General features: G+C 65.8%; 55 protein-coding genes (1 of these 55 only partly in view). 24 read left to right on the top strand and 31 right to left on the bottom strand.

Features of this window, described 5'->3' with window-relative positions; genetic code table 11:
- Window positions 1-253: the 3' portion of a Na+/H+ antiporter subunit G gene (locus MAA8898_RS00750; protein WP_094019055.1), read on the top strand. It extends 131 nt beyond the left edge of the window; only the last 253 of its 384 coding nucleotides appear in the window; its start codon lies off the left edge, out of view; it ends in the stop codon at window positions 251-253.
- Between the two features lie 72 nt (window positions 254-325).
- On the opposite strand, the gene MAA8898_RS00755 is transcribed toward MAA8898_RS00750, so the two are convergent.
- Complete coding sequence (locus MAA8898_RS00755; RefSeq protein ID WP_094019056.1) at window positions 326-2,527, bottom strand: NADP-dependent isocitrate dehydrogenase; 2,202 nt, start codon at window positions 2,525-2,527, stop codon at window positions 326-328.
- A gap of 243 nt (window positions 2,528-2,770) precedes the next feature.
- Between MAA8898_RS00755 and MAA8898_RS00760 the strand changes: the two genes are divergently transcribed.
- On the top strand, window positions 2,771-3,229 hold the full coding sequence (locus MAA8898_RS00760; protein WP_176445029.1) for a rhodanese-like domain-containing protein: 459 nt from the start codon (window positions 2,771-2,773) through the stop codon (window positions 3,227-3,229).
- Window positions 3,230-3,243: 14 nt separating this feature from the next.
- Here MAA8898_RS00760 and MAA8898_RS00765 read toward each other — a convergent pair whose 3' ends face one another.
- From MAA8898_RS00765 to MAA8898_RS00785, 5 genes are all read right to left on the bottom strand, one after another.
- Window positions 3,244-4,359, bottom strand: coding sequence for an alpha/beta hydrolase (locus tag MAA8898_RS00765; RefSeq protein WP_176445030.1), 1,116 nt, complete (start codon window positions 4,357-4,359; stop codon window positions 3,244-3,246).
- Between the two features lie 79 nt (window positions 4,360-4,438).
- Window positions 4,439-5,863, bottom strand: a complete 1,425-nt coding sequence (locus MAA8898_RS00770) for an amidohydrolase family protein (RefSeq protein WP_094019059.1) — start codon at window positions 5,861-5,863, stop codon at window positions 4,439-4,441.
- Window positions 5,860-6,870: a medium chain dehydrogenase/reductase family protein gene (locus MAA8898_RS00775; RefSeq protein WP_094019060.1), complete on the bottom strand. Its 1,011-nt coding sequence runs from the start codon at window positions 6,868-6,870 to the stop codon at window positions 5,860-5,862. The genes MAA8898_RS00770 and MAA8898_RS00775 overlap by 4 nt, the downstream gene beginning before the upstream one ends.
- A gap of 20 nt (window positions 6,871-6,890) precedes the next feature.
- The gene (locus MAA8898_RS00780) at window positions 6,891-7,844 is read right to left on the bottom strand and encodes an alpha/beta fold hydrolase (RefSeq protein WP_094019061.1); all 954 of its coding nucleotides are present in this window, start codon (window positions 7,842-7,844) and stop codon (window positions 6,891-6,893) included.
- The gene (locus MAA8898_RS00785) at window positions 7,841-8,638 is read right to left on the bottom strand and encodes a CPBP family intramembrane glutamic endopeptidase (protein WP_245853203.1); all 798 of its coding nucleotides are present in this window, start codon (window positions 8,636-8,638) and stop codon (window positions 7,841-7,843) included. Before MAA8898_RS00785 ends, MAA8898_RS00780 begins: the two co-directional genes overlap by 4 nt.
- Window positions 8,639-8,862: 224 nt before the next feature.
- Between MAA8898_RS00785 and MAA8898_RS00790 the strand changes: the two genes are divergently transcribed.
- From MAA8898_RS00790 to MAA8898_RS00800, 3 genes are read left to right on the top strand one after another with little or no spacing between them, the layout of a single operon-like run.
- A complete protein-coding gene (locus MAA8898_RS00790; RefSeq protein WP_094019063.1) occupies window positions 8,863-9,573 on the top strand; it encodes an NUDIX hydrolase in 711 nt (236 codons plus the stop codon).
- A gap of 2 nt (window positions 9,574-9,575) precedes the next feature.
- Window positions 9,576-10,598: an SPFH domain-containing protein gene (locus MAA8898_RS00795; protein WP_094019064.1), complete on the top strand. Its 1,023-nt coding sequence runs from the start codon at window positions 9,576-9,578 to the stop codon at window positions 10,596-10,598.
- Window positions 10,599-10,603: 5 nt separating this feature from the next.
- Entirely contained in the window at window positions 10,604-11,497 is an 894-nt protein-coding gene (locus MAA8898_RS00800) for a diacylglycerol kinase catalytic domain-containing protein (RefSeq protein WP_094019065.1), read from the top strand.
- A 59-nt stretch (window positions 11,498-11,556) separates the two neighbouring features.
- On the opposite strand, the gene gyrB is transcribed toward MAA8898_RS00800, so the two are convergent.
- From gyrB to mutM, 8 genes are all read right to left on the bottom strand, one after another.
- Window positions 11,557-13,974 carry a DNA topoisomerase (ATP-hydrolyzing) subunit B gene (gene gyrB / locus MAA8898_RS00805; protein ID WP_094019066.1) on the bottom strand — a complete coding sequence of 806 codons (2,418 nt, stop codon included), beginning with the start codon at window positions 13,972-13,974 and terminating at the stop codon, window positions 11,557-11,559.
- A 112-nt stretch (window positions 13,975-14,086) separates the two neighbouring features.
- On the bottom strand, window positions 14,087-14,599 hold the full coding sequence (locus tag MAA8898_RS00810; protein WP_094019067.1) for a GNAT family N-acetyltransferase: 513 nt from the start codon (window positions 14,597-14,599) through the stop codon (window positions 14,087-14,089).
- Window positions 14,592-15,689: a DNA replication/repair protein RecF gene (gene recF, locus MAA8898_RS00815; RefSeq protein ID WP_094019068.1), complete on the bottom strand. Its 1,098-nt coding sequence runs from the start codon at window positions 15,687-15,689 to the stop codon at window positions 14,592-14,594. Before recF ends, MAA8898_RS00810 begins: the two co-directional genes overlap by 8 nt.
- A 65-nt stretch (window positions 15,690-15,754) precedes the next feature.
- Window positions 15,755-16,873: a DNA polymerase III subunit beta gene (gene dnaN / locus MAA8898_RS00820; RefSeq protein WP_094019069.1), complete on the bottom strand. Its 1,119-nt coding sequence runs from the start codon at window positions 16,871-16,873 to the stop codon at window positions 15,755-15,757.
- Between the two features lie 154 nt (window positions 16,874-17,027).
- A complete protein-coding gene (gene dnaA / locus MAA8898_RS00825) occupies window positions 17,028-18,419 on the bottom strand; it encodes a chromosomal replication initiator protein DnaA (protein WP_217900472.1) in 1,392 nt (463 codons plus the stop codon).
- 484 nt (window positions 18,420-18,903) lie between these two features.
- On the bottom strand, window positions 18,904-19,167 hold the full coding sequence (gene rpsT, locus MAA8898_RS00830; protein WP_094019071.1) for a 30S ribosomal protein S20: 264 nt from the start codon (window positions 19,165-19,167) through the stop codon (window positions 18,904-18,906).
- A gap of 192 nt (window positions 19,168-19,359) precedes the next feature.
- Window positions 19,360-20,136 (bottom strand): enoyl-CoA hydratase, encoded by a 777-nt coding sequence (locus MAA8898_RS00835; RefSeq protein ID WP_094019072.1) that lies wholly within the window; start codon window positions 20,134-20,136, stop codon window positions 19,360-19,362.
- Between the two features lie 65 nt (window positions 20,137-20,201).
- Entirely contained in the window at window positions 20,202-21,053 is an 852-nt protein-coding gene (gene mutM / locus MAA8898_RS00840) for a bifunctional DNA-formamidopyrimidine glycosylase/DNA-(apurinic or apyrimidinic site) lyase (protein WP_094019073.1), read from the bottom strand.
- Between the two features lie 76 nt (window positions 21,054-21,129).
- Here mutM and ubiE point away from each other — a divergent pair, with 76 nt between their 5' ends.
- Window positions 21,130-21,882, top strand: coding sequence for a bifunctional demethylmenaquinone methyltransferase/2-methoxy-6-polyprenyl-1,4-benzoquinol methylase UbiE (gene ubiE, locus MAA8898_RS00845; protein WP_094019074.1), 753 nt, complete (start codon window positions 21,130-21,132; stop codon window positions 21,880-21,882).
- A 1-nt stretch (window position 21,883) separates the two neighbouring features.
- Complete coding sequence (gene ubiB / locus MAA8898_RS00850) at window positions 21,884-23,422, top strand: 2-polyprenylphenol 6-hydroxylase (RefSeq protein WP_094019075.1); 1,539 nt, start codon at window positions 21,884-21,886, stop codon at window positions 23,420-23,422.
- 58 nt (window positions 23,423-23,480) lie between these two features.
- On the opposite strand, the gene MAA8898_RS25640 is transcribed toward ubiB, so the two are convergent.
- The 5 genes from MAA8898_RS25640 to MAA8898_RS00860 form a co-directional block, all read right to left on the bottom strand.
- Entirely contained in the window at window positions 23,481-23,669 is a 189-nt protein-coding gene (locus MAA8898_RS25640; RefSeq protein ID WP_141194757.1) for a hypothetical protein, read from the bottom strand.
- Window positions 23,666-23,836, bottom strand: a complete 171-nt coding sequence (locus MAA8898_RS26090; RefSeq protein ID WP_176445031.1) for a hypothetical protein — start codon at window positions 23,834-23,836, stop codon at window positions 23,666-23,668. The genes MAA8898_RS25640 and MAA8898_RS26090 overlap by 4 nt, the downstream gene beginning before the upstream one ends.
- 288 nt (window positions 23,837-24,124) lie before the next feature.
- Window positions 24,125-24,265 (bottom strand): hypothetical protein, encoded by a 141-nt coding sequence (locus MAA8898_RS26095; protein ID WP_176445032.1) that lies wholly within the window; start codon window positions 24,263-24,265, stop codon window positions 24,125-24,127.
- A gap of 778 nt (window positions 24,266-25,043) precedes the next feature.
- Window positions 25,044-25,739, bottom strand: a complete 696-nt coding sequence (locus MAA8898_RS00855) for a flagellar hook capping FlgD N-terminal domain-containing protein (RefSeq protein ID WP_094019076.1) — start codon at window positions 25,737-25,739, stop codon at window positions 25,044-25,046.
- An 8-nt stretch (window positions 25,740-25,747) separates the two neighbouring features.
- Window positions 25,748-28,267 carry a flagellar hook-length control protein FliK gene (locus MAA8898_RS00860; protein WP_094019077.1) on the bottom strand — a complete coding sequence of 840 codons (2,520 nt, stop codon included), beginning with the start codon at window positions 28,265-28,267 and terminating at the stop codon, window positions 25,748-25,750.
- A 110-nt stretch (window positions 28,268-28,377) separates the two neighbouring features.
- Between MAA8898_RS00860 and MAA8898_RS00865 the strand changes: the two genes are divergently transcribed.
- The 6 genes from MAA8898_RS00865 (at window position 28,378) to MAA8898_RS00890 (ending at window position 32,180) form a co-directional block, all read left to right on the top strand.
- Window positions 28,378-28,647, top strand: a complete 270-nt coding sequence (locus tag MAA8898_RS00865) for a rod-binding protein (RefSeq protein WP_094019078.1) — start codon at window positions 28,378-28,380, stop codon at window positions 28,645-28,647.
- Window positions 28,640-28,987: a hypothetical protein gene (locus MAA8898_RS00870; protein WP_094019079.1), complete on the top strand. Its 348-nt coding sequence runs from the start codon at window positions 28,640-28,642 to the stop codon at window positions 28,985-28,987. Before MAA8898_RS00865 ends, MAA8898_RS00870 begins: the two co-directional genes overlap by 8 nt.
- A 200-nt stretch (window positions 28,988-29,187) precedes the next feature.
- Complete coding sequence (locus MAA8898_RS00875) at window positions 29,188-30,516, top strand: flagellin N-terminal helical domain-containing protein (RefSeq protein ID WP_094019080.1); 1,329 nt, start codon at window positions 29,188-29,190, stop codon at window positions 30,514-30,516.
- Between the two features lie 76 nt (window positions 30,517-30,592).
- The gene (flaF, locus tag MAA8898_RS00880) at window positions 30,593-30,970 is read left to right on the top strand and encodes a flagellar biosynthesis regulator FlaF (RefSeq protein WP_094019081.1); all 378 of its coding nucleotides are present in this window, start codon (window positions 30,593-30,595) and stop codon (window positions 30,968-30,970) included.
- A complete protein-coding gene (gene flbT / locus MAA8898_RS00885) occupies window positions 30,967-31,371 on the top strand; it encodes a flagellar biosynthesis repressor FlbT (protein WP_094019082.1) in 405 nt (134 codons plus the stop codon). The genes flaF and flbT overlap by 4 nt, the downstream gene beginning before the upstream one ends.
- Window positions 31,368-32,180 (top strand): DUF1217 domain-containing protein, encoded by an 813-nt coding sequence (locus tag MAA8898_RS00890; protein ID WP_094019083.1) that lies wholly within the window; start codon window positions 31,368-31,370, stop codon window positions 32,178-32,180. The genes flbT and MAA8898_RS00890 overlap by 4 nt, the downstream gene beginning before the upstream one ends.
- Window positions 32,181-32,195: 15 nt before the next feature.
- Here MAA8898_RS00890 and MAA8898_RS00895 read toward each other — a convergent pair whose 3' ends face one another.
- The gene (locus MAA8898_RS00895; protein ID WP_094019084.1) at window positions 32,196-33,572 is read right to left on the bottom strand and encodes a FliI/YscN family ATPase; all 1,377 of its coding nucleotides are present in this window, start codon (window positions 33,570-33,572) and stop codon (window positions 32,196-32,198) included.
- 84 nt (window positions 33,573-33,656) lie between these two features.
- Here MAA8898_RS00895 and MAA8898_RS00900 point away from each other — a divergent pair, with 84 nt between their 5' ends.
- Genes MAA8898_RS00900 through MAA8898_RS00940 form a run of 9 tightly spaced genes read left to right on the top strand, consistent with a single transcriptional unit; the run spans window position 33,657 to window position 38,231 of the window.
- A complete protein-coding gene (locus MAA8898_RS00900) occupies window positions 33,657-34,034 on the top strand; it encodes a FlgB family protein (RefSeq protein ID WP_094019085.1) in 378 nt (125 codons plus the stop codon).
- Between the two features lie 12 nt (window positions 34,035-34,046).
- Window positions 34,047-34,436 carry a flagellar basal body rod protein FlgC gene (flgC, locus tag MAA8898_RS00905; RefSeq protein WP_094019086.1) on the top strand — a complete coding sequence of 130 codons (390 nt, stop codon included), beginning with the start codon at window positions 34,047-34,049 and terminating at the stop codon, window positions 34,434-34,436.
- Between the two features lie 33 nt (window positions 34,437-34,469).
- Complete coding sequence (fliE, locus tag MAA8898_RS00910) at window positions 34,470-34,763, top strand: flagellar hook-basal body complex protein FliE (RefSeq protein ID WP_094019087.1); 294 nt, start codon at window positions 34,470-34,472, stop codon at window positions 34,761-34,763.
- A gap of 4 nt (window positions 34,764-34,767) precedes the next feature.
- Entirely contained in the window at window positions 34,768-35,037 is a 270-nt protein-coding gene (locus MAA8898_RS00915) for a flagellar biosynthetic protein FliQ (protein ID WP_094019088.1), read from the top strand.
- Window position 35,038: 1 nt separating this feature from the next.
- Entirely contained in the window at window positions 35,039-35,752 is a 714-nt protein-coding gene (locus tag MAA8898_RS00920; RefSeq protein ID WP_094019089.1) for a flagellar hook-basal body complex protein, read from the top strand.
- A gap of 9 nt (window positions 35,753-35,761) precedes the next feature.
- Complete coding sequence (gene flgG, locus MAA8898_RS00925) at window positions 35,762-36,547, top strand: flagellar basal-body rod protein FlgG (RefSeq protein ID WP_094019090.1); 786 nt, start codon at window positions 35,762-35,764, stop codon at window positions 36,545-36,547.
- Window positions 36,547-36,960 (top strand): flagellar basal body P-ring formation chaperone FlgA, encoded by a 414-nt coding sequence (flgA, locus tag MAA8898_RS00930; protein WP_094019091.1) that lies wholly within the window; start codon window positions 36,547-36,549, stop codon window positions 36,958-36,960. The genes flgG and flgA overlap by 1 nt, the downstream gene beginning before the upstream one ends.
- Window positions 36,957-37,697, top strand: coding sequence for a flagellar basal body L-ring protein FlgH (flgH, locus tag MAA8898_RS00935; RefSeq protein ID WP_094019092.1), 741 nt, complete (start codon window positions 36,957-36,959; stop codon window positions 37,695-37,697). The genes flgA and flgH overlap by 4 nt, the downstream gene beginning before the upstream one ends.
- Before the next feature lie 9 nt (window positions 37,698-37,706).
- Window positions 37,707-38,231 (top strand): flagellar basal body-associated FliL family protein, encoded by a 525-nt coding sequence (locus MAA8898_RS00940; protein WP_094019093.1) that lies wholly within the window; start codon window positions 37,707-37,709, stop codon window positions 38,229-38,231.
- A 105-nt stretch (window positions 38,232-38,336) separates the two neighbouring features.
- On the opposite strand, the gene MAA8898_RS00945 is transcribed toward MAA8898_RS00940, so the two are convergent.
- From MAA8898_RS00945 to MAA8898_RS00995, 11 genes are all read right to left on the bottom strand, one after another.
- A complete protein-coding gene (locus MAA8898_RS00945) occupies window positions 38,337-38,771 on the bottom strand; it encodes a hypothetical protein (RefSeq protein ID WP_094019094.1) in 435 nt (144 codons plus the stop codon).
- Window positions 38,765-39,853 carry an EscU/YscU/HrcU family type III secretion system export apparatus switch protein gene (locus tag MAA8898_RS00950; protein ID WP_094019095.1) on the bottom strand — a complete coding sequence of 363 codons (1,089 nt, stop codon included), beginning with the start codon at window positions 39,851-39,853 and terminating at the stop codon, window positions 38,765-38,767. Before MAA8898_RS00950 ends, MAA8898_RS00945 begins: the two co-directional genes overlap by 7 nt.
- Before the next feature lie 6 nt (window positions 39,854-39,859).
- Window positions 39,860-40,627: a flagellar biosynthetic protein FliR gene (locus MAA8898_RS00955; protein WP_094019096.1), complete on the bottom strand. Its 768-nt coding sequence runs from the start codon at window positions 40,625-40,627 to the stop codon at window positions 39,860-39,862.
- Entirely contained in the window at window positions 40,624-42,699 is a 2,076-nt protein-coding gene (gene flhA / locus MAA8898_RS00960) for a flagellar biosynthesis protein FlhA (RefSeq protein WP_094019097.1), read from the bottom strand. Before flhA ends, MAA8898_RS00955 begins: the two co-directional genes overlap by 4 nt.
- A 224-nt stretch (window positions 42,700-42,923) precedes the next feature.
- Window positions 42,924-45,200, bottom strand: coding sequence for a hypothetical protein (locus MAA8898_RS00965; RefSeq protein ID WP_141194758.1), 2,277 nt, complete (start codon window positions 45,198-45,200; stop codon window positions 42,924-42,926).
- On the bottom strand, window positions 45,200-46,069 hold the full coding sequence (gene motA / locus MAA8898_RS00970) for a flagellar motor stator protein MotA (protein WP_094019099.1): 870 nt from the start codon (window positions 46,067-46,069) through the stop codon (window positions 45,200-45,202). The genes MAA8898_RS00965 and motA overlap by 1 nt, the downstream gene beginning before the upstream one ends.
- A 66-nt stretch (window positions 46,070-46,135) precedes the next feature.
- Entirely contained in the window at window positions 46,136-47,242 is a 1,107-nt protein-coding gene (locus tag MAA8898_RS00975) for a flagellar basal body P-ring protein FlgI (RefSeq protein WP_094019100.1), read from the bottom strand.
- Window positions 47,242-48,240, bottom strand: a complete 999-nt coding sequence (locus MAA8898_RS00980; RefSeq protein WP_094019101.1) for a flagellin — start codon at window positions 48,238-48,240, stop codon at window positions 47,242-47,244. Before MAA8898_RS00980 ends, MAA8898_RS00975 begins: the two co-directional genes overlap by 1 nt.
- A 12-nt stretch (window positions 48,241-48,252) precedes the next feature.
- Window positions 48,253-49,692, bottom strand: a complete 1,440-nt coding sequence (gene flgK / locus MAA8898_RS00985; protein WP_094019102.1) for a flagellar hook-associated protein FlgK — start codon at window positions 49,690-49,692, stop codon at window positions 48,253-48,255.
- A 35-nt stretch (window positions 49,693-49,727) separates the two neighbouring features.
- On the bottom strand, window positions 49,728-51,041 hold the full coding sequence (locus MAA8898_RS00990) for a flagellar hook protein FlgE (protein ID WP_094019103.1): 1,314 nt from the start codon (window positions 51,039-51,041) through the stop codon (window positions 49,728-49,730).
- A 96-nt stretch (window positions 51,042-51,137) separates the two neighbouring features.
- Window positions 51,138-51,974, bottom strand: a complete 837-nt coding sequence (locus MAA8898_RS00995) for a flagellar motor protein MotB (protein ID WP_094019104.1) — start codon at window positions 51,972-51,974, stop codon at window positions 51,138-51,140.
- 228 nt (window positions 51,975-52,202) lie between these two features.
- Between MAA8898_RS00995 and MAA8898_RS01000 the strand changes: the two genes are divergently transcribed.
- Together MAA8898_RS01000 and MAA8898_RS01005 are read left to right on the top strand one after the other, a co-directional pair.
- Complete coding sequence (locus MAA8898_RS01000; protein WP_094019105.1) at window positions 52,203-54,353, top strand: YjbH domain-containing protein; 2,151 nt, start codon at window positions 52,203-52,205, stop codon at window positions 54,351-54,353.
- Window positions 54,350-55,030: a YjbF family lipoprotein gene (locus MAA8898_RS01005; protein WP_094019106.1), complete on the top strand. Its 681-nt coding sequence runs from the start codon at window positions 54,350-54,352 to the stop codon at window positions 55,028-55,030. The genes MAA8898_RS01000 and MAA8898_RS01005 overlap by 4 nt, the downstream gene beginning before the upstream one ends.
- Window positions 55,031-55,033: the final 3 nt, after the last annotated feature.

Below are 55,033 nucleotides of genomic sequence, written 5' to 3' on the forward strand. Positions count from 1 at the left end.
TGGGGTCGGCGGCGTATTGATCGCCTCGATGCTCTACTTCTACCTGGTGAAGGAAAGCTTTTCCTTCCATGAGCTGATGATCACGCTGTTCCTGTTCCTGACGGCGCCGATCACGGCCCTTTTCATAGCGCAGACGCATATCCTGATGAACCTGCGTCGCAAGGACCTGCCGGAACCGGCGGGCGAACACGGCTGGTCGATCTACGACAAGCCGCCGGTACAGGAACCGTCCGAGGCGGCCGAAAAGGCCTGACGCCCCGCAGCGCACAACAAAAAACGCCCGCCAGGTTTCCCCGGCGGGCGTTTCCTTTTGCAGTCCGCCAGATCAGCCGATGATCGCGTTCAGCGTGGCCGAGGGGCGCATCACCGCAGCGGTCTTGGCCGTGTCGGTGTGGTAGTAGCCGCCCAGGTCGGCGGGCTTGCCCTGTGCTGCGGCCAGTTCACCGACAATCGCCGCCTCGCCATCGGCCAGCGCCTTGGCGATGGGGGCAAAATGCGCGGCCATCTCCGCGTCGTCGGTCTGCGTGGCCAGTGCCTCGGCCCAGTAGCGGGCGAACCAGTAGTGGCTGTCGCGGTTGTCCGGCTCACCCACCTTGCGGCTCGGGCTGCGGTCATTGTCCAGGATGCCCTGCGTCGCCGCGTCCACCGCGTCACCCAGCACGCGCGCCTTGGCATTGCCCTTGGCGTCCGCGAGGAAACGAAAGCTTTCGCCCAGCGCGCAGAATTCGCCCAGGCTGTCCCAGCGCAGGTGGTTTTCCGCCTGCAACTGCTGGACGTGCTTGGGGGCCGAACCGCCGGCGCCGGTCTCGAACAGCCCGCCGCCCTGCATCAGCTTGACGATGGACAGCATCTTGGCCGAGGTGGCCAGTTCGAGGATCGGGAACAGGTCGGTCAGGTAGTCGCGCAGCACGTTGCCGGTGATGGCAATCGTGTTCTCGCCCTTGGTGATGGTTTCCAGCGACGCGCGGGTCGCTTCGCGCGGCGCCATGATCTCGAACTTGTCGGCCACGCCCTTGGCTTCGAGGATCGGCTTGACGTAGTTGATCAGCTGCGCGTCGTGCGCCCGCGTCTCGTCCAGCCAGAAGATCGAGCGGTAGCCGGTTGCCTTCTGCCGTTCGATGGCCAGGTTCACCCAGTCCTCGATCGGCGCCTTGCGGGTGCTGGCCGACCGCCAGATGTCCCCGGCCTGCACCTTCTGCGCGTGCAGGACAGTGCCGTCCTCCAGCACCATCTTGACCTTGCCGTCGGCGGGGATCTCGAAGGTGGTGGGGTGGCTGCCGTATTCCTCCGCCTTCTGCGCCATCAGGCCCAGGTTCTGCACCGTGCCGGCGGTGGCCGGGTTCAGCTTGCCGTTGGTCTTGAAGAAGTTGATCGCCTCGTCATAGACCGAGGCATAGCAGTTGTCGGGGATCACGCAGGTGGTGTCGTGCTCCTTGCCGTCCGGGCCCCAGCCCTTGCCGCCCGCGCGGATCAGCGCCGGCATCGAGGCGTCGACGATCACGTCCGACGGCACATGCAGGTTGGTGATGCCGCGGTCCGAATCGACCATGTAGAGCGGCGGGCGCTCGGCCATGACCTTTTCGATGGCGGCCATGATGGCGGCGTCGTCCTTCACCCGGTCCAGCAGGTCGCCCAGGCCCGAGTTCGGGTTCACGCCCAGCGCGGCCATCTGTTCGCCGTACTGGTCGAACACCGGCGCCAGCCACGCCTTGACCGCGTGGCCAAAGATGATCGGGTCCGAGACCTTCATCATCGTCGCCTTCAGGTGCAGTGAGAACAGCGTGCCGTCGGCCTTCACCCGGTCGATTTCCCTGGCCAGGAAGTCGCCCAGAACCTTTGCCGACATGAAGGCCGCGTCGACGACGGTGCCGGCGGGATAGGACACGCCGTCCTTCAGCACGGTTTCACCGCCGGCGGTTTCCAGCACGATCCTGGCCTTGGCGGCGGCGGGCAGGGTGGCCGAGATTTCGGTCGCGCGGAAATCGTTGCCGGGCATCGAGGCGACGCGCGTCTTGCTGTCGGCGCTCCAGTCGCCCATGCGGTGCGGGTTCTTCTGGGCGTAGGACTTCACCGCCTTGGCGGCACGGCGGTCCGAGTTGCCTTCGCGCAGCACCGGGTTCACGGCCGACCCCTTGATGGTATCGTACTTGGCGCGGACGGCCTTTTCCTCGTCGGTGGCGGGCGCTTCGGGGTAGTCGGGCAGCGCGTAACCCTGCGACTGAAGCTCCTTGATCGCCGCCACCAGCTGCGGCACCGAGGCCGAGATGTTCGGCAGCTTGACGACGTTGGCGTCGGGCTGCTTGACCAGTTCGCCCAGCACGGCAAGGTCGTCGGTCTGGCGCTGCGCGTCGATCAGGTACTCGGGGAAGGTCGCGATGATGCGGCCGGCAAGGCTGATGTCGCGCGTGCCGATGGTCACGTTGGCGGCTGCGGCGAACTTGCGGAGGATCGGCAGCAGCGAGGCCGAGGCCAGCTCAGGTGCTTCGTCAACCTTTGTGTAGATGATGTCGGGGGTCTTGTCGGACATGGATCCAGCCTTTCTGAAATCGGGTCGCTGTTTGGCCCCTCCATAGGCCAAGCGCGCGGCCGCGTCTACAGTATGCAGCAGTATACAGTGTCGCATCCGGTCTTTCCGCCGTGCACCGCCGGTCGGCCCGGTTCCGTTGCGTGTCCCATGGCCTCCACGGGTGACACGCGGAAAAAATCCAGCCGGGGGTTGGCTTGGTTTCAATTATATTCCATATGCAGAATATCTATAGACCCCGATTCCATGACCGAGGACCCGATGATGAGCCGACGCATGCTGCTTGGCGGGCTGGCCGCCGCAACCGCCACCTCTGCCTTTGCCTACATGACCGGCGGCGCGCGGACCAAGGCCGTGTCAGAGGCGCGCGCCTCTGCCGACCTTGCCCCGCGCGACGGGCGGCTGCTGGTGGATATCCGCGAACCGATGGAGTGGCAGCAGACCGGCGTCCTGCCCGGTGCGCGGCTGCATCCGTGGCGCTCGGCCGAAGGCTTTGCCGAGGCGTTCCGGGACGAGATCGCCAAGGCGGACGAGATCCTGATTCTCTGCCGCTCGGGCAACCGCTCCAGCAGCGCGGCGCGGGCGCTGGCCGCCCTGCTTGACCGCGAGGTGGTGGACGTGGCCGGCGGCATGATCCGGCTGGCGCGCGAAGCCGAGGCGCAGGTCGTCGCGCCCACGCGCAGGATGGGCTGCACCGTCTGCTGAAGACTTGACCCGGCCTACTGTCCTTCGGCAGGCGCGTTGACGCTCGCAGCGTCCGCCAGCGCGGTTTCACCCTGCAACACGTCCTGCAACAGGATGTCCACCGCACGGTCCGGTTCCTCGAAAAGCGGGCTGTGGGCCGAGTCGCGGAACAGGTAGAAGCCTTTCACCGGGGCCTTGATCGCGTCGAAATAGACGCGGGAGAGGTCCGCGTTGGCAGTGTAGTCGTGCGCGCCGCTGAAGAAATAGACCGGGAGCGCGAAATCGGTCAGCCGCGCGGACAGGTCGTCGCGCAGCAACTGCTCCCAAAAGAACGGCCGCGACCAGAGCTTGCCACGCCAGATATTGACCTTTTCGGCCAGGGTATAGGCGCGCACGCGCCACATCGGCAAGAAGACGCCCGTGATGACGGAGTCCATGTCGTGCATGTGGCCCACGCCGACGCCGTGCATCGCCCGGTCGCGCAGCCGCATCCAGGCCGGTGATGTGCCCTGCTCCAGACTGACCGGCGCGGCCTCCAGCCGCCGGACCATTGCCGCGTCGCCGCGCCGCCGGTATTCGGCCAGCAGGTAATCGCGCGCCATGACCTCGGAGCGCAGCTGGTGCGCGATCTGCGCCATGCCGACATAGGCGGTGTAGCGCCCGGGCGCCTGCGCCGCGACCTGGATGCCCAGGTAGGCACCCCAGGAATGGCCCAGCAGGACGATCCTGTCCTGGCCAAAGCGCCTGCGCAGGTAGTCGGTGACCTCGATGGTGTCGGCGATCATCTGCGCCATGGTCATCGTCTCGGGCGGAATGTCGGTGGAAAAGGACATGCCCGCGCCGCGCTGTTCCCACCAGACCACGGTGAAATGACGCGCGAGGCCAGTGGGATAGTCCTGTTCCATGAAGAATTCGACCATGCCGGGGCCGCCGTGCAGGAACAGCAGCACCGGGTTTGTCGGGTCGGCGCTCTGGATGAACATGCCCTGGGGGATGCCGCCGATCCGGAGGGTCACACGCTTGGACAGGCTGCCGGGGATCACCTTGCCCGCACCATCGCGCAGCGGTGACAGCCGGCCCGGGCTGACCAGCCAGAGCGCGCCCAGGCTCAGCATCAGAACCGCCGCGAGCAGGATAAGCGCGACCGTCATGGTGCGCCTGACCCGCCTGAGAGCGCGGGGTGTCCGGGTGCCGCCCATTCTGCCGCTCCTTTCTGTTTGCCAGGCATGACTACCGGCCAGCCTCCAGCAGCTGCGCCTCGATCGCGTTCAGCGCGGCGCGGTCCAGCACACGCCCCCGGATGATGACGGCCGCCGGGCGGCGCAGCGGTGCCAGCCCGTCCAGCGGGTTGGCGTCCAGCAGCACCACGTCGGCGCGGCGGCCCGGCGCGATGGTGCCGTCCTGATCCGCCAGCCCGAAGAAGCGCGGCGGCGCCACCGTCGCGGTATACAGCGCCTCACGCGGGGACAGGCCGATCTCGACATAAAGGTCGAGTTCATCCAGCAACGAAAAGCCGTGAAACAGGTAAGGGTTTGCAAAGGACGCGTCACTGGAAGCCAGGATCGGAATGCCCGCCCTGTGCGCCATCAGAAAGGTGCGCCGGTCCAGCGCGATGGTCTGCGCCGCCAGGGCGCGGACCTCGTCCGTCATGGCGTCCAGCCGGAAATCCGGCCGCCCCCAGGCCTCGCGCAGCTGCGCCGGGATCATGCGCATCCGCGGCGCATCGGGCGCGGGCCAGTTGCCGATGTAGAAATCCGCAACGACAAGGGTCGGGCTGACGTGCATCCCCGCCTGCGCCATTCGGGCCAGCACCCGGTCGCACAGCCCCGCGTCCCAGGTTTCAAGGATGATGCGGTTGCGCCCGGCCATGATCTGGAACAGGCGCGCCGTTTCGGCAGCCTCGGCCACGGCGGCGCGCAGATCCACGATCATCTGCGCCTCGGCGGTTGAACAGGCCATGGCGACGCGGCCGAAATGCTCCATCCCGGATTGCCCGGCCGCGATGGCCGTGCCCAGCGCCACCTGTTCCGGGATGTGGCCGACCAGCGGCAGGCCCTGCGCTGTCGCGGCTTCGGCCAGGCCCAAGTAAGTCGCCTCGTCCAGCATCGAGTAGGATTTGACCGTGGCCCAGCCTTCGGCGGCCACCTGCGCCACGATGGCGCGCGCCTCCTCCGGGGTATCGGCCAGGAACATGCCGGGCCAGGACCCCGGCCGCGCGTCGACCCAGGCGCCGGACAGCACCAGGCGCGGGCCCGTGACCTCGCCGGTTTCGATCTGCGCCTGTAGCGCCTGCTGCACCGCGATGGGCCAGAGCGCGCCCATGTCGCGGATGCCGGTGATCCCGTTGATCAGGTAGAGCAGCAGCGCGGTGTCGGGTTCCTCCTGCGAGGAAAATATGTCGACATGGCTGTCCCACAGGCCCGGGATCAGGAACCGCCCCCCGGCATCAAGGACCACGGCATCGGCTGCCGCAACGTCTGTGCCAATCTCGGCGATCACGCCGTCCCGGATCAGAAGCGATTGGCCGGGCCGCAGCGATCCGGCCTCGACATCGACAATCGTCACGTCGGTCAGCAGCGTTGTCTCGGCCCGCGCCTCCACCCCGGCGAGAAGGGTCAGCGCAAGGGCGATCATCCTCAAGACAGGCGGTTTCATGGTGCCGTTACCCTCAGGACAAGCTTGCCGGCGGCTTCCCCGGCCTCGAGCCGCATATGGGCGCGGCGCACGTCGTCCAGCGGCATCACCTCGGCGATCACCGGCGTGATCTGCTGTTCCGCCAGCAGCGTGAAGAGATGCGCCAGGTCCTCACGGAACCATTCGGGGTGCTTTCGCCGCATCGCGCCGATGGAGTAGAAGGCGGTGGCATGGCCATTGGGCAGCCAGTCCCACAGCTTGAGCTTGACGAAATCCAGCGGGATCGACCCGCCGCGCCCCAGCACCTCGTTCTGGAAACCGAAGGCGACAAGCATCCCGCCCGGTTTCAGCGCGTGGAGCGAGCGGGACAGGCTGTCACCGCCCAGCGGGTCAAAGACGAAATCGACACCACCGCCGGTGGCCTCTTGCAGCACCTCCTCCGGTGCGTCGGCCGCAAGCGGCGTGGCGCCCAGGCTGCGGATCAGATCGTGCTTGGCCGCGACATCGGTGCCATAGGCGACGATCCCGGCGATCCGCGCCAGTTGCAGCAACGCCGTGCCGACCGCGCCGCCCGCGCCGTGGATCAGAAGCGACTGCCCTGCCCGCGCCTTGGCCACGCGGTGCAGCATCTGCCAGGGCGTCACCGCCGACAGGATCATGCCCAGCGCGTCGACCTCGGACAGGCCGTTCGGCACCGGGGTCAGGCGGTCCTCGGGCAGGCAGAGATACTCGGCATAGGCGCCGATGGTGGTCAGGTCCGCCACCCGGTCCCCGAGGCGAAAGCGGGACGCTTCGGGGCCGATGGCGTCCACCACGCCGACCATGTCGTAACCGGGGGTAAAGGGCGGTTTTTCCGTCACATCGGGATACAGCCCCTTGCGGATCATCACGTCGGTGAAGGCGGCGCTGGTCACCAGCACGCGGATGCGCACCTGGGTCCCCTGCGGCTGGGGCAGGGTCTGAAGCTTGGTCATCTCCAAGTTTTCCGCGCCGCCAAAGCCGGTCAGAACGATCTTTTTCCACGTCATGTCAGTGTTTTCCCTATCCATCAGGTGCGCGCCACGAACATCCGGAACTCCCGGGCGACATCTGCGTCGTGACCCAGCCAGATGTGCCCGCCCTCGGGCCAAGTCTTGAGCACCGCACCCGGGATCCTGTCGGCCAGGCGCCGCGCGGTGTCGGCGGTGCCGAACAGATCGTCCTCGCAGGACAGGATCAGCGTCGGCACCGTGATGTCCTGGTAGGCGGTGGGGAACGGCGTGCCGGCCCAGAAACCATCGGTCCGCAGGCCGTTCGCCTTGCGGCTGATCGGCAGGAGCCCGTCCAGGATCAACTGTGCGCGCCTCTGTTCGTCCTTTGACACCTGTGCCAACAGGGCCGGATCGGTGGCCAGCAGGGTGCGCAGCATCTGCCCCGGCGCCATCCGCGCCAGCGACCAGAAGGCAAGGTCAGACCCCAGCACCAGCCCCACGGCCATGCGCTGAAGCGCGGTGAATTCCACCGGATCCCGGCCGGTCAGGTTGGCGGCCGGCACCAGCAGGACCAGATGCGAGCATCTGTCCGGGTGCCGCAGGGCGAATTCGGCGGCGCTCAGCGCCCCTGCAGATCCGCCCACAACGGGCAGCCGGGCGATCCCCAGCTGATCAAGAAGCGCCACCAGCACGTCGGCCTGGTGCCTGGGCGAGGCATCGTCGGGAAAGGCGCTGCGCAGGTAGCCAAAGCGCGACGGCGCGACGATCCGGAACCCGGTTTCGCGGATCTGGTGGGCGAACAGCAGCCCCTGGTCAAAGCCGCCGCCGGTGCCGTGGATCATCATCAGCGGCGGGCCATCCCCGGCCACGGCGTACTCCAGCGGGCCGAATTCCGTCTCGATCAGGCTGCTGTTGCGGGCGAGGCGCGCATCGGCCGCTGCCATCGTGCTGCGGTAGGCACCCGTCGCATAGGCGCCGCCCAGCAGGGCCAGCCCGCCGAGGCCTTTCAGGACGGTGCGGCGCGCCGTCACCTGGCTTGCCCGTGTCGGAGGGGCGCGGGAATGACCTCGGTCACCGCGCCATCGCGGGTGAACATCGTGTCCCGGTTCCACCAGACGACGACCAGCGCGACCCCGACGAGGATCCAGGTATCCCACGGCTGCGCATCGGGCCAGAACGGGTTGATCAGCTGCCAGTGGAACAGCATCGGCCACAGCAGGCTGCCGCCGGTCCGGTTTAGGATCGGCGTCACCAGCACGGCAAGCACCACGTTGCCCACGAAGAAGGGCAGGAAGTTCCAGCTGGCGAACACCGTCCCAGCAAGGGCAAAGGCAGGCAGGTGCCAGATCCCCCAGACCGCGCCGACCAGCAGCCCGGCCCAGACCGGCGCCACGTGGCGTTGCAGCAGCGGTTGCAGCACGCCGCGCCAGCCAAGCTCTTCCACCGGGCCGAGAAACAGCATCATGAACAGGATGGCGATCATCGGCCCCGCCCCTTCGGGGGGCAGCGGCGCCAGGAGGGGGCCGCCCTTGACCAGCGATCCGGCCATGAAGACCAGCGGCAGGACGACGAGGACAAAGACAACCCAACCCACCGGCGCGCGCCAGATCAGCAGGCGCGTCAGGAAGCGTCTCAGGCCCGCCATGCCGGCATGTGTCAGGACAAGGATCAGCGCCGCGATGGCGGGCGCCCATGTCGCGACAAAGAACAGGGGGTGCGACCCGCTGAGTTCGCCGAACCAGCCCGCCGCAAGACCGGGGGCGAGCACGTAGAGCCCGAGAACCCCCCAGCTGATCAGGAAGGTCATGATGAGAAAGGGGACCATGGCACGTGACGGCATGCGACCTCGCTTCGCTTGAACGGGAGCATGGAGAGACGCGCACCGTGTTCCGTTTCCGATGCGCGTTTCAGCCATACGCGATTCCGCGAGGATCGCCGTGATGTGCATCAAGTGCGACTGCTGCGCGGTGGTGATGTTGCTGCTGGGTGTGGGTGGTCTTGACTAATGCTCACGGCAGTAATAACTGTTTCGATCATAAGGAGACCCCGATGTCGAGATTCGCCGATTTCCCAAACCCGACCCTGGCCGTGGACATCGTGGCGCTGAGCGTCGCGGACACGCGGCTGCACTGCCTGCTGCTGCGGCGCGACGACGCCGCGCTGGTCGGCGGCGACTGGGCCTTTCCGGGCGCGGTGGTTCACCACGGCAAACCGGTCGAAGAGGCCGTCGCCCGCGCCGCGCAGATCAAGGCCGGGCTGGGCGCGCTGCACCTGGAACAGCTGGCCACCTATGGCGATCCCGCGCGCGACCCGCGCGGCCATGTCGTGTCGGTCGCCTGGATGGCCATCGCGCCCCATGCCCTGCTGCTGGACAAGGTCACCGCGAACCCGGACCTCTGCCTGGCCCCCGTCATCGTCGACTGGCCGGGCGAAACCGGCGGACCGGCGCAGGCGCTTGGCGCCGATGGTCAGCCGCTGCGGCTTGCCTTCGATCACGCCGCGATCCTGGGTGACGCGGTCAAGCGCCTGCGCGGCAAGATCGATTACAGCCCGATCGGTTTCGGCTTTGTGCCGCCGCGATTCACCCTGCGCGCGGTGCAGGAGGTCCATGAGGCCATCCTGGGCCGTCCGCTGACCAAGCCCGCCTTCCGGCGCAAGCTGCTGGACCGGCATCCGTTGCACCCGACCGGCACGCTTGAGACGGGCGGCGCCTTTCGTCCCGCCGAACTCTACGAACGCGATCCTGCACAGGAGATGTAACCATGGCCCAGATTTCGCTTTACCCGCTCCGCCGCCACTTTCGGGCCGAGGCATCCAGCGCCGTGCGCCTGTACCGGCGCGGCACCCTGGTGCGCGAGGGGCGCGGCCTGGCCTTCTGGTTCGACCCGAACAGCGTCTCGATTGCCGAGGTGCCGCTGGCCACGCGCGAACTGACCTTCCTCGTCAAATCGCAGACCGCCGACTTTCAGGACCTCGCGGTGCAGGGCACCGTCCTGTGGTCCGTGGCCGACGTGGCCAAGCTGGCGGACCGGGTCGATTTCGCCGTCGATCTCAAGACCGGCCTGCACCTGGGCAAACCCGATGACCGCGTCGCGACCGTGCTGAACGGGCTGGTCCGCGAATTCGCCGACAGCTACGTCAAGCCGCTGGGCGTCCGCGCCGCGCTGGAGGCGGGGCTTGCCCCCTTGCAGGCGCGCATCATGGCCGGGCTGGCGGCCGAGCCGACGCTGGAACAGATGGGTCTTGCGGTCGTGGCGGTCCGGGTCGCAGGTCTCAGCCCCAGTTCCGAACTTGCCCGCGCGCTCCAGGCGCCGACCTTCGAAAGCCTGCAACAAAAGGCGGACGAGGCGACCTTTGCCCGCCGGGCGCTGGCCGTCGACAAGGAACGCGCCATCGCCGAGAACGAGCTGGCCAACCGCATCGAACTGGCCAGCCGCCGCGCCGATCTGATCGCCCGCGATGGCGACAACGCCCGGTCCGAGGCCGAAGCCACCGCCGCCGCCCGGCGCATCGAGGCCGAAGGCGATGCCGCGACCAAGAAGATCGCCGCCGAGGCCGAAGCCGCGCGCATCCGCGCGGTCGAGCAGGCCAGCGCCGACATGGAGGCCGCGCGCATGGCAACCATTGCCCAGCTGGACGCGACGCAGCTGTTTGCCCTGGCCGCCCGCGATTTCGCGTCCAAGCTGGAGCGGATCGACTCGCTGACCGTCACCCCGGACATGGTCAGCGGGCTGATGCGTCAGCTTGGCCTGGCACAGGGCGTCAAACAGCTGCCCAAGGGGTGAACGCCATGAGCAGCCTCAAACCCCGCGTGGTCATCGTCACGCGTGAAACCGAACTCGAAGCCCTGCTCGCGCGTCTTGGCACGCGCGGGCAGGCCGAGTTCTACCTGGCCTCGCGCGGTCAGCAAATCGCGCAGATCGAGAGCCGCGCGCAGGCCCAGCGCCGCGCCGTCGATGCGGTCAAGACCGCGGTTCCCGCCGAATGGTCGCTGGCGCAGGTGGCGCGCGGGGATCTGGACCGCTTCCTGTTCTTTCCCAACGACGTCGTCGTGGCGGTCGGGCAGGACGGGCTGGTGGCGAACCTGGCCAAGTACCTCGACGGCCAGCCGGTGATCGGGGTCACACCCGATCCCGAATCCTCCGAAGGTGTGCTGGTCCGCCATGGCGCGGCGACGCTGCCGGGGCTGTTGCCGCGGGTAGCCGCGCGCGACATGGATGGCGAACGACGCACCATGATCGAGGCGCGGGTCAATGCCGGGGGCGCGCTGCTGGGGCTCAATGACCTGTTCATCGGGCATAGGTCGCACCAGAGCGCGCGCTACGACCTGCGCTATGGTGAGGCCGAGGAGTTCCAGTCCTCCAGCGGCGTCGTGGTGGCCACGGGCACCGGGCTATCGGGTTGGGCGCGGTCGATCATGACGGCGACCGGGGCGGACTACGATTTTTCCGCCGTAGACCCGGCCGCCGCCTTCTTTGCGCGCGAACCCTGGCCCAGCCGGACCTCCGGGGATCGCCTGCGCAGCGGGCAGATCGGCCGGGACAAGACCGTGCAGATCCTGTCCCGCATCAACGAGGGCGGCGTGATCTTTGCCGATGGACTGGAGCAGGATTACCTGCCCTTCGACTGGGGCACGCGGGTCGAGATCGGCATTTCCGCGCGGAGCCTGCTACTGGTGGCCTAGCTGCGGGGATGGATTGGCACCCCCGTTGCTGAACCCGGTCTTGATGTACCGGGAAAACCTCAGAAGTCGAGGTTTTCCACCGTCAGCGCGTTCTGCTGGATGAACTCGCGGCGCGGTTCGACCACGTCGCCCATCAGCTTGGTGAACAGGTCGTCCGCCTCGGCCATGTCGTCGATCGTGACCCGCAACAGGGTGCGCGCGTTCGGGTCCAGCGTGGTTTCCCACAGCTGCCCCGGGTTCATCTCGCCCAACCCCTTGTAGCGTTGCAAGGTCAGGCCCTTTTCGCCCTCGTCCAGGATCGCCTTGAGCAGGTCGAGCGGGCCGTGGATCAGCTGCCGGCGGTCCTTGCGTTCCAGCGTGGCAGCGGTGTCGTAGACGTTTTGCAGGCTCTCGGTAAAGGTGCCAGTCTTGCGCGCCTCGCCCGACCGCAGCATCGGCCCGTCCAGCGTGCGCACCTCCTCGACCCCGCGCAGGATGCGCGCCAGGCGGATGCCCTTGTCCTGGGTGATGCGGCCGGTCCAGCCGCGTTCATACTCCAGCGCGATCAGGTCCAGCCGCGCCGCGACGGTGTCGGCGACGCCTTGCAGGTTGGCCTCCACCGCACCGGGCACAAAAGCCCCGGCGATGGCCGCCTGTTCCAGGATGTGGCGCGGGTAATGCGTCGGGAAGGCGTCCAGCACGCGGCGCAGCGACCGCGCCTCTTCGACCACGCGCACCAGGTCCTGCCCGACGATCACCTCGCCATGGCCCAACCGCAGCTGCGCACCCTCGATGCCCTGCTGGATCAGGTAGTCGTCCAGCGCGGTCTGGTCCTTGAGGTAGACCTCGGACTTGCCGCGCGCGACTTTGTACAGGGGCGGCTGCGCGATGTAGAGATAGCCCTTTTCGATCAGCGCCGGCATCTGCCGATAGAAGAACGTCAGCAAGAGCGTGCGGATGTGCGCGCCGTCCACGTCGGCGTCCGTCATGATGATGATCTTGTGATAGCGGATCTTGGAGACGTCGAATTCGTCCCGCCCGATGCCGGTGCCCAGCGCCATCACCAGGTTGCCGATCTCCTGGCTGCCCAGCATCCGGTCAAAGCGCGCGCGCTCGACGTTCAGGATCTTGCCGCGCAGGGGCAGGATCGCCTGGGTGCGCCGATCACGCCCCGTCTGCGCCGACCCACCGGCCGAATCGCCCTCGACCAGGAACAGCTCGGTCAGGGCGGGATCCTTTTCCGAACAGTCCTTCAGCTTGGCCGCGTTGAAGCTGACGTCCATCGCCGTCTTGCGCCGGGTCAGCTCGCGCGCCTTGCGCGCCGCCTCGCGCGCCAGCGCCGCCTCGATGATCTTGCCGACGATGCTCTTGGCCTGCTGCGGGTTCTCCTCGAACCACTCCCAGAGCTTTTCGTTCATCAGCCCCTCGACCGCCGGGCGCACCTCGGAGGACACCAGCTTGTCCTTGGTCTGCGAGCTGAACTTGGGGTCCGGCACCTTGACCGACAGCACCGCAGTCAGGCCTTCGCGCGCGTCGTCGCCGGTAAAGTTGATCTTCTCGCGCTTGGCGATCCCGGATTCCTGCGCGTACTTCTGAATTGTCCGGGTCAGCGCACCGCGGAAACCGGCCAGGTGCGTGCCGCCGTCGCGCTGCGGGATGTTGTTGGTAAAGGGCAGCACGTTCTCGTGGTAGCTGTCGTTCCACCACATCGCCACTTCGACGCCGATGCCGTCCTTTTCGCCTTCCATGTAGATGGGGTCTGGCATGACGGCCTGCTTGTGCCGGTCGAGGTATTTCACGAACTCGCGCACGCCGCCTTCGAAGAACAGCTCGGAGCGCACCGGCTCGGCCGGGCGTTCGTCCTCGAGGATGATGCGCACGCCGGAGTTCAGGAAGGCCAGTTCGCGCAGGCGCTTTTCCAGCGTTTCAAAGTGGTATTCCAGGTTCGAGAAGGTCTTGGTCGAGGCGAGAAAGCGCACCTCGGTGCCGCGCTCGCCGTTGGCCGGGCCGACTTCGCGCAGGTGTTCGACCGTCTCGCCATGTTCGAAGCGGGCGTAATGCTCCTTGCCGTTGCGCCAGATCCGCAGATCCAGCCAGACCGACAGCGCATTGACGACGGACACGCCGACGCCGTGCAGGCCGCCCGAGACCTTGTAGGAGTTCTGGTCGAACTTCCCGCCCGCGTGCAGCTGGGTCATGATGACCTCGGCCGCCGAGACGCCTTCGCCGGCGTGAATGTCGACCGGGATTCCGCGCCCGTTGTCGCGCACCGACACGCTGCTGTCGGCGTGAATCTTCACGTGCACGTAGTCGGCATGCTTGGCCAAAGCCTCGTCGATGCCGTTGTCGACCACCTCGTAGACCATGTGATGCAGGCCCGAGCCGTCGTCGGTGTCACCGATGTACATGCCGGGGCGCTTGCGCACGGCCTCCAAGCCTTTGAGAACCTTGATGGAATCGGCGCCATACTCTTCGGGCACCGCGGGCTGGTCGGTCATTGACTGATCCTTGGTCGTTTCGGCCCGATTTATAGAGACTCGGGGCGGGAATGTCACGCAAGAGACACAATATTTGGGGGTTTGCGCAGCGGCGCACCGCAAGGCCGCGGGTTCAGAACAGCGAACCCAGGAAATCCACCTCTGCACCCTCGGGCCAGGGCCTGTCCGCGCGCGCGCGGACCTTGAGGAATTGGCTGTTCCTGCGCACGACCGCCTGCGTCCGCGCGCCGGTCATGTCGACGTGCAGGTAGGGATTGGCGACCGGCTTGAACCCCGCCCGATCGTACAGCGTGCGCGCGCCGAACAGCACGGCAAAGGGCGCGCTTCCCGTCTCCAGCGCGCGTTGCACCAGCGCCGTGCCGATGCCCCAGCCCCGCGCCTGCGGATCGGTGGCGATGTCGCCCAGCCCCAGGATGTCCGTTAATTCACCATCCAGGCGCACCGCACGGCAGAACAGCGCCACATGGCCGAGGATGCCGCCCTCACGCCAGACCAGGCGCAGCGTGGGCCGCTGCTGGTAGAAACTGCGCCCGCCAAAGTTGGTGGGAAAACACTGACGCAACAGCGCGGCGATCTGCGTCTCGTCCGCCTCGGTCAGCACATGTTCGGGAATCGCCTCAATCATGCCGCACGACGCGGGAATCCCCGCCCTCCTCGGTGACCTCGAAATGCTGCGCCCGCGCGCCCAGTTCGGCGAACAGCTCCGGTCCGGTGCCGGTCATCCAGGCCTGCGCGCCCAGGATGCAGATCTCGTCATAGAGCGCCGCGCGGCGACCCGCATCCAGGTGTGCCGCCACCTCGTCCAGCAGCAGGATCGGCGCCGCGCCGAAGTCCTGTGCCAGCGCCCGCGCGTTCGACAGGATGAGCGAGATCAGCAGCGCCTTCTGCTCCCCGGTCGAACAGTCCGATGCCGGCACGCCCTTGGCCGCGAAGACGCCGTAAAGGTCGGTCCGGTGTGGCCCCACCAGCGCGCGGCCCGCCGCCATGTCGCGAAACCGGCTTTCGGCCAGCGCCGCGCGCAGGTCGGCCTCGCTCTCCGGCAAGGATCCCTCGGACTGCACGAGATCCAGTTCGGCCACCGGAAAGGCCGTCTCCGCCGCCGCCTGCGCCGCCTGCAAGCGCGCGACCGCCTCCTGCCGGTTCGCCGTCAGCAGGGCGCCGGATTTGGCCATCTGCCCCTCCAGCGCGTGATACCAATGGGCGTCGCGGACACTGTCCTTCAGCAGGCGGTTGCGTTCGCGCATGGCCTTTTCATAGTCCAGCGCCGCCTGCGCATGATCGGGAAAGAACGACAGGGTCATCCGATCGAGAAACCGCCGCCGCCCCTCGGCCCCCTCGATCCACAGCCGGTCCATCGCCGGCACCAGCCAGACGCAGCGGGCAATGCGGCCCAGGGCAATCTGGCTGGCGGGCTTGTCGTCGATGGTGACGCTGCGCGCCGCCCCCTCCTCGGAGGCAAAGGCGATCTCGTGCGCGCCCTCCGGGCCGTCCAGATGGCCGGTAATCTTCCAGCCCAGCGCCTCGCGTCGCCGCGCCATCTCGGCCGCCGAGGCCCGCCGCAGCCCCCGCCCCGGCGAAAACAATGACACCGCCTCGATCAGGTTGGTCTTGCCGGCGCCGTTGGGGCCGAAAATGGCCACCGGGCGCGCATCGACGTCCAGCCGCGCCCGAAGGTGCGACCGGAAATGCGAAAGCGCGAGCTGCGTCAGATGCACGACTCAGGCCTTCTTTTCTGCAAAAATACCCCCCGCCGGAGGCACGATTTTTCCTGGAAAAATCGTCACACCCGCATCGGCATCACGACGTAGACGGCGCTCAGGTCATTGCCCTCGCGCATCAGGGTCGGGTCGCCGGACGAGTTGAACAGGAACACCGCGTTCTCGCGGTCGACCTGGCTGGCGATCTCCAGCAGGTACTTTGCGTTGAAACCGATCTCCAGCCGTTCATCGGCATAGGCCACGGCCAGCTCTTCCTCGGCGGCGCCGCTGTCGGGCGCGTTGACCGACAGGATCAGCCGATCATCGTCCATCTGCAGCTTGACCGCGCGCGAGCGTTCCGAGGACACCGTGGCCACCCGGTCCACGGCCTTGGCAAACTCGGAGGCATCCACCTCCATCTGCCGGGTGTTCCCATGCGGGATCACGCGGGTGTAGTCCGGGAAGGTGCCGTCGATCACCTTGGAGGTCAGCGTGATGTCGGGCGTGGCAAAACGGACCTTGGTCTCGGACACCGACACGGCGATGTCCATGTCGTCCTGGTCCAAGAGCTTGCGCATCTCGCCCACGGTCTTGCGCGGGACGATCACGCCGGGCATTGTCTCGGCCCCGGGCGGCAGTGGCGCGTCGATCCGGGCCAGGCGGTGTCCGTCGGTGGCGACGCAGCGCAGCACCTTGCCGTCCTCGGCATCGGCGGTGTGCATGTAGACGCCGTTCAGGTAATAGCGGGTTTCCTCGGTCGAGATGGCGAACTTCGATTTGTCGAAGAGGCGGCGCAGGACTTCGGCCTTGGCGGTGAAATTGCACTCGTACTCGGACGAGGCCATGACCGGGAAATCTTCCTTGGGCAGCGTGGCGAGCGAGAAGTGCGACCGCCCGGCCGAGACCGACACGCGTCCGCTGCCGGGATCGGCGGCCAGTTCCACCAGCGCGCCATCGGGCAGCTTGCGGACGATCTCGTGCAGGGTCACGGCCGAGACGGTGGTGCCGCCGGCCTTTTCGACCTGGGCCACCGCGCGGTCCAGCACCTCGATGTCGAGGTCGGTCGCGCGAAAGGTCACGGTCTCGCCCTCGGCCTCGATCAGCACGTTGGCCAGGATCGGAATGGTGTTGCGCCGCTCCACCACCGATTGCGCCTGTGCGACCGCGCGCAACAGCGCGGCCCTCTCCATGCTGAATTTCATCGCCCTACCCTCTCCGCACTGCCGGGACGCGCAGACTAGCCCGCGCTGGTCTGTACTCCAAGCCGGTTTTTACCGATTTGTTCCGTGCTTTTTCCTAGGCGTCAAGGCGTTGCGGCGCGCCGTTCCCGACGCGCCGCATTTTTTCCACAGGCGCTCAGGCCTCCAGGGCGCGGCGCAGCATCTCGACATCCTCGTCGATCTGCCCATCCTGCTGGCGCAGTTCCTCGATGCGCTTGACGCCGTGCATCACGGTGGTGTGGTCGCGCCCGCCAAAACGGCGGCCGATCTCGGGCAGCGACCGCGAGGTCAGCTGCTTGCACAGGTACATCGCCACCTGTCGCGGCCGGGCAAAGTTGCGCACCCGCTTGGGCCCGATCATGTCCGACAGGCGGATGTTGTAGTGCTCGGCCACCTTGCGCTGGATCTCGTCGATCGAGATCTTGCGCTCGGACGCGCGCAGCACGTCGGCCAGGCTGTCCTGCACCAGGTCCATGTTGATCGGCTTGCCCACCAGCGAGGCAAAGGCGAACAGCCGGGTCAGCGCCCCTTCGAGCACGCGGACGTTGGTGCTGATCCGGTGGGCGAGGAATTCCAGCACGCCGTCCTCGATCACCAGATCCTTGTACTGCGCGCGGTAGCTCTCGACCTTGGTCTGAAGGATGCCCAGGCGCAGCTCGTAGTCGGTTGGATGCAGGTCCACCACGAGGCCGGATTGCAGCCGCGAACGGATGCGGTTTTCCAGGTCCTTGATCTCGTCCGGGGCACGGTCGGCCGAAATGATGATCTGCTTGTTCTGGTCCACCAGCGCGTTGAAGGTGTGAAAGAACTCTTCCTGCGTGCTGTCCTTGCCGGCGATGAACTGCACGTCGTCGACCATCAGCACGTCGACCGAGCGGAACATCTCCTTGAAATCCATCATCTTGCGTTCGCGCAGCGCCTGCACGAAGCGGTACATGAACTGTTCGGCCGACAGGTACAGCACGGCAAGGTGCGGATTGCGCTGGGTCAGTTCCCAGGCGATCGCGTGCATCAGGTGCGTCTTGCCCAGACCCACGCCGCCGTAGAGGAACAGCGGGTTGAACGACACCGGGCCGCCTTCGGCCACGCGCTTGGCGGCGGCATGGGCCAGTTCGTTCGGTTTGCCGACGACGAAGGTGTCGAAGGTAAAGCGCGCATCCAGCGGCGCGCCCGGCAGGTTGTCCCGCGGCGCGGCAGGCTGGGCCATGGGGCGATGGGTTTCCGGCGGCGGCACCGGTGCGGCGGCGGTCGCCGGGAGGGCATCGGCATCGGTCTCGGGCGCGGAGCTGGCCACACGGACATCCAGGCGGCGCACGTTGGCGGCGGTCTTGGTCAGGTGATTCAGCAGCAGGTCGCCGTAATTCTGCGTCACGTAGTTGCGAAAGAAGTTGGTCGGCGCGTGCAGAATGACCACGCCTCCGTCGCGGGTTCCCGCAAAGCGGAGAGGTTCGATCCAGATCTTGTAGTTATTCTGCCCGACGGCCTTGCAAATCTGGTCTTGCAACGCCCCCCACTGTTCTTTGGTCATCTGCCGTTCTGTCCTCGTTCTCATTCCCCGTGCCGAGATGACTCTCGGCGGCGGCCACAGGTTCAGGCAAAGACAGCAGCATCGTCCCTTGCGCAGCAGCAAGAGCGAGGGAGTGACCCCTACCGGTAAGTCGCCCAGCGCCCCGGTGTCCCGTCCGGCGCGCCGTTCTGGCGACCTGCATAATGTCTCAATGGACAGGGCCGGGGTTGATCCCCGAAGAACTCGTAATCCGCGCTTGCGCGCATGTACAAGTGATTGTCGGCGTCGTCATGAACGACACCAGCCAACCGGCAGCCTTGTCCCCCCTGCGATGTGACTCGCTTGGTGAAATTACCAACCTTCTTGAAGAGGCGGCAACCGAAACTACTGCTTGACTCGGAGAGAATCGAAAAAGAATCCCGTGTGTGCTCAAATAGTTATAGGCGCAAAAAAGGCGCCACATAATGTAGCGCCTTTTGGCAATCACACTAGATGTAGAGAGGGGTCAGGCCAGCGATTTGACCCGCGATGCCAGGCGCGAGATCTTCCGCGACGCGGTATTCTTGTGGAAAACGCCCTTGGTAACACCGCGCATCAGCTCGGGCTGGGCGGCTTTCAGGGCGGCGGTTGCGGCGTCCTGGTCGCCCGAGGCGATGGCCTCTTCGACCTTGCGCAGGTAGGTGCGGATGCGCGAGCGGCGTGCCTTGTTGACAGCAAAGCGCTTTTCGCTCTGACGGGCGCGTTTTTTCGACTGCGGCGTATTGGCCATGTGATCCGGTCCTTCTTGTGTCGTCTGCCGACGGTGTTCGTGTTCAATCGACGCGCAACGCCCTGGCATCCCGACTCAGCTGTCCGGACCATCTCTTGCCAAGCGGGCATCACGCGCATGTATGACGGGCGCCTCTACCAGAGGTCCCGTCCCCCGGCAAGGCGTTTCTGCCCGCACCGAGGGTCTGGCGGTTCAGCGGTCGCGGAACTGTGCGGTCCGCTTGTCCATGAAGGCCGCCATGCCTTCCTTCTGGTCCTCGGTCGAGAACAGCGCGTGGAACAGGCGGCGCTCATACAGCAAGCCTTCGGACAGGGTCGTCTCGTAGGCGCGGTTGACCGCCTCCTTGACCGCCATGGCCGAGATCATCGACTTTTCCGCGACCTTTTCGGCGGCGTTGCGCGCCTCTTCCATCAGCTGCTTGGCCGGCACGACACGACTCACCAGACCGGCGCGTTCCGCCTCTTCGGCGTCCATGAAGCGGCCGGTCAGGTTCATGTCCATCGCCTTGGACTTGCCGATGAAGCGGGTCAGGCGCTGCGTGCCGCCCAGGCCGGGCATGACGCCCAGGTTGATCTCGGGCTGGCCGAACTTGGCGGTGTCGGCGGCGATGATGAAATCGCACATCATCGCCAGTTCGCAGCCGCCGCCCAGCGCATAGCCGGACACCGCCGCGATGATCGGCTTGCGGGTCGCGGTGATGGCGTTGCCCTCGCGGCCGAAGAAGTCCGACAGGAACATCTCGACATAGCTCTTTTCCGACATCTCCTTGATGTCGGCACCGGCGGCAAAGGCCTTGGGCGAGCCGGTGATGATGATGCAGCGGACCTTGTCGTTCCTGTCCGCATCGGCCAGCGCGTCCGCGAGTTCCCCCAGCAGGTGGGAATTCAGCGCGTTCAGGGCGTCGGGGCGGTTCAGTTTGATCGTGGCGACGTGGTCTTCTATTTCGACGATGATCGTCTCATAGGCCATGGGCTTTGGGCTCCGTCCGGTTCCGTCAGGGGCCAAGCCTTAGCATTTCATGCCGGTGGTTCAAGCTATCTTTGACAGCTGGCGCAATAGAACGAGGATCGCCCCCCCTGGACGATGCGGCGGACCGTGTCGGTACACCCTTCGGTCCGGCAGGAGTCGCCTTCGCGCCCGTAGACGTCAAAGCTGTGCTGGAAGTAACCCAGTTCGCCGTCCGCCTGCCGGAAATCCCGCAGGCTGGAGCCGCCGGCGGCGATCGCCTCCCCCAGGACGACGCGGACGATCGGCACCAGCGACGCCAGCCGGTGATCCGAGATACGTCTCGCGCGGCGCGCGGGATGGATGCGCGCGCGGTAGAGCGTTTCACACACATAGATATTGCCCAGACCGGCGACGATCTTCTGATCCAGCAAGGCCGCCTTGATCGGCGTGTTGCGCCCGCGCAGGGCGGCGACCAGGTAGGCCTCGTGAAACGTGTTTCCCAGCGGCTCGGGCCCCAGCGCGGCCAGCAGCGGATGCTGTTCGGCCGTCGCGGTGGGCATCAGGTCCATCGCGCCAAAGCGGCGCGGATCGTTGAAGGTGATGCGCGCGCCGCCCGCCATGTCCAGCACGACATGGTCGTGTTTTTCCGGCGCGGGGTGCTCATGCACGAATCGACCCAGCTGGTCGCCGGACACCAGCATCCGCCCGGACATGCCAAGATGGATCAGCAGCGATTCCCCCGTCGACAGGTCCGCGAGGATGTATTTCGACCGCCGCCGCAGCCGTTCGACCCGCGCGCCGGTCAGCCTTTCGGCCATGCGGTCGGGGAAAGGCCAGCGCAGATCGGGGCGATTGACCTGCGCTGTTGCGATCACCTGGCCCTCCATCACGGGGGCCAGCCCGCGACGGACTGTCTCGACTTCGGGCAATTCGGGCATCACGCGGGGTCCTTCACATTGTAACGCCCGGGGGGCGCTCTATAAGAAAGCGAGACAGGACAGGACGGCAAGACCCATGAGCGAAGACACCGGGAAAACAACGCATTTCGGTTTCACCGATGTCCCCGAGAACGAAAAGGCCGGACGGGTGCAGGGCGTGTTCCGCTCCGTGGCCTCCAAGTACGACATCATGAACGATGTCATGTCCTTTGGCATCCACCGTCTGTGGAAGGATGCGATGATGGACTGGCTGGCTCCGCGGCCCGGCCAGCGCCTGCTGGACGTGGCGGGCGGCACCGGCGACATTTCCTTTCGCTTCCTCAAACGGGCGGGCAGCGGGCACGCCACGGTGCTGGACCTGACCGAACCCATGCTGGTCGAAGGCCGCAAGCGCGCCGAGGCCGAGGCATTGGGTTCCTCGCTCGACTGGGTGGTGGGCGACGCGATGGCGCTGCCCTTTGCCGACAACAGCTTTGACGTCTACACCATTTCCTTTGGCATCCGGAACGTGACTCGCCCGCAGCAGGCGCTGAACGAGGCCTACCGCGTGCTGCGCCCCGGCGGGCGGCTGATGGTGCTGGAGTTCTCCCAGATCCCCAACGACCTGATGCAGTGGGCCTACGACCTCTATTCCTTCAACATCATCCCGCGCATGGGGCAGGTGATCGCGCAGGACCGCGACAGCTATCAGTACCTTGTCGAATCGATCCGCAAGTTTCCCGACCAGGAGACCTTCCTCGGCATGGTGCAGACCGCCGGTTTCGGCAACGCCAAGTACCGCAACCTCAGCATGGGCGTCGCCTGCCTGCACTCCGGCTGGAAGCTCTGAGGTGCGGGGTCCGCACAATATCTGGCGCCTGATCCGCACCGGCGCCACCCTGGAGCGCACCGGCGCCATGCGCGCCGTCCTGGATGCGCTGGAGGCGCCCGCCCCCCTGCGCGTGGCGGCGCGGGTGTTGGGCTGGCCGTTCCGCTGGCTGGGGGACGAAGGCGACCCCGCCATGCCCCCCGTGGTCCGTGCGCTGACCGCGCTGGGCCCGGCCTACATCAAGTTCGGCCAGATCCTGTCCACCCGCCCCGACGTGGTGGGCGACGCCATGGCGACCGAACTGCGCGTCCTGCAGGACAAGCTGCCGCCGTTTTCCGTCTCCGGAGCCAAGCGCCAGATCGAGGACGAGCTGGGCCTGTCGATCGACGCCGTCTTTGACGATTTCAGCGAGCCTGTCGCCGCCGCCTCGATCGCGCAGGTGCACAAGGCGCGGCTGAAGGACACCGGCGAAACGGTGGCCGTCAAGGTGCTGCGCCCGGGGATCGAACGCGCCTTTCGCAAGGACATCGACGCCTTCTACTTTGCCGCCTCGGTGATCGAGCTGCTGTCGCCCTCGTCGCGCCGGCTGCGCCCGCAGGAGGTGATCGCGCATTTCGAAGGCGTGGTGATGGGTGAACTGGACCTGCGGCTGGAAATGGCGGCGGCCAGCGAGTTCGCCGCCAACACGGCCGGGGACACCGGCTTTGCCCTGCCGCAGGTGAAATGGCCCTACTCCGGGCGCCGCGTCATGACGATGACCTGGGCCGAAGGCGTGCCGCTGGGCGACAACGCAGCACTGGACGCGGCGGGCCACAACCGCGTGGCGCTGTCCGAGCGCGTGCTGCAACTGTTCCTGAACCACGCCCTGCGCGACGGTTTCTTCCACGCCGACATGCACCAGGGCAACCTCAAGGTCGCGCCAAACGGCGACATCATCGCCTATGACTTCGGCATCATGGGGCACATCGACGAATACACGCGTCGCGTTTATGCCGAGATCCTGTTCGGTTTCATCCGGCGCGACTACAAGCGGGTGGCCGAGGTGCATTTCGAAGCCGGCTATGTGCCCGCCGACCGCGACGTCGATGAATTCGCCCGCGCGCTGCGCGCCGTGGGCGAGCCGATCTTCGGCATGGACGCCACGCGGATCTCGATGGGCAAGCTGCTGGCCTACCTCTTCGAGGTGACCGAACGCTTTGGCATGGAAACCCGGACCGAGCTGATCCTGCTGCAACGCACCATGGTGGTGGTCGAGGGTGTCGCGCGCTCGCTCGATCCGCGCATGAACATCTGGAAGGTGGCTGAGCCCGTGGTCGAGGCCTACATCAAGGACTCGATCGGCCCTCGGGCGGCGGCCTCGGACCTGTGGAAAACCCTTCAGGTATTGGCGCGGTTCGGACCCAGGCTGCCCGGTCTCGTCGAAGCCGCGCTGATCCGCCAAGGTCAACCGTTGGTTCAGCACCCGCCCTCGAAGTGGCCCGCCCGACTGCTGTGGAGCGGGCTTGGTGCGGTGGCAGGCGCCTGCGCGCTCGTGGGATGGCAGGTGCTCGCGCAACTATGAGCGCAATAAAAAACGGCGACCCCGGGGCCGCCGTTTCTTACAGAAATCTGTCTTCGAGTCAGTCGGTGCCCGAAGCCGCGGCGATTGCCACGACACCGACGACCGTACCGATGATCACCAGCGGAAGAACTTGTTCAGCCGTCTGGGTGGCGATGAAGGGGTCTGCGGTGGTCTGCTGAGCGGCCACCGGGGCGGCTGCGGTAGCAGTGATCGCTGCGGCCGCAGCAATGATCATAAGCTTTTTCATGGTTGTCTCCAAAACTGTACAGGATTGGACGCGTCGCGCCCGACCATTTGCAACCTACACAGAATTCGTTTCCCGTTCAAATGGCAAATCACGGCCTGCATCCAAATCATCGCTGCAAGCGCATCGATGCGCGTCAAATCAGCAACACCGCGGGTAAAACGCATCACGTCCCGGTGCCTCCTCGCCGGCACCGCCTGCGAAATATGGCTTTTCTTTGTCTATTTTCAATTGGTTATAACTAAATTGCAGGTCCTTTCCGGGGCGAGCCCGGATTGAGGACATGTCGGCAACGATTCGCCAAGGGCTCGTTTTCCAAGCTATCGAAGCTGACCGGGCAAGATCGCCCGCCCCCGTCGGCAACCGCGGACCAAGGTCGCTCCGTCCGATTCCGTTTCTCCGGATGGCGCGGGGCATCCAGGAAATAGGCGCGCGGCGCCCGGATACCGTTGACCACGTCAGCCTCGCCACACCGGCCTGCCGCCGGGCAAGCCTGGTCTGTCGGAGTTGATCTGCTTGATGTGGCCTGACCGGCGGGTGTCGATCAACGCGACTTCGCCGAGTTTTGCACCGAGCGCCTGCAGGTTGTCGCCCATCATTGCGCCGTTCCACGAGCTTTTGGCCGCCAACCGGGCCAAGGTGCCCGCGAAACCGAAATGATCCTACGGCTTCCGTGTTTGTGTACATGCTGTCAACAGCTCCGGAACAGGCCGAAGGGTGCGGGACACGTCAGACATGAAATTGTTTCGTATCGCCTCTGCAAAATCGCCAACGTCCGACATGCAGGCTTTCCCTTTGCCCTCGTCCTCGTCGTCTTGAGCAAAGTCGAACGGATCGGTCGTGCGTTGCCGGTCGGGCAAGGGGCGGCTCGAGCCCGAGACATGTCCGCGCCTCGGCCGTCACATGTCACCTCCGCGACCTTGTTGAAGACTCCTTCGCCAGCGGTGACTGACCGATATCGCCTGCCTGTCCTGGGCTTGGCGGGTCAAGACGCGTGCAGACCGACGTCTTCGGCGGCGCATCTTGTCTGGAGAGAACACGCAGAATGTTGTTCCGGGTGTCGAACAGCGCCGGCGTCGGAGCCGCTGCATGACGCGCGACATCCTGCTGGAGGTCTACAACAGGATTCGAAGGACCAATCGGCCGGTTGGCTGACGTCCCGACACCGGCGGTTCAGCTGTGTGAAACGCCATTCTCCAGGCGGTAGCAACACAACGTCGATACCGGCGCCCCGCGCCGCGGCTTCGTGGAACAGGCCCCCGAGCGCCATGCCCAGGGGCGCCGACTTGATCGCCGAACGCGATAGCCAGAGGGCCGAGAGTCGCGATCCCGCTCCCTGGCACGGTGCGGCACGCACCCCCCAGGCAGGTGCCATTGTCAGAATTGGGGAGCACGCAGACCGTCAATCAACTCCGGGTCCGCCGTGGCGCCTCCGGCCAGACGAAGGACCACGCCGCTGCCGTCCTTGCGGACTTCCTCGATCCGGCTGTAGGTCTGCGCCTGCCGCGTGTCGATCAGCGCCTCGTTCTTGTAGCTCTGGACTTCGAACCGGTACGACCCGGTCGGCATCAACTCTCCGGTGTCATCCACCCCGGCCCAAAGCACCTCTTCCTGGCCGGGCGCGAGGTCGAAAGATTGGACGACGACGCCCTGCGCATCGCGCACCAACAGGGTCGCCGCGTCGGCGCCAGTGGCATAGTCCGGCCGAATCGCGACGGGGGATCCGCTGAAATGGGCAGGCGCGCGCACCAGCGCCTCCATTCCGATCCAGCTGCTGAGTTCCTGGAGCATGCTGCCGCTGAGGCTCGCGTTGACTTCGCGCAGCAGGTCGTTGGTCAACACCTGCTGCTCCACCGACGAAAAGGTCGCCAGCTGGGTGGCATAGTCCGTCGAATCGACGGGGTTCAGGGGGTCCTGGTTCTGGACCTGGACGGTCAGCATCTTGAGAAAGGTGTCGAAGTCCGAACTCAGGACCGCCTTGCTGTCCTTGGCTTCCTCGGCCGTGAGCCGCGAGGCGACCGACGCCGTGGGTGTGTTGCCGTAGAGAGGCGGGGGGGAGGCGATATCTGCCATGGTGGCTCCTAGATCCTGATGTCGAGCCCGTCGGTGACGGGCGTTGTTTCTGCCGGTTCGGGTATCGCGCGCTCGGCCGGTTCCCTGGTGAGCGCGCCGGAGCCGCCACGCGGTGTCCTGTCTTCGTTGCCGCCCCCGCTGTCGCCAAAGGTGAATGCCGCGCCGCCGTAGCCGGCGTCCGCCAGATCGCGCGCCAGCTGCTCAATGTTGCGACGCATGAGATCGAGCGTTTCGGGCCGATCCGCCGTGATGTGGACCGCGAGCCCGCTCTCCCCCGGCACCATCTGCATGCGGACCCGGCCCAGTTCTTCTGGCGCAAGCTGCAACTCGATCCCGCCATCGCGCATCCGCGCGACTCCGTCGGCAATCTGGCGCAGCACGGGCTGGGGATCCGGCCGGGCCATCGGCGCCGCGGTGTGGACCGCCGTCCCGGTTGCGTGTGCGCGCAACTCCGGAAGACCCTCGGCCGTCAGCCCCTGGGTGACCTTCGGATCCTCCAGGAGATCGGCCAGCAAAGGCGATGTCACTCGCGACATCGCTGGGCGGTCAAAGGCAGGCGTTACACCCTGAAGTGGGAGGGCCAGAGCTTGTGCATCGGCCGGTTTCGTCCGGGCAGCCTCGGTCAGCGCGGAAGGATCGGGGGCTGTTTCGACTTGGCGTTCGGACGGCGCTGCGCGGTCGCGCCGGGCCGCCTCCATCCTGAGCTGTTGGGGTGATATACCAAGGGACGCAAGAGGCGCAGCCGGGGCCGCCACCGGGGTGACCGTCGCGGCACCATCCCCTGGCGCTCGGACGGCGTATTGATCGGAGTCCCCCTCGACTGGCGGTGCGTCAGATCGAGTCCCGATCACCCGGACATGGCCAAGAACATCCGCCGCACGCGTCGGGGACGTTGGATGGACCACGCTCGGGGCGTGCTCGGGGCCTGGCCTGGCCTTGGGCGGGGGGGCTTCCAGTTCGACCGTCCGATCCAACGGCACAGGCTTCGACAAGCGCACCTCGAAGGGTTCAACTTGCTCACTGGCCTTATGGCCGGTGACGTGCGGCGGCTTGGGCACAACGGGCGTCAGCAAACCAGACGGGGCAGCGACACCCTGCGAAGACAACTCCGGCAGGGGCCGCTGGGGGGTCTCATCAGGTTCTACATGCGCGACCGGAACATCTGTCGGCGGGACGTCGGGGGTAATTCGGTTCGGCAGCATGCGTTCAGAGCGTTCCGTGGGCCCGATGTCGGTCTGGCGGAAAGGAGCCTGCGCAAGAAGACGGAGCCGTTCGCCCGAATCCATCTCGGAAGCCTCGTCAAGTCCAGGTGTCATGCCTGCGTTCCGAGGAGATGCCGGACCCGACAGAGCGGGCGCAACAGGGACGTCCGGCACGCGCTGCGGCGCGATGGAGTCCCCTCGTTTCATGGAGTGTGCAGGAACTTGGGTGCCTTCAGGCAGCCGGGCTTCCGGCGCCCGGTTTGCAAGACCTTCGACGGGACCAATGACCGTCGGAGCGGCAGCACCGGGTGTTCGCGTGCCCGCCCGTACCTGTACAGCACCCGAATGCGTCGGCGGCAGGGTTTCATGCGCGGACAACTCGCGTATCCGGAGACGGAAGATCGGCATTTCCGGACCGGTTGCCTTTGCCGGGCGAGACACGGCCGGCGGACGGGCCACGGGGGGCAATGTCCGGATTTCAGGTGCCTCCGGCGCCCGACCGTCCGCCGGAGACCGAATCGCGCGCTCTCCTGCCATATCCGTCCTGCCCAGGCCAAGCGTATCCGACGCCACTGGCGCCGGGGTCTGGGTCGTCTTCCCGGGCTCCGGGGGCGGCGTGAGTCCGGCCGGCGCTGGACCCGGCTCTCGCGCTTCGCGCCCGAGAGGTGTGGAAACAAGCGGGTCAGGGGCGCCCACGGCGGGCGTGTTCCGGCCCGCTCCGACGCCGGGATCAATGGAGAGCTGCGCCGGTTTGGTGCGTGTGGCGGCACGGTTCAGCGGCAACACGGGTTGCGCAATGCTGACTCCGGCTGGACCCGACGGGTGTGCATCGACAGGCGTGCCCCCGATCCGGTGCGGCGCGGCGCCGCCCGTGCCGGCAAACAGGGGCGCGTCCACCCGGTTTTGCCATTGCTTGCCAGTTGCCTGCCCGGGCAGCGGGTCCGGTCCTGCCCCCAGCACCGGCTCCTTGGCGGTGGTGTCGGACATTGGATGGTTGGTGTCCTGCGCTTTCGAGGACAGTCTGCCCGTGTCAGGCACATCGACCGGCCCCGCGATTTCGGGCGTTTCGGGATCGTCAGCGGACCGCGCCGGGGACATGTCGCCGATCTCATCCGGTCCCTGTTCGGCCTCGGGTGCGTCTACGGCGACACCGTCCGGATCGTCCACGTCGGGCAGGTCCGTGCCTTTGCCGGCTTGCGGTCGCTCGTCGGCCTCGGTCTCGGCGAAGAGGGTTGCGAAGTCGGTGGTCGGCTTCTGACCAGGCTTTGTTTCGGGTGCCGTCATCGCAAGGCCGAAACCCAACAGGTTGCTCAACTGGCTCAGCATGTGTGCTCCGGGAATTCTTCCACGGGGGCACCTTAGATCGCTGCTCGTTACCAGTTCTTTACCGCGATAGGGCCAAATCGGACAGAGCGAGTCGAATTGGAGAGATTGACATGGAGATTTCCACGGTCGGGGCCGGGATGGAGTCCCGCCAGGACACGGCCTTGCGCCAGGCTGCCCAGGAGCTCGAGGCCAGTTTTCTCGCCGAGATGCTGAAGGCCGCGCGTGTCGGCGAAACGCCCACATCCTTTGGCGGCGGCGAAGGCGAAGAGCAGTTCGCCTCTTTCATGCGTCTCGAACAGGCGCGCCGGATGGCCGAGGGCGGCGGCATCGGGCTCGCGGAATCGCTGTATCACGCCCTCAAGGAGAGAATGAATGACTGACAGTGCAATCACCGAACGGCTCAAGATCCTGATCGCGGCGGAACGCGAGGCGCTTCTGAAAGGCGACTTCGACCGTCTTTCCGACCTGATGGATGAAAAGCAGGGAATCGCGGAAGAGCTTGCGAACCGGCCGCTTACCCAGGGTGAACTGCAACCGCTGCGGGACGGTCTGCGTCGCAACCAGGAACTGTTCGACCATGCAATGGCTGGGCTGCGCAACGTGGCAGCCCGCCTTGGCGATCTCAACCGGGTGCGCCGGGCGACGGACACTTACGATGCGAAAGGCCGGCGCCAGACCATCGATACCCCCGCCGCGAACCGGCTCGAACGCAGAGCCTGAGCATTTGTGACAAAAGCGCTGGAACGTCGGGAGGCACATTAGGGCTCCATTAGTATTCACAGGCGAAGTTGGCCTCGCACCCCACAAGGTGGCGCAGGCCGGCAAAGGGTCCGGACTGCATACGTCAGAAAGGCGTCAGAGATGCCGCCCGCGGCAAATGCAACCGGCGCAAAGCGCCTTTTGAATAGCAAGGACACCTTATGTCTAGCATCCTGACGAACAACGGCGCCATGGTGGCGCTGCAAACGCTGAAGTCGATCAACTCCAGCCTCGCCGACACGCAGAAGGAAATCTCCACCGGCAAGCGCGTTTCGAACGCCATGGACAACTCGGCCGTGTGGGCCATTTCCAAGGTGATGGAAGCGGACGTGAAGGGCTTCAAGGGCATCTCCGACAGCCTCAACCTGGGCCAGTCCACCGTCGCCGTCGCCCGCCAGGCCGCCGAGACGACCACCGACCTCTTGACCGACATCAAGGGAAAGATCGTCGCCGCGCAGGAAGAGAACGTCGACCGTGGCAAGATCCAGACCGACATCGACGCCCTGCGCAACCAGATCGCCGCCGTCGTCGGCGCGGCGCAGTTCAACGGCCTGAACCTGCTGTCGAACACCGCAAAGACCGCGGGATCGGGCAGCATCAACGTCCTGGCGTCGCTCGACCGCTCCGCCAGCGGCGTGACCGCTTCGGATATCGGTGTCGCGAAACAGGACCTTGGAACCTCCGCGGGCTCGATCAACGTGGCCTCGGCCTCGGCGGTGGCGGTCGGTACTGACGCGCTGTCGGGTGCGGCCAACACCGCGGCCGTCGCGCTGACAGGTGCGGCCGTGCAGCCCACCACGCTGGCCGTCGTCGGCCAGGCGGCGGGCGCGGGCACCGCGGCGGTTGCCGCCGGCACCGGTTTCTCGATCGAGATCTCGGCGGGCGCAGGTGGGCTTGCCACCTTCAACACCACCGCAACCGCCGGCGCGCAGGAGATCACCTATGTCGCCCGCGACGGCGATACGGAGTCGGACGTGGCCGCGGGCCTGGTCGCGGCCTTCAACAAGTACGTCTCGGACAATTCGTCCATCACCGACGGTCTGGGCATCGCGGCGGCGGTCAGCGGCACCAGCGCAAACCAGATCAACTTCACCGGCGCCAACAACACCGGCGACAACTTCTCGGTCCAGGTGCGCAGCTATGCCACCACCGACACCACCATTGGTGGCCGGCTGGAAGCCCTGGGCAACATCGACGTCACGACCCAGGCCGGGGTGGACAGTGCCCTCACCGAAATCGAGGACCTGATCCAGACCGCCATCGACTCGGCCGCCTCCTTCGGTTCGGTCCAGGGCCGGATCTCGACCCAGCTCGACTTCGTGTCATCGCTGACCGACGCGCTGAAGTCGGGCATCGGTTCGATGGTCGATGCCGACATGGAAGAGGCCTCAGCCCGGCTGCAGGCACTTCAGGTCCAGCAGCAGCTGGGCGTGCAGGCGCTGTCGATCGCCAACCAGGCGCCGCAGTCGCTGCTGTCGCTGTTCCGCTGATCCGGAACATCGGAGGGCCGGTTCACCGGCCCTCCGGTCACCCAATTTTTGAGCAACAAAACCAGAAGGTTCTGAAGTGAACGCCCAGACACTCGCCCACAAGGCCTATTCCCAGAACGCCCGCTCGACGCAGACACCGCGCGGCACCGAATACGAGCTGATCGCCAAGGTCACGCATCGGATCAAGGCTGCGGCCGAGGCAGGACCCGGATCCTACCCGAGGCTTGTCGAAGCCCTTTCCGACAACCAGCGTCTCTGGACCGCGCTTGCGGTGGACGTGGCGGACAAAGACAACGCCCTTCCGGCGGACCTGCGGGCACGTATCTTCTATCTTGCGGAGTTCGTGCAGCAGCACACGTCGAAAGTGCTGACCAAAAAGGCGGGACTGCGGCCACTTCTGGAAATCAACGCTGCCATCCTGCGCGGATTGAGCGGCAGGAGCCCACAGAAATGAGCGGACTTGTTCTCAAGCTCGGCCCGCGAGAGCGCGTGCTGATCAATGGTGCGGTGATCGAAAACGGCGATCGGCGCAGCCGGTTGTCCATCGTCACCCCGAATGCAAACGTCCTTCGTCTGCGCGATGCGATCCATCCCGAGGAGGCGCGCACTCCGGTGCGTCGGCTGTGCTACCACGCGCAATTGATTCTGACCGGAGACGCCAGTTCGGAAGAAGCGCGGACCAAGCTGCTGCCGCGGATCGAGGAGCTGAGCCAGATCCTCGTTGATCCGGACAGTCGCCGCTTGCTGACCCAGGCGACCGACGCGCTTCTGGGCGATCAGTTCTATCAATGTCTCAAGGCACTCAGGGCCTTGATCCCGCGCGAAGACCGGCTGCTGGCAACGAGGTCGCAATGACCTACCAGCCTGTCATCGTCGGCAGCGGCCTGGTCGGGTGGCAGTTCCTGAAATCCACTCAGGACACACAGCGCACGGTCTTTGACAAATCCGCGAGCTTGACCCGCGACACGGAGTATTTCGAAGCCAACATCGGCAAGATCACCAGTGCCGAAGACCTGGTCGCCGACCGGAGATTGCGCCGCGTGGCCCTGGGTGCCTTCGGCCTCCAGGACGACATCGACAACATCTTCTTCATCCGCAAGATCCTGGACGAAGGAACATTGAATCAGGACTCGTTGGCCAACAAGATGTCCGACGACCGATACAAGGCAATGGCCAAGGCCTTTGCCTTCGACTCGCCGCTTGGGCCCGCAACGCAGGGCAGTGGCTTTGCCAAGTCCATCGTGGCGCGCTTTCGTGCGCAGGAGTTCGAGGTCGCCGTCGGGAACCAGGATGAAAGCCTGCGCCTGTCCCTGAACCTGGAGCGGGCACTGCCGGAAATCGCGGCGACAAGCAGCGCCGATGACACCAAGTGGTTCCGCGTCATGGGGACATCGCCGCTGCGGACGGTGCTGGAAACTGCGCTGGGCCTGCCGAAGGGCTTCGGTCAGCTGGACATCGACAAGCAGCTCGAGATGTTTCGAGACAAGATGCAGTCGCGCTTTGGTGTCTCGGAAATCGACGAGATCGCAGAACCCGAAGTGATGGGACGCGTCATCCAGACCTACCTGCTCCAGAATCAGATCAAGGAGAGCAGCGCGATCGGCTCGGGTCAGCTTGCACTGACCCTGCTGCAATCGATTCCCCGCCTGTCGCTCCTTCGCTGAAGGAAGCCGCGGCGTTCAGCTGCGCCGTTGCAGCGCAACCGGCCTGTTGGAGGGCGCAGGCCGTGGCTGCGGGCCCGCCTGTGCCCGCCGGAGAATCAGCTCCAGCCTCTGGAACGCCCTTTCAGGACCTGCGGTCGATTTCTCGGACAGGAAGGCGTCGAGTTCCGACCAGACCTTGATCGCCTGGTCGAGCAGCAGGTCTTCGCCTTCACGATACAAGCCTGCCCGTACCATGGTCTCGGAGCGCGCATAGGCTCCCATCAGGCTGCGGGCGCGCTGGATCAGGCCGTTTTCATGATCGTTCGCCGCTTCGGGCAGGCTGCGCGAGACCGAGCGCAAGAGGTCGATGGCCGGGAATCGCCCGCGTTCCGCGATCTGGCGGTCCAGCACGACATGACCGTCGAGCACGCCCCGCAGGATGTCCGCCACCGGTTCGTCCATGTCCGACCCGGCAACCAGCACGCTGAACACCGCGGTGATGTCTCCGGTTCCTTCGAGACCCGGGCCGGCCCGTTCGGCCAGCCGCATGATCTGGTGCGCCACGGACGGCGGGTGCCCCCGCAGGGCCGGCAGTTCGCCGGAGGCGATGGCGACCTCGCGATGCGCTTCGGCGAAGCGGGTGATCGAATCGGCCAGGTAGAGCACGTGCTGCCCCTGGTCGCGGAAATGCTCGGCGATGGTCATCGCGGCTAGCGGACAGCGCCGACGCTCCAGCGGTGACCGGTCCGACGTCGCGGCGACGACAACGCTGCGCGCCATCCCCTCCGGGCCAAGCACCGAGGTCACGAAATCCAGGACTTCGCGACCCCGCTCCCCCACGAGGGCCAGCACCACGACATCCGCCTGCATGCCCTGCGCCAATTGCGCCAGCAAGCGGGATTTGCCGACGCCTGATCCGGCAAACAGACCGATGCGCTGACCCTTCACGATGGGCAACAGCGTGTCGAATACCGCGAGCCCGGTCGACAGGCGGGCACCGAGGCGGCGGCGGGCCGCGGCGGGCGGCGGGCTGGCGCGGAACGGGCGGCGGCGTTCCCCGGGGCCAAGCGGCGCGCCGTCCAGTGGCCGACCGTAGGCATCGACCACCCGGCCGATCCAGCTGTCGCACGGCGCCAGCGTCGGCGGCCCGAGGACCGCGACCCGATCCCCGCGCGATACCCCCTCGGCCATCTCGTCCGGCAGCATGGCCACCAGGTCGTCGCGGATCCGCAGGACTTCGCCCCCCAACACCGCCCCGGGGTGCATCAGGCGCAGGCGGTCGCCTATGCAGGCGGTTTCGGCCAGCCCGCGCACCCAGATGATCGTGCCGTCCACGGCCTGGACCCGCCCGACGGCGCGCACCGGTTGCATCTGCGCGATCCGCGCCCTGAGTCCCGTAATGTCGTCGTCCATCGTTCGCTCCGTTCATTCTCCGCAAACCATATCTAAAGGAATCAGCGTTAAGCCTTGATTGAAGCAATCGAGGGAGAAGCCCCGATGTTCCAGAAACTGGACGTCTTCAGAACGGCGATGGCCATGGCGCGGCACGCAGGTCAGCAACAGGCCTACAGCGCCGAGAATATCGCACACGCCGATACGCCCGGTTACCGGGCCAAGGAAATGCCGGATTTCGCCAGCGGGCTGCGCGACGGGCTGATGGGCCAGCGCGCGACGCGTGCGGCGCACCTGAACGGCGGCACCAGCCGCAGCGCCGAAGGCGTCGAACGCCGGCAGGTGCTGGATCCCAACGGCAACACCGTGTCGCTGGAGCAGGAAATGGTGAAATCGGTCCGCGCGAAAAGCCAGCATGACCGCGCGCTCGCCATTTATCGCAGCAATCTCAACATTCTGCGCGCCAGCCTTGGCCGCGGGTAACAGGAGGTCCTGATGAGTGCATTTTCAGACGCCCTGAGTGTCACGACCACCGGGCTGGAGGCCCAGGCCGCGCGCCTGCGACTGCTGTCCGAGAACATCGCCAACGCCGACACCCCCGGCTACCGCCGCAAGACGGTTTCCTTCGAGATGGACCAGACCGGGCCAGAGGTCACCGGGGTCAAGATGGGCGACGTGCGGCTTGACCGTCGTGAGCTGACGCTGATCCACGACCCGGCGCATCCGCTGGCCGATGCCAAGGGCGATTACCGCGGCTCGAACGTGGACCTGATCATAGAGATCGCCGACGCCCGCGAGGCGCAGCGGTCCTACGAGGCCAACCTCAAGGTGTTCCAGCAAACCCGCGAGATGTCCTCCGGCCTGCTGGACCTGCTGCGCCGGTAACCCCCCTGTTTATCTAGTTGAAAGGAACACGCGATGGATGTCCGTTCGCTTTTTGCCGCACAGAAATACGCGGCGACCCGCCCTGCCCTGCAACCCGATCCGGTTGCCGCCGTCCCGCTGGAAAAGGAGGCCGCGCGCGTCGTCCAGGATTTCTCCAGCCAGCTCTACAAGGCCGAGGAAACCGCCAAGGTCGCGATGACCAGCGACGCCGATCCACATGCCCTGGTCGAGGCGCTGGCGCAGTCCGAACTCGCGGTGGAAACCGTGGTCGCCGTGCGCAACAAGGTGGTCGAAGCCTACCAGGAAATCCTGCGGATGCCGGTCTGATCCCATGCTCACCGAAGTCGTCTTTTACGACACCCTGCGCATGGGGCTGTGGATCGCCGTGGTCACCTCGGTCCCGATCCTGGCCGCCGCCCTCGTGATGGGCGTCGGGGTGGGCCTGTTCCAGGCGCTCACCTCGATCCAGGAAATGACCCTGACCTTCGTGCCCAAGCTGCTGGCCATCGTGGCCGTGTTCTGGATGTCGATGGGCTTCATGACGCAGACGCTCGTGGACTTCTTCCAGTCGCAGATCATTCCCGTCATCACCGGAGGTTGACATGGAAACCGCAGGCTATACCGCCCTCTCCCGCCAATCGAGCCTGATGCGCGAAATGCAGGTGATCGCCAACAACATCGCCAATGCCAGCACCACCGGCTATCGGCAGGAGGGCGTGCTGTTTTCGGAATACGTCTCCCGGGGGGATGGCATGGCGTCAGTGGCCATGGCGACCGGCCGGATCGGGACCACCTCCTTTGCGCAGGGCACGTTGGAGCAGACCGGCGGTCTTTACGACCTGGCCATCGAAGGCGAAGGCTTTTTCCTGATCGAGTCCCCGGACGGCCAGCGCCTGACCCGCGCCGGGGCCTTCTCGCCCAGCGCCGAGGGCACGCTGGTCACGCCGGACGGCTACCCGGTGCTGGACGAAAGCGGCGCACCGATCTTCGTGCCGCCACAGGCGCTGGACCTGGCCGTGGCCCGGGACGGCACCATCAGCAGCGACGGACTCGCCATCGGCAGAATCGGCGTCGTACGGCCTTTCGATCCACTGCAACTCGTGCGCGAAGGCGGGCAGATGTTCCGCAGCGACAACGGCTTTGAACCGGTCGAGGAACCCCGCATCATGCAGGGTTTCGTCGAAGGCTCGAACGTCGATCCGATCCTGCAGGTTGCCCGCATGGTCGAGGTCCAGAGGGCTTACGAACTGGGCCAGAGCTTCATGGAGCGCGAGGATGACCGTATCCGCGCCGCTCTGAAAACATTCGTCAAATAGGAGCGTATCATGCGTGCCCTGAAGATCGCTGCCACCGGGATGAGCGCCCAGCAAATGCGGGTCGAGGTCATCTCGAACAACCTCTCGAACATGAGCACCACGGGCTACAACGCCCGCCGCGCGGAGTTTGCCGACTTGCACTACCAGCAGATGGCGCGCGCCGGCACGGTCAGCGCGGCCGATGGCACCGTCCTGCCGACGGGCATCCAGCTGGGCCTGGGCGTCCGGCCGGCCGCCGTGTCGATGCAACTGCAACAGGGCGCGCTGTCGGCAACCGGCGGCGATCTTGACCTGGCGATCGAGGGCAACGGGTATCTCGAGGTCACGCTGCCCTCCGGTCAGTTGGGCTACACCCGCGACGGTGGACTGAAACGCACTGGCGACGGGCTGATCGTCACCTCCGAGGGTTTCCCCGTCTCGCCCGAAATCGTCATCCCCGAGGATGCGCGCAGCATCTCGATCAATGCCGATGGCGAGGTCTACGCCTATTTCGCCGACCAGCCCGAGGCGCAGCTTTTAGGCCAGTTCACGATGGCCGGGTTCTCGAATCCCAAGGGGCTTGAGGCGATCGGCTCGAACCTCTTCGTCGAAACCGAGGCCTCCGGCCCGGCGATCCAGTCGACCCCTGGGCAGGACGGGCTTGGCACGGTCAGGCAAGGGTATCTCGAGGACAGTTCGGTCGATGCGGTCCGGGAAATCACCGACCTGATCGAGGCGCAGCGCGGCTATGAGCTGAACTCCAAGGTGATCTCGGCGGCGGACCAGATGATGGGCGCCACGGTACAGGTGCGCTGATGCGCTGGATCCTGGCCCTGGCCCTGCTGCCGACGGCAGCCCTGTCCGAAAGCGTCGTGGCGACGCGGACGATCCGACCGCAGGAAATCATCTCCGCCGATGCGGTCCGGCTCGACCCCACCCAGGTCAACGGCGCTTATGCCACGCTCGACGCCGTGGTCGGACAGGAGGCTCGGGTCGCGATCTATCCCGGCCGCGTGGTCCTGCGCGGATCGGTCGGCGAGCCGGCCCTGGTGGACCGCAACCAGGCGGTCGAGCTGATCTACGAGGTCGGCGGCCTGACGATCCGGGCCGAAGGCCGCGCGCTGGCTCGCGGCGCGGTGGGCGAGCGGATCCGCGTGATGAACTCGGATTCGCGCACCGTGCTGTTCGGCACGGTCGCCTCGAACGGCAGCATCATGGTGAGCAGATGAGGACAGGAATGCTGAGAAAATTCTGTGTGACCGGTTTGCTTTTGGTCTCCGTCGCCTGTGGGCGGGTCGATCACCTGGGCAAGACGCCGGACTTCACGCCGGACACGAGCAGCCCGGAACGCGTGGCGATGATCGCCTCCGGCCTGCCCCAGGACACCACGCCGCGCCGCAGCTCCGATCGCGCCTCGCTGTGGAGCGGGGGGCAGACTTCGCTTCTGGGTGACCGGCGTGCGGTCAAGCGGGGCGACATCATGACGGTCGTCATCGAGATCGACGAAAGCGCGGAGATCAAGAACAAGACCGCGCGGTCGCGGTCCGGGTCCGAAAGCCTTGGCATTCCGGCTCTTTTCGGGATCCCGCAGCGGATCAACCAGGGGATCACTGATGGCGCCAGCCTGGATGACGCGGTGTCGATCAAGTCCTCGAGCGACTCCAGCGGCGATGGATCGGTACGGCGGAGCGAGAGCCTGACCCTGCGCATCGCGGCCACCGTGACCGATGTTCTGCCGAACGGCGTCCTGTCGATCGAAGGCAGCCAGGAGGTTCGGGTCAACTTCGAACTGCGCGAGCTGCTGATCACGGGCTACGTGAGGCCGCAGGATATCTCGCGCCAGAACGAGATCACCTACGACAAGATCGCGTCGGCCCGGATCTCCTATGGCGGCCGTGGGCAGATCACCGACGTCCAGCAACCCAGGATCGGCCAGCAAGCGCTGGACATGGTCCTGCCGTTCTGAGGACAGGGTATGTTACGCAAACTGCTTCCAATTCTGCTCGCGCTTGTCGGCACCGGAGCCGGTGTCGGCGCCGGGCTTTTCCTGATGCCCAAGGGCGAGGAAAGCCATGTCGCGTCCGAGACGCATGACGATCCGCACGCCGAGACCGACAAGGCCGACCCGCATGCCGCCGCTGAACCGGCGAAATCGGACGACCACGATGGCGACACCAACGAATACGTCAAGCTGAACAACCAGTTCGTGATTCCGATCATGGGGTCGAAACGCGTCGAAGCCCTGGTCGTGGCCTCTCTCAGCGTCGAGGTCACGGTCGGCAAGTCGCAAACCGTCTACCAGCGCGAACCGAAACTCCGCGACGTGTTTCTCCAGGTCATGTTCGATCACGCCAATATCGGCGGTTTCGAGGGGTCCTTTACCGCCGGGGAGCGAATGGACATCCTGCGCAGCGCGTTGCTGGATGCGGCGAGGTCGGTGTTGGGCGCGGACGTGAAGGACGTGCTGATCACCGAGATCGCCCGGCAGGACGCCGCCTGATTTCACCACGATCTCCCGGACCCCGCGCGCCAAGCCCCCCTTGCCATCCCGCTTTTGCGGGATGGCCTTTGCGTTTGCCTGGCCGTTGGCCACCCGGTTGACGGGTTACAACAGTCCCTGATCCCGCCCGGTCCGCAGAACCCCGATCGCTTCGATGGCATCCGCCTCGGCCTTGAGCCTGCGCAGGCGCTTCTGCCGGGTTTCGTCCTCGACCAGGCTGCGCGCCGCTTCGGAGCGGGAAAAGGCGGTCCGGGCTCGCGCCAGGCTGTCGGCCTGCTGCGCCCGCGCCATGGCGGTGCGACGCAGGATGTCCGCCCGCTTTGCCACCAGCCAGCCCTGCCACAGCGCATCGGCACCCAGGACCTGGCGGGCCCCGATGGCTCCCGCATCGGCCTGCGCGGCACGTCGCAGATCGTCGATCCCGGCCAGCTCGGCCGCGAGCCGGGCGCTTTCCGCGAGGTTGCGGCGGTGTGCTTCGAGATCCCGCTCGAGCAGAAGGTCCGAGGCCTCGGCAAGGTCGTCGTACCGGGTTTTCACCATCTCTTCCTTTCGGCTTTCTTGCGCATCTTGTCGGCAAACCGGATCGCGGCGGCCACCGGGCGATAGTGATCGGCCGAGATCTCCTGGCCGATCCGTGTCGTGGCATAAAGGGCGCGTGCCGTCGGCGGATCGGAGTGGATCGGCACGCCGGCTTCCTGCGCCTTGGCACGGATCCGGGCGGCGGCCTCGTCCTGCCCCTTGGCCACGCAGACCGGGGCGGACCCGGGCATCCGGCTCCACTGCAGGGCAACGGCGAAATGCGTCGGGTTCACGATGATCACGTCGGCCTTGGGGACATCGGTCATCATCTGGTTGAGCGCCAGTTCCTGGGCGCGCATCCGGCGATGCTGCTTGAGATAGGGGTCGCCCTCGGACTCCTTCATCTCGTCCCGAAGCTCCTTCATGGTCATGCGGTTCTTGCGGATGTGTTCCGCGCGCTGCCAGAAGACGTCGATGCCGCCGATCACCACGGCGATCAGCACCACGATCAGCAGGAAATGCTGCATCAGGTCGAGCATGAGCAGGATGGCTTCGGAGGGGGTGCCCAGGATGGACCCGGTGATCACATCCAACTGCCCGCGCAGGAAGACGGCCAGCAGGATCGAGTAGACACACAGCTTGACGAAGCTTTTCAGGAACTCGAACAGCCCCTTGCGGCCGAACTTGTTCTTGGCGTTCTCGATCGGGTTGATCCGCGAGGCTTTTGGCGCCAGCTTGGACCCGGTAAAGGCGAGGCCCCGGGAGGCGAACAGCGTCACCAGGACGAGCAGACCCGGGGCCAGAAGAAAGGGCATCGCCGGTGTCAGTCCGGCCGCGATGACCGACCCTGCGGCAGCCGACGCCGGTTCGTGAAAAAAGAGCGCCTCGAGGCGGTCCGGTTGTTCGATCAGGGGCAGCAGCGCCTCGCCGAAGTGGGTGAGGCTCAGACCCCCGACCGCAGCCATGGTGAGCAGCAGACCCAGGTAGGTCATGGCGGTCAGCAGGTCGGTGGCGCGCGGGATTTCGCCTTTCTTGCGCGCCTCGTCCAGCTTGCGCTGGGATGGTTCGTGGCTCTTTTCGGCGGCTTCGTCCTGGTCCGACATGGTCTGTTACCGGAACGGGACGGCGAGGAAGGCCTCGAAGGCCTGCAACCAGGCCGACAGCATGATTGGCGCCGACACCAGCAACAGCGCGATCGCGCCGAAGGTGATCACCGGGGCGCCGACAAAGGCGACCATGAGTTGTGGCATCGCCTTGTTGATGACGCCCAGGGTCAGGTTGTAGACCACCGACAGGATGACAAAGGGCGCGGCCAGGCTGAAGGCCAGCGCAAAGGACCGGGAGATCTGGTCCCTGCCGGCCTCGGCGATGTCGGCGGGATTGGGGAACTGCAGGGCGGGCATCAGCTCGTAGGACAGAACGAGGAACGCCGCGGCCTTCACGTGGAAACCGGTCGCCATCAGGAGCGCGAGGGCGGCCATCGTCAGGATGTGGCCGATCGCCGGCAAGGGGTCGAGCCCGGACTGGCCCAGCAGCTGCGACAGCGACGTGGACTGCGCCGCGATCGCCCCGGCCGTCTGGATCGCGATGATGAAGAACCGCAGGGCGATTCCGAGGAAAAGGCCGGTCAGGGTTTCGGTGCCCAGCGCCAGGAGAAAGCTGCCCAGTCCGGGCGGCGGAAGCTGGAGATCGGCGGCCACCGCGGGGGTGACGACGACCGTCAACAGGATGGCGAGGACGAGTTGTACGCGCACCGAGATCAACTTTTCCCCGAACCCCGGAAGAGCCGCAAGCGCGGCGCCGATCCGCAGGAACACCACGAGACTGGCCCAGAGGCTGTCGGAGAGCAGGTCGATCACCGGTTGCAGGGCGATCATGCTGCAACCACGCCGACCAGCGCCGGGCGGGCTTCGAGGCCGATTTCCTCGTAGGACATGACCGGTGTCGTCAACCCCTTGGCCACCATGACCGTGCGCAGGAAGCGTCGCCGGCGAGACGATGTGATGATGGCCGGAGACACGCCGCGGTTGCCGGCCTCGCCGATCGTCTTGGCCAGGCCACGGGTCAGCGTCTCGAACTTGTCCGGCGGAAGCGCCACGTCCAGCGCGCCGTGGCTGCCCTCGACCTGATAGGCGAGGAAGGTCTCCTCCCACTCCGGCGCAAGTTGCACCAGCGGGATCGTTCCGTCGTCGCGGCGCAGGCCGGCCACCAACTGGAAACCCAGCCGCTGACGGACGTGTTCGCAGATCGCCTCAGGCTGGTTCTGCTGACCGCGCATCTCGGCGATGGTCTCGAGGATCAGCGGGACGTTGCGGATGGAGACCTGTTCGTCGAGCAGCAGGCGCAGCACCTGGTGCAGCGTGTCGATCTGCACCTTGTCGGGGATGAGCTCGTCAAGCAGTTTGCGGTTCGCCTCGGCGCGCGCGACGTTGCTCAGGGACACCAGTTCGTCCAGCAGGCGGCGCAGCGCCTTGAGCGTCAGCAAGCGGCCAAAGTTGCGGCGGATGATCTCCAGCAGATGGGTGGCAAGCACTTCGGTCGGGGTGACGATGGTGGCGCCGGTGATCGAGGCCTTTTCCTGGTCCTCGGGGCGGATCCAGCGGGCCGGTGCGCCGTAGACCGGTTCGGTCACGTCGCGCCCCTGCGGCAGGCTGCCGCTGATTTCCGGCATCAGGGCCAGCACGAAGTCCGGGTTGAGATCGCCACGCGCCATTTCGACCCCGTGAATCCGGATCACGTAGGTTCCGGTCGGCAGCGCGGGTGCGTCGGTCAGCCGGATTTCGGGCAGGATCAGGCCGAAATGAGACGCGATGTGGTTGCGCATGTTGGCAATCCGCACGTCCAGCCCGGTCCCCGGGTCCAGGACCATGTTGACGAGATCGGGCGCGAACTCGACATGGATGTCATCGAGATCCAGCACGTCTCCCATGTGCTGGGGTTTCGGGCGTGTTTCCTCGGCCTCATCCGTTTCGTGATCGTCTTTCGGCTCCGGGCGCCTGGCAAGCCACCAGGCCGTTGCTCCCAGGATGCCTGCCCCCAGGATGAACGGCAGGAAGGGCAAACCGGGCACAAGGGCGAACAGGCCCATCAGGATCGCGACCGCCATCAGCGCCGGCGGATACCGTCCCAGCTGTGTGGCAAGCGCGACATCTGTGGCGCCCGTCGCGCCACCGCGCGCCAGCAGCAGACCCGCCGCGATCGAGATGATCACCGCGGGGATCTGCGTGACCAGACCGTCGCCCACCGTGAGAATCGCGTAGGTTTCAAAAGCATCGTACAGCGGCATGTCGTGCACGACCGCGCCCATGATGATGCCCATGACGAGGTTGAGCGCGGTGATCAGCAAGCCGGCAACGGCATCACCCTTGACAAACTTCGACGCCCCGTCGAGTGACCCGAAAAAGGTGGTTTCCTGCTGTTCGATCTCGCGCCGACGCTTGGCTTCGGCGTGGTCGATGGCGCCGGCCGACATGTCGGCGTCGATCGCCAGCTGTTTTCCGGGCATCCCGTCCAGCGCGAACCGGGCAGAGACCTCTGCCATTCGGGCGGAGCCCTTGGTGATCACGGCGAAGTTCACGATCATCAGCACGCCAAAGACGACGAGGCCGAGGAAGATACTTCCATCCATCACGAAACTTGCAAAGCCCTCGATGACTTCGCCGGCTGCGCCCGTTCCGGTATGTCCCTGGCCGATGATCAGCTTGGTCGAACTGACGTTCAGCGACAGCCGCAGCATCAGCGAGGTGAGAAGGATCGTCGGGAAGGCCGAGAAGTCGAGCGGCCGTTCGATGAACAACGTGACGGTGAAGATCAGGATGGCGAGACCGAAAGACACCGCGAGACCGACGTCGAGGACCCAGGACGGCATCGGCAGAATCATCATGACGATGACGGCCATAAGGGCAAAGGCCATCAGGACCGTCGGCTGGAACAGGGCCGATGTCTTCATGATCTTTGCTCAAGGCAGGACGCGAACAGAAGACATTGTGGCGCGGCGTCGCGTGTATCAACCCTGTCGGTCAACCGTTCCGCGACATCCAGCCAGCGCACGCGTCTGATCGATACCGGACCACCCGTCCGGTCACCGGGAAACATTGCCATTTCTTGGCCTCTTCACACGTTCTGCGAGTGTCTTCTGGATAGGTCCCAATGGTTTAGAAAGCGTAACCACCTTCAGTCTTCCGGGATCGCCGTTGCGTCCAACAAGGCGCGCAGCGTTTCCCTCGTTTCCGCGCTCGCTTCGGACAGCAGGTCCACCGCGCCAAGCCCCTCGGTTCTCGGGTCTGGCACGGTGTCTTCCCGAGTCATGAGGTCCGCCGCGGGCGCGAAGGCGCTTTCGGTCTGGGCGATGTCGGCCCAGTCACCTGACAGCCACGCCGCATTCAACGCTTCCTCACGATCGCCAAGACGAGAGTAGAGACCCTTTGAAAACGCGTGATCGCCCATCTGCTTTCTGGCCTCGGCGCGCAGCAGGGACACAGCATCGCCACGTTGTCCGATCAGGATGATCTCCGCCTCTTCGGGACGGCCGAGCGAAAGAAGCGCCTCGGCGCGCGCGATGCGCATGTCGGACGGATTTCCCGGCTCCGCGAAGGACGCCAGAAGATCAAGGGAAACCTCCGGCAGTCCAAGGCCGGTCAGCCGCCGCGCGGATTGCACCACCAGCGTCTCGTTTTCCGGCAGTACGCCCTCCCGGATCGACCGGGTAGAATGCCGCAGGAAGGTGACATCGTCAGCCCGTTCGACCAGTGCCTTCAAGGCCGTCTGTTGCGTTGCCTTCACCAGAACCTCGGGAATGCCCTCAGCAGTCCCCAGGTCCGCAAAGGCGGCATCGAAATCGCCGTTCACCAGTTGCGATCGAACATGCGCTTCCCAGAGCTTCCGGCCGTCGTCGCTGTTGCGAAGTTCCGTGGCAAAAGCCTCGGACAGTTCCACGATTCGTTGCGGGACCCGCGTGTCGCTGGCGTCCGCAAGATCGACGGAAGCAGCGACGGCCAAGGCGGCTTCTGGGCCACCGTTGACCGAAAGGTCGTGCAACCGCCGGCTCGCCTCATCGAGATCCCCGTCTTTCAGGGCCAACTGCGCCTTTCCAAGAGCGATTTCATCGGTTTCCCGCCCTTCCATCCGCTGCAGTCGCCGCAGGACTTCGCGGGCCGCATTCGGATACCCGTAGGCCGACAGTTGTTCGGCAAGGACGGGTCCGAGGAAGGAGCGCAAGTGCTTGGGCAGGGCTTCGAAGCTGCGCAACAGGGCTGGTTCGTTCAAGAGCGAGATGTCCGAGCGTTGTTGCGCGGAAAGCGCCGACCAGAGGGCGGCCGCGCTGTCACACTCCGACTGTCCGGCGAACACGTGATCCGGATCGGCTCCGCCTTCGACCAGGTATGTCAGGGCACGCAGGGTAGTGTCCGGCGCATCGGAGCCGAGCGCCAGTACGGCGCGCGCTTCGGCGCCAAACCCGAAATGGACGAGGGCGCGCGCGTAGTCTTCCACGGCACTTTCATCGATCCGGTCGAATTCGCCGAAGACCGCACCGCGGCGATGCGCCAGGACCTTGCTTGGCGATGCATCGGCATCGACCCACTCAGACAGCGACAACATCTGCCCCGGCAGACAGCTGTCAGAGCCGATGGAAATATGCCCGTCTTGAAGAGTTTGATGATCGAGCGACGAGAGGCCGGCGGCCAACTGGCGTGCCAGGCTGCCGTCCTCCGGTTGATCATCCTCGCGGGGAGGCTCCGTGGTCTCTTGCGGGTCCCGGTCCGGCGCGGATACCGGCACGGGCCGGACCGCGGGATCGAGCAGGCCGACCGTCGCCGCAATGGCGAGATCCGCCGCGATCTGTCCGCCAAGCGCCGCCGCTTGCATCGATCCCGGATCAGGACGCGCCGCGATCGCCCCGGCGGGATCCTCGGCGTCGATCTGGCCAGACAGCAGCGGAAGCGAAGGGTCCCGAACAGGCTCGGGACCAAGACCAGGGAACGCGCCGATGCGGACGTCCGTGAAATCTCCGACCAGTTGCGATGGCGGGGCGATGTCCTGTTTCGCTCCGTCCGGCAACCGTGTCACCTCCGCAGGTTCGAGCGGGCGATCCGATGGGGCGACATCGATCACCAGCATGTTGCGCTGCAGGACAAAGGCCTCGGCATCGCAATGGCAGGCCAACGAGATCTCCAGTCCATGGCCGTCCTTGGCCGGTGCCAGGCCGGCGATCCGCTCCGTCCCGATCCGTTCGAACACGCTCGACGTGTCGAAGACCAGCTTGTCGGAGCCGAACGTCAAGGCGAGCTTTCGCGCGGAATGGTCAGACGCCAGGTTCCACTCCGTGCCGGGCGGAATCGTGAGGACAAGCCTGGTAAACCTCCCGTGCTCGCCGCTGCGCACCGGGACGGACTGCGCCACGAGGCTTGCCGGCCACAGGCAGAGGACTGCAAGAGCGATCCAGCGGGTCATCATGCGGCCTCCTGTTTGACCGACTTCAGCGCCTCCTCGAGGTCTTCGAAGCTGGGGCGGTAATGATCCGGCGTATTCTGCCGCCCGACCTCGATGCAGATGTTGGTTGCATGGTTGTGCAGATTGGCCACCAGAACCTCCCGGATCAGGTGATAGAAGTGCAGGTCCTCCTCGGCGACGGTCTTGACCTTGGCCGAGAAGGGGCCGACCAGGCCATAGGCCAGGAATACGCCAAGGAAGGTACCCACCAGGGCGCCGCCGATCAGCTTGCCCAGGACCTCCGGGGGCTGGTCGATCGAGGCCATGGTCTTGATTACGCCCAGCACGGCGGCAACAATCCCGAGAGCCGGCAGCGCGTCCGCCATGGACTGCAGCGCGTGGCTGGAATGCAGCGCGTGGTGCTGCATCGCCTCCAGCCGCTTGTCTAGCACCTCCTCGACCTGGTGCGGGTCGTCGTAGTTCATCGAGACAGACCGCATGGTGTCGCAGATCAACTCGATCGCGTACCTGTCCGCGAGGATCTTGGGGTACTTGCCGAAGATGTTGGACTCCGACGGCGTCTCCACGTGTTCCTCGATCGCAACGGGGTTCTGCCGTGCCAGGCGGATCAGCTCGAACAACAGGCACAGCAGATCGCGGTAGTCCTGCGGTTTCCACTTGGCGCCCTTGAAGACCTTGCCGATGTCCTTGAGCGATTTCTTGACCGTGGCCCCGTCGTTGCTGATCATGAAGGCGCCCGCCGCCGCACCGCCGATCATCATGAATTCGAACGGCAGCGCCTTGAGAATGATCCCCAGCTTGCCGCCAGCGGCCAGGTAGCCGCCGAACACCATGGCGAAAATCACCACGATACCAATGATTCCAAGCATGTCGCTCTCCGATGCAATAGCGCTGCCAGCCTGCCAGCCAGCCGTTAAGAAAGCCTGTCCGCGGCCTCACATCACCACGAAATCGGCATGCAGCGCGCCGGCGGCCTTGATGCTCTTGAGGATGTCGATCATGTCGCGCGGGCTCACGCCCAGGGCGTTCAGGCCGGCGATGACCTCTGACAGGCTGGTGCCGGTCGGAACCTCGGCGAGGCCGATGCCCGGCTCCTCCTCGATCTGCACGCCGGACCGCGGCACCACGACGGTCTCACCGTCGCTGAAGGGATTCGGCTGAACGGCGAGCGGGGCTTCCTCGATCCGCAAGGTCAGGTTGCCCTGCGAGACGGCGACCCGGGAAATCCGCACGTCCGCACCCATGACGATGGTGCCGGAACGCTGATCGACCACGACACGCGCCTTGCGTTCGGGTTCGACGGCCAGGTTCTCGATCGCGACGATGGCACGGGCCGGAGACCTCGTGCCTGCGCGCTGCAGATCGACACTGATCGTACCCGCGTCCAGCATGGTCGCCGCGTTACGGCCCAACGTCCGGTTGATCACGTCCTCGATCCGCGCAGCCGTCGTGAAATCGGGTTGACGCAGCGCCAGGCGCAGCGTTTCGAGCTGGGTGAAGTCGAAGGGGACTTCGCGTTCGACCCGCGCGCCGGAAGGGATCACCCCCGCCGTCGGCACACCCTGCACGACGCGCGCCGCCTCGGCTTCGGCCTCGACCCCGCCGGCGATGATGGTGCCTTGCGCCACCGCGTAGATCTGACCGTCCGCCGCGTTCAGCGGGGTCATGATCAGCGTTCCGCCCAGCAGGCTCTTGGCATCACCGATCGCCGAAACCGTGATGTCGATCTGGCTGCCGATCCTTGCGAACGGTGGCAGGCTGCCGGTGACCAGCACGGCGGCCACGTTGCGCGGCCGGAACTGTTCGCCGGTCACGTTGACCCCCAGGCGCTCGAGGATGTTGGACATGATCTCTTCGGTGAAGGGAGAGTTGCGCAGCCCGTCGCCGGTGCCGTTCAAACCGACGACGAGGCCATAGCCCACGAGGTCGTTCGAACGCACCCCATCGACTTCGACGAGGTCCTTGATCCGGACGGACTGCGCCTTGGCCGGCAAGGCAAAGGCCAGGCAGAGGAAAACGGCGGTCAGAAGTCTTGTGAACATCAGAGATACTCCGCGAGCGACAGCCGCTGGGACCGCGCGGTGATGGCATAGAGGCTTTCAAGCTGACCCCGGATGTTTTCGTAGCGGGAGGCCGTGTAGTACTGGTCGGTTCCCACCAGATCGAGCCGCGCGATGTTGGTGGCGGTGTACTCGGCCGAGTTGCGCGCCGTGGTCTCCTCGACCCGCGCCTCCAGGGCGCCCAGTCCGGCGCGCAGTTCGACCACGTCCTGCTGTGCGGCCAGCAGATCCTGACCCGCCGTCGTCAGCATTTCGATCTGCAGGCTCTGCGGCAGGCCCAGCGTCCCGTCCGTGGCGAGCGCCGCCATCACCATCGGGCGGAGGACCGCGCGGAACACCGGGTCCGTCGCGCGAATGTCGAGACTGGCGCTTTCGGTCTCGCTCAGCTTGAGCGCCGCGAGACCGGTGTTGGACCCGGTGTAGGTCGTCGTCTCGAAGGTCCCGCCGCTGCCAAAGAAGGTGTCCAGCGCGGCTTCGATCCCGGCCATGGTCGTCTGGCCGCTGAGCGCCGTCCGCACGTCGTTCAGGAGTGACGTGGAATCCTGCACGGCTTGCCGGTCCGTGGCTGTGCCGGAGAACAGAAAGCGCCCGGCGACGGATCGGTTGAGGCCGTTCATCACCTGGCCCAGCGCGTTTTGCGCATCCTCCGACATCGTTTTCAGGAGGGCCGAGTTCGGCGTGAGTTCCGCCGCGATGAGAGACTGCGACAACCTTTCGCTGCGGCCCTGGATCTCGTCCAGCGCGGTCTGCATCGACCCCGACAGAAAGGTCGCCTCGGTCGTGTTCACCCGGTAGGTGTCCAGTTTCGACAGGGCGCGGTCGACCGACAGCAGGCCGGTCAGGTCGCCGTGCAGGTGCTGCGCGGAGTCCTTGACGAAACCCGTGGCCACTTCGACAGCGAGTTGGTCCATTTCCTGGCGCAGACGCACCTGGTTGGCGCGCAGGACCAGCGAGCGCGCCATGTCCCCGATGACTTCCATGTCAGCTCCTCCTTAGATGGACATCAGCCGCTCAAGCAGGTCGTCGATCGTCGACATGACCTTGGCATTGGCGGTGTAGTGCTGTTCGATCTGCATCAGGCGTTGCAGCTCCTGGTCGGTGTCGACGCCTTTCGACAGCTCGAGTTCCTTGAGCGCGCCGTTCTGGATCGACACGAACATCTGCGCGTTTTCCGACCGCACCCGTTCGCCCGACACGGTCGAGGCGAATTCGGCGATGTGGTTCGCAAAATTGCGCGCCACCGGGCCGAGGTTGGTCGAGCCTGGCACGGTTGCCGCGCCCAGGGCGTCGCTGATCGCCTGGAGCAGCCGCGCATCGCCCACTTCGCCCTGGCTCACGGCACCCAGACCGTCGCGCAGGCGCCAGGCGCCACCGCTGCCGGGTGCGACCAGCGCGTTCAGCGCGATCCGTCCGGCGATTCCCGTTTCGTTGGCCGTGGCAAAGGCAGCCCCCCCATCGGTGAACAGGCCCGGATCAGCGGCCCCGAGGGTCGTGTCGGGCCCGCCGGCGCCGAGGCGTTCGATCAGGTCCCGCGCAATGCCGTCCAGTTGCGCCTGCCGTTCGACGGCGGCGCCACCGCGGACCTCGAACTGGGCGGCAAGCGTGCCACCGGCGAACATCGCCTTGTCCACCGGCGAGCCCTTGAGCGTCAGCCCGCTCAGCTGCCCGCCCGCCATGGTCATCCCCGGGCCGATGGAATTCGTCCGCTGGAACCCGACTTCGACCGGTGAGCCGTCGAGCAGGACAGCACCACCGCGGGTGAACACGGCGATGTCGCCCTTGTCGCGCTCCACCACGCGGAGCGGCACGATCTCGGCGATGTCGTCAAGCAGGCGCTGTCGTTCGTCGAGGAAACTCGCCGTATCCGTTCCGGTGGCCCGGGCCGCAACGATGTTACCGTTTACCTCGTCAAGCCGAGCGATGGTGGCGTTCAGCTTGTCGACCTGGGCGCCGATCCCGGTGTCGGCGGACTGACGTGCCTCCTGCACCTCGTCCGACAGGGCATTCAGTGCCCGCGCCAGCCCGTCAGCCGACGTGGCGACAAGTTCGAGCCGCTGATTCGAGGCCGGGTTGGCGGAGGCGGTCAGCAAGGCGTTCTCGAACACGTTGATCCGGTCGGTCAACGAGCCGGGAACACCGGAGTCGCCGACCAGGCGTTCGAGCCGCTTGGCGAAGTCGAGACCGATCGACGCCTGGCCCAGATGCGCGTCCGACACCATGCGGTCGCCGGTCAGAACAGGATCGGAAAACCGGATGGTCCCGGTCATCCGCACCCCGCCGGTGGTGCCGGCGGCCCCGGGCACCAGACCCAGTGTCCGCCGGCCGTAACCTTCGGTGGTGGCGTTGGAGATGTTGGTCGACACCAGCCCCGCGGCACGGGAATTGGCCTTCAGACCACTGAACGCATTGTATAGCGCGCCGGAAAGAGACATCTGACGACCCCCTGGATTAGCTGACGAACGTCAGGTCAGCGCTTGATGTTGGTGGTTTCCTGCAGCATCTCGTCGACGGTCTGGATGACCTTGGCGTTCGACGAATAGGCCCGCTGCGTCTGGATCATGTCGGTCAGTTCGCTGGCGACATCGGTCGTGCTTTCTTCGCGGGCAAAGCTCACCACGTCGCCGGTCGGACCGTCACCTGCATCCCAGAGGAAGAAGCTGCCGCTTTCGGGCGAAGGCATGTAGACCTGCTTGTCCAGGGCGACCATGCCGTTGGGGTTGGGCACGTCGACCAGCGGCACCTGGTAGATGATCGAGGTGATGCCGGTGTCGAAGAAGGCGTAGACAAAGCCGTTCGCGTCGATCTCGACCGAGGTCATGTTGCCCGCCGGCGAGCCGTCCTTGGCGATGTTGAGCGGTGCGAACTTGTCCGAACGCTGGGTCAGCCCGTCGTTGGTCAGCGGCCGGCCGATGTTGATCTCGATTGGGCCGCCGGCGGTGGTGACGATCACGGCCCCTGTGGAGGTGTCATAGGCGCCACCGGTCGAGATAGGCGCGGAGACAGATGAAATCGTGCCGCCGGCGGTGGGCGTGTTGTCGAAGGTCACGGTGTAGTCGCCCACCAGGGCGCCGCCACTGGCGCTGTCGGTGATCTCGACCGTCCATTCGTTCGAAGACCCGCTGGCCGGAACCGTCGGGGTGAAGGTCACCGTCAGCGTTTCGGAGCGGCCGAGGTTGTCGAAATACTCGATCGGCAGGGTCACCGGCACACCGGCGAAGGCATCGCCGACGGTCGTCCGGGTCGCCGGCAGGTTTGCGCCCAGGGTGATCGCGGTGGTGGGTTCGCTGAGATATTGGTTCAGCGCGATCTGCACCGGTTCCAGCCCGTCCGAGGTGTCACGCGCGTTGCTCGGGATGGTGCCGTCGGGATTGGCCTTCCAGCCCAGCAGCATCAGGCCGGAGTCGGTCTTGAGATAGCCGTTGGCATCGACCCGGAACGAACCCGTCGTGGTGAGGAACATCTGCGGATCGCCGGAGCCCGCCTTGACCTGTGTCTCCATCGCGACCGGGAGGAAGCCCTTGCCCCGGACCGCGAGATCCGTCGCGTTGTTGGTGGTGACCAGCGCGCCGCTTTCGTCGATGATGCGCTGGGTGGAGCTGCGCACCCCGCCTGCGGTGTAGCTGCCACCGTTGCCCTGCATCACCATCGCGGTGAAATCGGTCTCGACCCGTTTGTAGCCCTTGGTCGCCGAGTTCGCGATGTTGTCGGAAATGGTACCCAGTCGGGTCGCATTGGCCGAGAGACCCGAAACGCCCGCGTTCAGGGAGGAGGATATCGTCATCGACTAGCCTTTCTGCTGTCTCACTCGAAGTCCGGACAACAGATAAGGCCGCGGGCTTAACGCAGGGCTAACAGGTAAAATCCGTCACAAACTGCGTCATCTCCGGCGGAGAAAGACGACTTCGATCCGGCTGTTGCGCTGGTCCATCAGGTTTGCGTGTTTCGGCTCTCGGTCGGCGTAGGCCGTCACTCGTCGCACACGCTTTTCGTCGAGCCCCTTGCCGATCAGCAGGTCACGGACCACATCGGCCCTGTCCTGCGACAGCATCCAGGCGGGATTGTTCGCAAGGACAATCGGGTAGGCCACTGTGTGGGCTTCGATCGCCACCGGGTTCGTGACCACTTCCGACGCGCGCGCCAGCACCAGCGTGAGGTCCTCGAGCAGCGCCGTCGGTCGTGCCGAGTCGTCGAACAGACGCCCCCGGTCGGTCTCGAAGAACTCGATCACCAGGCCTTCGTCGGTGACCTCCGTCACGATGTGTTGCAGCAGGTCGTCGGCCACCATGCTTTCGCCGCCGCGCCCCATCAGCAGCTCTTCGACCTGCTTGAACGCTTCCTGTTCGGCGTCGCGGGCGTCGTCCTTGGGCTGCAGGGGCATGTCCTGTTCGGTTGTCGGCGCTTGCGGCCGCAGGCTCGTGGCCCCGGTCCCGACCCGGGGAAGCGTGTTTTCGGCAAAGACCGAGTCCCCGCCAAGCGCGCCATCGCCGCCCCCGGACACCCGGGCCATCGCGATCGTCGGACTGAAGTAGTCCGCGATCCCCTTGCGTTGCTTTTCCGTCGTCGCGTTCAGCAGCCACATCAACATGAAAAAGGCCATCATGGCGGTCACGAAGTCAGCATAGGCCACCTTCCAGGCGCCCCCATGGTGCCCACCGCCGGCAATAACCTTTTTACGTTTGATGATGATTGGCGCGACATTGCTGTCACCACTCATCGTTCCCACCTTTCTCTCACCCGAGACCGGTGTAGGCCAAGGCCGCTTACCACGCGATTAACGATTAAAAATGTCCCGTTAAAACGCCGCCTGTGGTTGCCACCCGGCGCGCGCCGGGAACGTGCCGATTTTCCCACAATGGACCGATTGAACTGCTCCGCGAATAGACACCGGACGACGATGCGATTAGCAATGTCGCTGAAACAGTGGTGGCGGAGAGGTGAGACCATGCCGGGTTCCCAGAGGGGAAAATCGGGCTTCGTTCGGCGGCTTGCGCTCGCGGGCACCTGTCTGACGGCGCTTGCGGGTGTCGCGCTGGCCCAGGACAATCCTCGTAACCGACTGTCGTACAACCTGTTCGGGGTGCCGGGGCTGATCGACATGCCGACAGCGCAGGTGCCTCCGGACGCAACGCTGACGGGGACGCTGGCTGCGATCGGCGGGACGACCCGATCGACGCTGTACTTCCAGATCCTGCCACGCCTGTCAGGGACTTTCCGTTACTCCGCGATCGAGAAATTCGGCGGTCCCACGGGCGGCACCCTCTACGACAGGAGCTTTGACCTCCGCTACCAGCTGCTGACCGAGACCGACCTGAGGCCATCAGTCGTGGTCGGCATTCAGGACTTCATCGGGACCGGCATCTACAGCGGCGAATACGTCGTTGCGTCCAAGACGGTCATGCCCGGCTTGACGGTCACGGGGGGTGTCGGTTGGGGCCGCTACGGGTCCTACAATTCCTTTGCGACCATGGGGACCCGGAAAGAGGCCTTTACCGGCCAGGGCGGCCTGCCCGAGATCGAGCGTTTCTTTCGCGGCGACGTGGCGGCGTTCGGCGGCATTTCCTACGCCCCGAACGACAAGATCAACGTCAAGCTCGAGTATTCGTCGGACGGCTACCTGCGCGAGGCAGCCGGCGGGGTCAAGAAATCCAGCCCGTGGAACATCGGTCTGGACTACCGGTTGCGAAACGGCGGGCAGCTGTCGCTTTACCATGTCCTCGGCAACGAGATCGGCGCGCAGCTGACCTTTGTGACCAACCCGAAAACCGCCGGTATCCCCGGCGGTGTCGAGCCGGCCGGTCTTCCGGTTGCGCCCCGGGCGCCCGGTTCGGCCGCCGATCTGGGCTGGACCTCCGACCCGGCGCGCAGCCAGTCGGCCAAGGCGACCCTCGTCGACCTCGCCTCCAAGGAAGGCCTGCTGGTCGAGGCCCTGACGCTCGACGCCAACAAGGCCACCGTCCGGCTGATCAACCCCCGCTTTGGTGCGCCGTCGCAGGCCTTTGGCCGGATCGCCCGGGCGATGACCCGATCCCTGCCCGCCTCGGTCGAGGTGTTCGAGATCATCCCCGTCGTCAACGGCATGCCCATGTCGGCGGTGATCTTCCGCCGGTCCGACCTCGAGCGGCTGGAGCACGAGGCAGCCAACGAGATCCTTGCCCAGACCACTTTCGTGGACGCCTACGGGCGGGCGCCCGCCGTTGACCCTGGGCTCTACCCGAAATTCACCTGGTCGCTTGGGCCTTACCTGCAACTGTCGGTCTTTGACCCGGACAACCCGGTCCGGGCCGATGTCGGCCTGCGGGCGTCGGCAGAGCTGGAAATCACGCCGAGCCTGATCCTCAGCGGATCGGTGGCCAAGCGGCTCGACGGCAACCTGGACAAGGTCAAGCGGCAGGACGAATCCAGCCTGCCCCGTGTCCGGACCGACAACGCGCGCTACGCATCCGAAGGCGATCCTGCCATCGAGTACCTGCAACTGGCGCACTACGGCCGTCCGGCCAAGAACATCTATTCCCGCGTCACCGTGGGCTATCTTGAGAAGATGTACGGCGGCATCTCGGCCGAAGTCCTGTGGAAACCGGTCAGCAGCCGGTTCGCCCTGGGGGCCGAGGTCAACTACATCCAGCGCCGTGACTTCGACCAGCTGTTCGGCTTCCAGTCGATGACCACCGTCGACCCGGTGACCGGCGCCAAGCGTGAAATCCCGAACGTCAACGGCCATGTGTCGGCCTATTACGCCTTCAACAACGGGTTCCACGGGCAACTGGATGTGGGCCGCTACCTGGCCGGGGACTACGGCGCGACCGTGTCGCTGGACCGCGAGTTCGCCAACGGCTGGCGCGTCGGGGCCTATGCCACCTTCACCAACGCCTCCTTCGACGACTTCGGCGAAGGCTCGTTCGACAAGGGCATCCGTTTCACGCTGCCCCTGGCCAGCTTCAACGGCCAGCCTTCGCGTCGCAAGAACGAGATCACGATCCAGTCGCTGTCGCGGGACGGCGGCGCGCGGCTTGACGTCAATGACCGGCTCTACGACCAGGTGCGCGACTACCACGAACCGGACGCAGTCAATTCTTGGGGAAGATTCTGGCGATGACACGGCGCAGCATCACTCGCATCGGCCTGCTTCTGGCAGCAGCGCTGACCTTCTCCGCCTGCGGCAACGCCAACCCGGAAGGCACGGCGTTGCTGAAACAGCTGCCAAACCTCCTGCTGGGCAAGAAGCCGGAACCAAGGCCGGTGACCCCTCAGCAGATCGCCACGGCGCTGTCGTCGTCGACCGCCTCGCTGTTTCTGGTCGAGCTTGAGAGGAACAAGTCGCAAGTCCTGCTACAGGATGTCCAGCGCAACGGCCCGTACCAGACCTATGGCAACGCGGCGCGCAATGTCGTCGTCATGCGGGACGGGATGATCACGTCCACGCGTGGCCTGGGCGGTGACCTGATGTCCTCCGAGGAGGACGGCCTGCACAGCCGCGTCCGCGCCCGCGCCGAAGGCACCGTCAGCTATGACCAGCGGTTCCTGACACCCGAGGATGTGACCATCGTGCGGCGCTACACCTGCCGGGTCACGACCGGCGGGACAACCCCGATTTCCGGCGGCCTGGTCCAGACCACCGGCTATGTGGTGACCGCCGCCTGTACTGCGGCGGACGGCGTTTCTCCTGACTTCACAAATACTTATGCCGTGTCCCAGGACGGCTACGTGCTCAGTGCCAAACAGTGGGCCGGCCCGTTCATCGGCCACCTGATCACTCAGGTCCTGCGCCGCTGAGCC

Origin of the sequence: Antarctobacter aquimaris (assembly GCF_900184945.1) — a bacterium.
Taxonomy (GTDB): Bacteria; Pseudomonadota; Alphaproteobacteria; order Rhodobacterales; family Rhodobacteraceae; genus Maliponia; species Maliponia aquimaris.

Excerpts from the sequence above, each read along its gene's own strand:
- MAA8898_RS00755 (WP_094019056.1), bottom strand. The coding sequence starts at position 2,527 with ATGTCCGACAAGACCCCCGACATCATCTACACAAAGGTTGACGAAGCA.
- MAA8898_RS00760 (WP_176445029.1), top strand. The coding sequence starts at position 2,771 with ATGACCGAGGACCCGATGATGAGCCGACGCATGCTGCTTGGCGGGCTG.
- MAA8898_RS00765 (WP_176445030.1), bottom strand. The coding sequence starts at position 4,359 with ATGACGGTCGCGCTTATCCTGCTCGCGGCGGTTCTGATGCTGAGCCTG.
- MAA8898_RS00770 (WP_094019059.1), bottom strand. The coding sequence starts at position 5,863 with ATGAAACCGCCTGTCTTGAGGATGATCGCCCTTGCGCTGACCCTTCTC.
- MAA8898_RS00775 (WP_094019060.1), bottom strand. The coding sequence starts at position 6,870 with ATGACGTGGAAAAAGATCGTTCTGACCGGCTTTGGCGGCGCGGAAAAC.
- MAA8898_RS00785 (WP_245853203.1), bottom strand. The coding sequence starts at position 8,638 with ATGGTCCCCTTTCTCATCATGACCTTCCTGATCAGCTGGGGGGTTCTC.
- MAA8898_RS00790 (WP_094019063.1), top strand. The coding sequence starts at position 8,863 with ATGTCGAGATTCGCCGATTTCCCAAACCCGACCCTGGCCGTGGACATC.
- MAA8898_RS00795 (WP_094019064.1), top strand. The coding sequence starts at position 9,576 with ATGGCCCAGATTTCGCTTTACCCGCTCCGCCGCCACTTTCGGGCCGAG.
- MAA8898_RS00800 (WP_094019065.1), top strand. The coding sequence starts at position 10,604 with ATGAGCAGCCTCAAACCCCGCGTGGTCATCGTCACGCGTGAAACCGAA.
- gyrB (WP_094019066.1), bottom strand. The coding sequence starts at position 13,974 with ATGACCGACCAGCCCGCGGTGCCCGAAGAGTATGGCGCCGATTCCATC.
- MAA8898_RS00810 (WP_094019067.1), bottom strand. The coding sequence starts at position 14,599 with ATGATTGAGGCGATTCCCGAACATGTGCTGACCGAGGCGGACGAGACG.
- dnaN (WP_094019069.1), bottom strand. The coding sequence starts at position 16,873 with ATGAAATTCAGCATGGAGAGGGCCGCGCTGTTGCGCGCGGTCGCACAG.
- dnaA (WP_217900472.1), bottom strand. The coding sequence starts at position 18,419 with ATGACCAAAGAACAGTGGGGGGCGTTGCAAGACCAGATTTGCAAGGCC.
- rpsT (WP_094019071.1), bottom strand. The coding sequence starts at position 19,167 with ATGGCCAATACGCCGCAGTCGAAAAAACGCGCCCGTCAGAGCGAAAAG.
- MAA8898_RS00835 (WP_094019072.1), bottom strand. The coding sequence starts at position 20,136 with ATGGCCTATGAGACGATCATCGTCGAAATAGAAGACCACGTCGCCACG.
- mutM (WP_094019073.1), bottom strand. The coding sequence starts at position 21,053 with ATGCCCGAATTGCCCGAAGTCGAGACAGTCCGTCGCGGGCTGGCCCCC.
- ubiE (WP_094019074.1), top strand. The coding sequence starts at position 21,130 with ATGAGCGAAGACACCGGGAAAACAACGCATTTCGGTTTCACCGATGTC.
- MAA8898_RS25640 (WP_141194757.1), bottom strand. The coding sequence starts at position 23,669 with ATGAAAAAGCTTATGATCATTGCTGCGGCCGCAGCGATCACTGCTACC.
- MAA8898_RS26095 (WP_176445032.1), bottom strand. The coding sequence starts at position 24,265 with ATGATGGGCGACAACCTGCAGGCGCTCGGTGCAAAACTCGGCGAAGTC.
- MAA8898_RS00855 (WP_094019076.1), bottom strand. The coding sequence starts at position 25,739 with ATGGCAGATATCGCCTCCCCCCCGCCTCTCTACGGCAACACACCCACG.
- MAA8898_RS00860 (WP_094019077.1), bottom strand. The coding sequence starts at position 28,267 with ATGCTGAGCCAGTTGAGCAACCTGTTGGGTTTCGGCCTTGCGATGACG.
- MAA8898_RS00865 (WP_094019078.1), top strand. The coding sequence starts at position 28,378 with ATGGAGATTTCCACGGTCGGGGCCGGGATGGAGTCCCGCCAGGACACG.
- MAA8898_RS00870 (WP_094019079.1), top strand. The coding sequence starts at position 28,640 with ATGACTGACAGTGCAATCACCGAACGGCTCAAGATCCTGATCGCGGCG.
- MAA8898_RS00875 (WP_094019080.1), top strand. The coding sequence starts at position 29,188 with ATGTCTAGCATCCTGACGAACAACGGCGCCATGGTGGCGCTGCAAACG.
- flbT (WP_094019082.1), top strand. The coding sequence starts at position 30,967 with ATGAGCGGACTTGTTCTCAAGCTCGGCCCGCGAGAGCGCGTGCTGATC.
- MAA8898_RS00890 (WP_094019083.1), top strand. The coding sequence starts at position 31,368 with ATGACCTACCAGCCTGTCATCGTCGGCAGCGGCCTGGTCGGGTGGCAG.
- MAA8898_RS00895 (WP_094019084.1), bottom strand. The coding sequence starts at position 33,572 with ATGGACGACGACATTACGGGACTCAGGGCGCGGATCGCGCAGATGCAA.
- MAA8898_RS00900 (WP_094019085.1), top strand. The coding sequence starts at position 33,657 with ATGTTCCAGAAACTGGACGTCTTCAGAACGGCGATGGCCATGGCGCGG.
- flgC (WP_094019086.1), top strand. The coding sequence starts at position 34,047 with ATGAGTGCATTTTCAGACGCCCTGAGTGTCACGACCACCGGGCTGGAG.
- fliE (WP_094019087.1), top strand. The coding sequence starts at position 34,470 with ATGGATGTCCGTTCGCTTTTTGCCGCACAGAAATACGCGGCGACCCGC.
- MAA8898_RS00915 (WP_094019088.1), top strand. The coding sequence starts at position 34,768 with ATGCTCACCGAAGTCGTCTTTTACGACACCCTGCGCATGGGGCTGTGG.
- MAA8898_RS00920 (WP_094019089.1), top strand. The coding sequence starts at position 35,039 with ATGGAAACCGCAGGCTATACCGCCCTCTCCCGCCAATCGAGCCTGATG.
- flgG (WP_094019090.1), top strand. The coding sequence starts at position 35,762 with ATGCGTGCCCTGAAGATCGCTGCCACCGGGATGAGCGCCCAGCAAATG.
- flgA (WP_094019091.1), top strand. The coding sequence starts at position 36,547 with ATGCGCTGGATCCTGGCCCTGGCCCTGCTGCCGACGGCAGCCCTGTCC.
- flgH (WP_094019092.1), top strand. The coding sequence starts at position 36,957 with ATGAGGACAGGAATGCTGAGAAAATTCTGTGTGACCGGTTTGCTTTTG.
- MAA8898_RS00940 (WP_094019093.1), top strand. The coding sequence starts at position 37,707 with ATGTTACGCAAACTGCTTCCAATTCTGCTCGCGCTTGTCGGCACCGGA.
- MAA8898_RS00945 (WP_094019094.1), bottom strand. The coding sequence starts at position 38,771 with ATGGTGAAAACCCGGTACGACGACCTTGCCGAGGCCTCGGACCTTCTG.
- MAA8898_RS00950 (WP_094019095.1), bottom strand. The coding sequence starts at position 39,853 with ATGTCGGACCAGGACGAAGCCGCCGAAAAGAGCCACGAACCATCCCAG.
- MAA8898_RS00955 (WP_094019096.1), bottom strand. The coding sequence starts at position 40,627 with ATGATCGCCCTGCAACCGGTGATCGACCTGCTCTCCGACAGCCTCTGG.
- flhA (WP_094019097.1), bottom strand. The coding sequence starts at position 42,699 with ATGAAGACATCGGCCCTGTTCCAGCCGACGGTCCTGATGGCCTTTGCC.
- MAA8898_RS00965 (WP_141194758.1), bottom strand. The coding sequence starts at position 45,200 with ATGACCCGCTGGATCGCTCTTGCAGTCCTCTGCCTGTGGCCGGCAAGC.
- motA (WP_094019099.1), bottom strand. The coding sequence starts at position 46,069 with ATGCTTGGAATCATTGGTATCGTGGTGATTTTCGCCATGGTGTTCGGC.
- MAA8898_RS00975 (WP_094019100.1), bottom strand. The coding sequence starts at position 47,242 with ATGTTCACAAGACTTCTGACCGCCGTTTTCCTCTGCCTGGCCTTTGCC.
- MAA8898_RS00980 (WP_094019101.1), bottom strand. The coding sequence starts at position 48,240 with ATGGAAGTCATCGGGGACATGGCGCGCTCGCTGGTCCTGCGCGCCAAC.
- flgK (WP_094019102.1), bottom strand. The coding sequence starts at position 49,692 with ATGTCTCTTTCCGGCGCGCTATACAATGCGTTCAGTGGTCTGAAGGCC.
- MAA8898_RS00990 (WP_094019103.1), bottom strand. The coding sequence starts at position 51,041 with ATGACGATATCCTCCTCCCTGAACGCGGGCGTTTCGGGTCTCTCGGCC.
- MAA8898_RS00995 (WP_094019104.1), bottom strand. The coding sequence starts at position 51,974 with ATGAGTGGTGACAGCAATGTCGCGCCAATCATCATCAAACGTAAAAAG.
- MAA8898_RS01000 (WP_094019105.1), top strand. The coding sequence starts at position 52,203 with ATGCCGGGTTCCCAGAGGGGAAAATCGGGCTTCGTTCGGCGGCTTGCG.
- MAA8898_RS01005 (WP_094019106.1), top strand. The coding sequence starts at position 54,350 with ATGACACGGCGCAGCATCACTCGCATCGGCCTGCTTCTGGCAGCAGCG.